Raw genomic sequence first — 57671 nt, 5'->3', positions numbered from 1 at the left:
ATGTTTGCTCGTATTGTACGTGGCTCCACAATGGAAGTTAAAAAATTAGAATATATCGATGCTGTCAAAACACTTGGAGCAAATGATATGACAATTTTAATTAAGCATATTTTCCCAAATATTTTATCTCCCATTATTGTACAAGCATCTATGCGCTTAGCAACTGCTATTCTATCTGCAGCAGGTCTATCATTCTTAGGTTTAGGTGCTCAGCCACCATCGCCTGAATGGGGTGCCATGCTTTCTAATGGACGAGATTTCCTATTTACTGCTCCTTATATGGCGCTATTCCCAGGTATTATGATTTCTATACTTGTATTAGGCTTTAACTTATTTGGCGACGGTTTACGTGATGCACTTGATCCAAGAATGAAAAATTAAAGGAGAGAAGACACATGACATTATTTATCTTAAAACGACTAGCTCAAATTATTCCTGTAACACTTGGTGTAACGCTTGTTGTTTTTCTCATTATGCAGATGATTCCTGGAGACCCAGCGATTATTTTAGCAGGGGAAGGGGCTTCTCAAGAAACAGTTGCAGAATTACGTGAAAATTTAGGGCTCAATAAACCATTAGCAGTTCAATATACAGACTATATTAAAAACCTTCTTCAAGGAGATATGGGTCACTCTTTAAAAAATAATCAACCAGTATTCGAGGAAATTACCTCCCGATTACCAATTACCATCGAGCTAGCCTTTTATAGTATTTTAATCACCATCGTTCTGGGGCTTATTGCGGGTATTATCTCCGCTATCCGTCCTTATTCGTTGATGGATGTAGGATTAATGGTTGTCGCTTTATTAGGGATTTCCCTTCCAAGCTTCTGGTTAGGAATTTTATTAATGTATGTATTCTCTGTACAGTTACACTGGCTTCCTGTAGCAGGCTGGGATAGTGCCAAACATATTATTCTACCAGCTGTCACACTTGGTGCTGGTGGAGCTGCCATCGTCGCTCGTATGACTCGCTCTAGTATGTTAGAGGTTGTAAACCAAGACTATATACGAACAGCGAAAGCAAAAGGCTTAAAGGGATACATCATCATTTTAAAGCACGCATTACGTAATGCCTTGATTCCAGTTATTACAGTAGTAGGCTTACAGTTTGGTAGTTTACTTGGCGGAACAGTTTTAGTTGAATCTGTTTTCGCTGTAAACGGATTAGGACGAATGATTGTAGATGCCATTCGAACACGGGATATACCAGTCGTACAAGGTGGCGTTCTTGTTGCCTCATTAATATTTGTTTTCATAAATCTTTTTGTAGACATAATGTACCGATTCTTTAATAAACGAATGGATTTAAACTAAGGAGGGGAAAAACGGATGAAACAAGAAACCGTGTTGGAAGTCAAAAATTTACAAACCTATTTTTATTCGAGTGAAGGGGTTGCCAAAGCTGTCGATGGGGTATCCTTTACTCTTCAAAAAGGAGAAACACTGGGCATTGTTGGTGAATCTGGTTGTGGGAAATCCATGACTTCCCTGTCATTACTTCGTTTAGTACCATCGCCCCCAGGTAAAATCATCAATGGCGAAATTTTATTAAATAATACAGACATTTTGAAGCTCTCAGATGAAGAGCTACGTAAAATTCGGGGCAATAAAATCTCGATGATTTTCCAAGAGCCTATGACAAGCTTAAATCCTGTATTATCCGTTGGAGAGCAAATTGCTGAATCCATTCGATTGCACCAAGGCTTATCACGTAAAGAAGCATGGCAAAAGGCTGTCGATATGATTCGCCTAGTTGGGATTCCTGCACCCGAAAAAAGAGCGAAGCAGGAACCTTATCAGTTAAGTGGTGGGATGCGACAGCGTATTATGATTGCCATGGCACTAGCGTGTACACCAGATGTGTTAATTGCTGACGAACCAACGACTGCTCTAGATGTAACCATTCAAGCTCAAATTATTGATATTATTCAAAACCTGCAAAAACAGCTAGGCATGAGCATTATCTTCATTACCCATGACCTTGGTGTTGTAGCAGAAATCTGCGATAAAATTGCTGTTATGTATGCGGGGCAGGTTGTAGAAGAAGGCACAACAGAAAGTCTTTTTGAAAACCCGCTACACCCTTATACAAATGGATTAATTCAATCATTACCTAAGCTATACGAAGATCAAGAAGAATTATCTACTATTCATGGAACTGTTCCAAGTCCCTATAATTACCCAATTGGCTGCCGTTATGCAGAACGCTGCCCATTTGCTACAGATTTATGTCGTGAACAACAGCCTGAGCTTTTGACTGTTGAGCAAGGAAAAAAGGTAAGGTGCTGGATGTACAGTAATGAATGGCAAGGAGAAACACTTTTGAAGGAGCTGACAGTATGACAACAGCACAACACACACAACCACTATTACAAGTAAATGATTTAAAGCAGCATTTTTTCTTAAAAAAAGAAAAGCTCTTCGGTCCACAGCAGGTTGTAAAAGCTGTGGATGGGGTGTCTTTCGATATCATGCCTGGTGAGACGCTCAGTATTGTCGGAGAATCTGGCTGTGGAAAATCAACAACTGGTCGTTCTATTTTAAGATTAGATGAGCCTACTGCTGGAGAGGTATTGTTATTCGGTAAAAATTTAGTGAATATGAACAAAAAAGAGCTTCGTGCTGCACGCAAGGACATTCAAATTATTTTCCAAGATCCCTATGCATCCCTTAACCCACGAAGAACGATTCGTAAAATGTTAACAGAGGCCATGTCTATTCAAAAAATTGTACCACCTGAGCAACAAGAAGCACGCATGATTGAATTAATGTCCCTTGTTGGGTTACGTCCTGAATACTTAGAGCGTTATCCACATGAATTTTCTGGTGGTCAGCGTCAACGGATTGGTATTGCCAGAGCCCTTGCTGTTAATCCTAAAATTATTATTTGTGATGAGTCTGTTTCTGCCCTAGACGTTTCCATTCAAGCTCAAATACTAAATTTACTAAAACAACTACAAAGAGATTTAGATTTAACCTTTTTATTTATCTCACACGATTTAAGTGTTGTTCGACATATTTCAGACCGTATTATGGTGATGTATCTTGGAAAGGTCGTAGAAATTGCTGATAAGCATTCCCTTTTTACTCAGCCACATCATCCTTATACAAAAGCACTGTTTTCTTCTATACCTGTCATTGATAAGCAGCATCGGAAGGAGCGTATAATTTTAAAAGGTGACTTACCATCACCTCTTAGTCCCCCTACTGGCTGTAGCTTTCACACACGTTGCCCATTCGCAACAGATAAATGTAAAGCAGAAGTACCAGCACTACGAGCGATCACTGCAACTCATAAGGTAGCTTGCCATTTCGCAGAAAATTTAGTTTAATGTATCTTACACTTATAAAATAAACGGAGAGGTCATTATGTTACAACCAGAAACCTTCAACATATATATTCTCCTATGTGTAATTGCTCCAATTATTGGAGCTTTTCTGCTTACTTTTATATTTATTTTCGAAAAGCAAATCGATAGCCTTGAGGAGGAAAAAAGAAATTTAGAGCTTGAGCAGGATTTACAAAGAGCAAATATTCTCCAGTTGAATCAGCAAATACAGCCACATTTCTTTTTTAATGCATTAAATTCATTATTAAGCCTAGCTCGCATCAATCGGAAGGAAGATTTGGTTGCGGGCATTGAGGCTTTGGCAACATTTTTTAAATTTAAATACAATAATCATGAGGTGTTAATTGCGTTAAAGAACGAGGTACAATTTGTCGATAGTTATTTAAATATTCAACAATTACGATTTGGCCATCGTTTGACTGTAAATAAATATGTTGATGATGAAGCACTATCCGTCCAAATACCACCTTTTATTCTGCAGACCATTATTGAAAATGCCTATAAACATAGCTTTGAAAAGCATATAGGACCTGCAGAGCTATCCATTACAATCAAAAAAATGGCTAATAGCTTATTAATTGAAATTAAAAATACACAGCCTTTAGAAAAAATAGAAATGACTACTGAACAGGTAGTAGACGAACTGCAGCAAGGTTATGGGCTCGAAAATATTAGAAAACGGCTTGAGCTCATTTATGGGCTCGAAAATATTTTATTCTCGATTCAAAACAATGAACAGCATTACACTGTTACCATCCATGTTCCCGCTTAGGCTTTCTATCAACTGGAAGGAGAAAGGAGAAACTCACCATGAATATTTTAATCGCAGATGATGAGCCATTAGAGCTTGAGCAAATGATTTATTTATTAAAGCCACATTTTCCAAATTGGACCTTCCATACTGCCCAAGATGCCTCACAAGCTCTGCAATTAGCTAAGAAGCACCGTATGACTATCGCCTTTTTGGATATTCAAATGCCTGGGAAAGATGGAATCACGTTGAGCAAGGAATTAAAAGCGCTTTATGAGGTAGACATCATCATGGTAACAGCTTATCAAACCTTTGAATATGCCCAACAAGCATTGCGTATCGGGGTAAAGGATTATCTTACAAAACCAGTCATTGCAAGTGAATTAGATGCTATTGTGGAGAAATATAAGGTGTGGAGTTCTAACCATGATGCGATTCAAAGCGCACTTTCCTATATTCATGAAAACTATTATGAAAAACTGAGTCTCAATATTATTGCTGAAAAAATTCATTTAAATCCGAGCTATTTAAGTCGTAAATTTTTGGAGGAGCAGTCTATTGGCATTAATGAATACATTAATAATTATCGCCTAGAAATGGCTGTAAAGAAAATCAATGAAAATCTAGACACAAGTATGTCTGCAATTGCTGAGAGCTGTGGTTTTAATAGTCAGCACTATTTTAGCGTTGCGTTTAAGAAAAAATATAATCAATCACCAAGACAATATAAATCCTCTAAAATGAGTAAAGGTCTTTACTAGTATGCTAAGGAAGTTTTCATTGCTTGTTCCATTTGCAAGTTTAAGCACAGCAGCAGGAGTCATTATTCTTTTAGCGAGATGGATTAATGGTAATTTATTATTATCCTCTCCTTCAGCCCTTATTTCTTTTGGTTTTATGGCGGGCATTTGTTATACATTAGCAACAGCTATTTCATTTATCATACTTGGTTCATTGCTGAAGAAGAGCGATTACACACAAAATCAGCATACACAAAGCTTTTTGCTCTTTACCATACAGCGTAAATTGTCTGGAATGAATTTAAAGGTTATACGTCTATTTTACCTGCTAACAGGTATTGAACTTTGGCTTATTCAATTAATAAGCATTAGTGTATTGTCTGAAATTATGTTAAATATTCCAGTCCCTATTACACTTTTTTTCTTTTTAATCGGCATCTTACTTCTTGACCGCATCATGTCAGTGAAAAGTATACTATGGTTGGAAATTTTATTTATTATTGCTCTTTTTTCATTACTTATTTTTATCCCTATTTATTACTTTGTACTAAATGGGGCAAGCACCGTATATGAGGGTATTCGCTTATATCACCCTTATTTATTTTATTTTAAAAATAGTGAAATTCTGCTGTTCTATGTCATTATTCAACTAGCCGTTTTAGGACAAGTATTTTTTGATAAATCAACATGGTATTTAATTGCCTTTATAAAACCTAAAAAAGTACGTAGCAGTCTGTTTTCCTCAGGTGTAATTTTAGCGTTATTAACGCTATCATTTACGGCAATTTTAATGATTGCCCTATACAGCGGATCATTTGGCCAATTCCAAGTACTGATTTTTACGTTTTTATATGAAGTACAACCAGGCTTTCTGACATTTGCTTTTCTCGTCATTGTCCTATTAGCCATTGTCACAACTTTGCTTGTAGACATGCGGGCAACGAAACGTTTTTTTGTGACGAAAAGACCCTATTATTTCTATTTGATTGGCCTGATGATTATTTTATTCACCTGTTTCTTATCTATCGATTTAACGATTTTAGGTGTTATTTATTCTTTTGCCTTTCTGCACATTACCATGCTACCGTTTTTGTTAATCCTTTTATTTACGAATCGCCATATTCATAAGCATAGCTGGCTTGTCATCCTACTATCCATCATCATTGGAATTGGTGTTGGTTTAAGCTTTAATACGCTTTACGGATTAGCTACCAGCTTTATGATCTCAAGTATTTATCAATTAATGCTTCAGACTGAAACAATTGAAAAAAATACCTGAACTCGATATTATTCGGGTTCAGGTTTATAAGTTATTTAACTGATATAAAATAAGAATAGGATTAGTACTAGCAAGCCAACAATGGCCGAACTAATGGAAACATAATGTCTTTTTTCCTCTCGACCATAGTAATAGTCAATAAAAATAGAGCTGAAAAGGATGACAGCCAAATATCCTCCAATGATAACAGTAAATAAAATCCACCCTTTAATTACGAGCACCATGATCATAATGATATTCAAAATTTTAATAGCCCAAACAGCACGTCTATGATGACTATTGACATACTCCTTTGGTATAGTAAATTTTTTCCTCATTAGTTTATCGACAAGCATTTGGATAGCTATGAGAAAAACTAGCATAACGATTAAACCTGACATTCCAAATTTAGCATCTTCTTTGAGAGCAAGATCTAAATAAGCCTTGGCCAACTCTTTATTATCTACTTTATAAAATGAATTGCTGTCATAATCAACAATTCCGATATCCTCCTCGTTTATGAACATTTTCAGCTTCATAACCTGACCTTTTTCAAACTCTACCCAGACATCACGTTGTAATCTAAAAAAAATACGCTCATTCATTTGTGTCACTGTAGCTTGCTGTAATAGTTGTTGTAATAACTCTTTTTCTGAACTTTGCTCCATTACTCGTTGTCCAATGACCCACCCAGGTCTACCAGCCTTAAAGATCTCCTCATCTGAATTGTAAATCATTGTATATTTTTTTATAGATTGCTGCTGTGCTAATTGAACAATTGAAGCATGCTGCGTTTGCTCTATCTGCCCCAATGGACCGATTTCTATTATCAATAGAAACATGAAAATCGTGCCTATGATGATCAATGGGTAAGACCAGCGTCTTGTTTTTTTTGTTTGCCGCACTTGCCGTAAAATATCCTCCTGTAAGGATTTCGTAAATCGTGGTGCTTCGCCAAGTTCTTGATCCAATTTCTCTTTAAAAGTTGTCATTCATTAACACCTCCCACTTACTATTCGCTAATTTTTCCTGTAACATTTTCCTTGCTCGATGCAATCTGGTTTTAACTGTATTTTCTGCACATGTAAGAATATCTGCAATTTCTCTAATCTTTAATTCCTGATAATAATAAAGGATGACGACTTCTCTATAAGTAATAGGTAATTCAAATAAAGCATTTGTTAATGTTGTCCGTTCATCCTGTGCTAATAGCATCGTTTCAGGTGTTCGTTTACTTGCACCAATATGCAATTTTTCCAACAGTTGATGGCGTTTATTTTTCCAGCTTCGCAAATAATCATGACTTTTATGTACAGTTATTTTAACTAAATAGGTCTTTAGAGATGCTCTTTGTTCGAAGCGATCCTGCTGCCGATAATAAGAAAAAAAGACATCCTGGACTATTTCTTCTGCCATCGCCCAATCCTTTACATAAAGATAAGCCACTCGTAAACAATATTCTCCGTGTTCTTCCATAATGGCCACCAAATGCTCACTCATCTAAACACCTCCTCTAAACATTCACCCTATAGTCGTAATCGGAACTTAGTTGGTTTCAAAAAAATCGAAAAAGTTTCGTTAACATGAAGGTCATAAAAAGAAAAAATCCTCACACAATAAGAGGGTATTTTTATGAATAGTAACTCCTAAAGAAATAGCCTACATTTTTAGAATGAATTTGTTTGTATGCCATGTTGCATACTTTTTTTCTATTATCTATTGAATAACTAGCAAAAAAACTGTTATAGTGAGATTGTTTGTCTGACGTCTGACTAATTAAGATCTTTAGCTGTTCTTCTGAAATTGGAACATCAGGACAAAATATCACAGATACTTATGGAGGAACTTATGAGATACTTAATATCCTTTTGTGGATTGTTACTTGTTTTTGCCTTAGCTTTATTAATGAGTAAAAACAAAAAAGAAATAAAATATAAATATATAGTGATTATGTTGATCATCCAATTTTTATTGGCAGCTTTACTACTTAATACAACGGTCGGCTATGTCCTAATCAAAGGAATCACCAAAGTGTTTGATCACTTATTGTCCTATGCAAATGCAGGTATATCATTTGTTTTTGGTGGCTTAGCAAATGAAGGAGAATCACCCTTCTTTTTAGCCGTTTTATTACCAATCGTCTTTATATCTGTTCTGATTGGGATCTTGCAGCATTTCAAAATTCTTCCTTTTCTAATGAGATGGGTAGGTTTATTTTTAAGTAAAGTAAGTGGTATGGGGAAATTGGAATCCTATAATGCTGTTGCCTCTGCTATGGTAGGCCAATCCGAAGTGTTCATAACTGTTAAAAAGCAATTAGATAAGATTGCACCACAACGTATGTATACATTATGCGCTTCTGCTATGTCGACTGTTTCGATGTCAGTAGTTGGCGCTTATATGACGATGATTGAGCCAAAGTATGTTGTTACGGCCATTGTATTAAACCTGTTTGGTGGATTTATTATTGTTTCCATTATTAATCCATATACTGTAGATGAAAAAGAAGATATCTTAACAATTGAAGATGAACATAAGCAAGCGTTCTTTCAAATGATTGGTGAATATATTATGGATGGCTTTAAAGTAGCCATCATTGTTGGGGCGATGCTTATTGGTTTCGTAGCATTAATGGATTTAATCAATTCATTATTCGATATAATTATCGGCATCTCTTTCCAAGAAATATTAGGCTATATCTTTGCGCCAATCGCTTTCCTAATGGGTATCCCATGGGCAGATGCTGTGGCAGCTGGCGGTATTATGGCAACCAAATTAGTAACAAACGAATTTGTTGCTATGATTAACCTTGGCGATGTTGCTGAGTCCATGAGTGAACGTACATTAGGTATTATTTCTGTATTCCTCGTATCTTTTGCCAACTTTTCATCAATCGGGATTATTTCGGGTGCTGTAAAAGGTTTGAATGAAAGGCAAGGGAATGTCGTTGCTCGATTTGGTTTAAAGTTGTTGTACGGCGCTACGCTCGTAAGTATCCTAACAGCTATTATTGTGGGGTTGATTATTTAAATTGTATCAGGAACTATTTATTGAACTGCACTCAGTTAGATGGGTGCAGTCCTTATTTTATCGCTTAAGATTACTCCAAATTAAAAAATGTACATTACTAAAATTGAATTTAGTAATGTACATTTTTACTTTATATCTCTTTATTTTACGACAATATTGACAAGTTTGCCTGGAATAACGATGATTTTCACTAAGCTCTTTCCTGCCATGTATTCTTGAACCTTTTCATCGGCAAGTGCTACTTTTTCAATATCCTCTTTTGAAGCATCTTTTGCTACGACGATCTTAGCACGTACTTTACCAGCAACTTGTACAGCAATTTCTACTTCATCATCCACAAGCTTTGCTTCATCATATGTTGGCCATTGCTCATATGAAAGAGTGGAATCGTGTCCTAATAGTTGCCATAATTCTTCTGCAATATGCGGAGCGATTGGAGCTAGCATTTTCACAAAGCCTTCAGCATAAGTCGTTGGTATCACATCAGCTTTATAGCAATCATTAATAAAGACCATCATTTGTGAAATAGCTGTGTTAAAGCGGATGCCTTCATAATCCTCTGTCACTTTTTTCACTGTTTGGTGGTATGATTTTTCAAGTGATTGATCGTTAGACACTTGAATTTTTGCTGAAATTGCGCCATCTTCTTCACTGACAAATAGACGCCAGATACGGTCTAAGAAGCGACGTGCTCCATCTAAACCATTTGTAGACCATGCAACAGAAGCCTCTAGTGGGCCCATGAACATTTCATATAAACGTAATGTATCGGCACCATGTGACGTAATGATTTCATCTGGATTGACAACATTGCCCTTAGATTTAGACATTTTTTCATTACCTTCACCTAGAATCATTCCCTGGTTAAATAACTTTTGGAATGGTTCTTTTGTATGGACAACGCCTAAATCATAGAGAACTTTATGCCAGAAGCGAGCGTATAGTAAATGTAATACAGCATGCTCCGCACCACCAATATAAATATCAACAGGTAACCAACGTTTTAGTAACTCTGGGTCTGCAATCGCCTCTGTATTTGTAGGGTCGATATAGCGTAGGAAGTACCAGCTCGAACCTGCCCACTGCGGCATTGTATTTGTTTCACGACGCCCTTTTTTACCTGTTTCTGGATCGACAACATTTACCCATTCTTCAATATTTGCTAATGGTGATTCACCAGTACCTGATGGACGGATATTATCTGTTTTTGGTAGCATTAAAGGTAATTCTGATTCTGGAACTGGCGTAATCGTGCCATCTTCCCAATGAATCATTGGAATTGGTTCACCCCAATAACGCTGGCGGGAGAATAACCAGTCACGTAGACGATAAGAAATTTTCTTCTCCCCTACACCTTTTTCCGCTAACCATTCAATGGCTTTCGCAATGCCATCTGCTTTATTTAAGCCATTCAGGAATTCAGAGTTAATATGTTGACCATCACCTGTAAATGCTTCTTTACTGATGTCTCCACCTTCAAGTACAGGAACGATGTCTAGGCCAAATTCAGTCGCGAATTCATAGTCACGCTCATCATGTGCTGGCACCGCCATAATAGCACCTGTACCATAAGACACTAACACATAGTCAGCAATCCAAATTGGCACTTTTTTACCGTTAATCGGATTCACTGCATAAGCGCCTGTAAATACGCCTGTTTTTTCTTTCGCTAAATCTGTACGCTCTAGGTCAGATTTCATTTTAACTTTCTCTAAATAAGTCTCAACAGCTTGGCGTTGGTCAGCTGTTGTTATTTGTTCCACTAATTTATGCTCTGGCGCAAGCACACAGTATGTAGCACCAAATAATGTATCAGGGCGCGTTGTGAAAACTGTGAAGTTTTGATCTGAACCGTCAATGGCAAATGTCACTTCTGCCCCTTCTGAACGGCCAATCCAATTGCGTTGCATATCTTTAATAGATTCAGGCCAATCAACTTCTTCTAGGTCATCGATTAAACGATCAGCATAGGCTGTAATTTTAAGCATCCATTGCTTCATTGGTCTGCGTTCTACTGGATGACCACCACGCTCTGATTTCCCATCAATTACTTCTTCGTTAGCTAATACCGTGCCAAGTGCTGGACACCAGTTAACAGCTACTTCATCCACATAGGCTAAACCTTTCTTATAAAGCTGGATAAAAATCCATTGTGTCCATTTATAATATTCTGGATCAGTTGTGTTAATTTCGCGATCCCAATCATAGCTGAAGCCTAGCTCTTGAATTTGACGTTTAAATGTTGCAATATTTTTAGCTGTAAATTCAGCTGGATCATTCCCTGTATCAAGTGCATATTGTTCTGCTGGTAAACCAAAAGCATCCCAGCCCATTGGATGAAGTACATTATAGCCTTGCATACGTTTAAAGCGCGATAGAATATCAGTTGCCGTATAACCCTCTGGATGGCCTACATGAAGTCCTGCGCCTGATGGATATGGGAACATATCTAATGCATAAAATTTAGGCTTTGCTGTTTCATTTTCAGTTTTAAATGTTTTGTTATCAGCCCAGTATTGCTGCCACTTTTTTTCAATTTGTTCATGATTAAAACTCATTTTTTTTCCTCCTTCGATTGATCGTGCTGCTCTCCATTATAATTGACAAAATATTTAAAAAATAAAAAAACTCGCCCCTATCTTATAGAAGGGACGAGAGAATTTGTACTCCCGCGGTACCACCCAAATTAGTGATTACACTCGGCTCAAGCTTCCTTAACGCGGAAGAAACGACACACGCTGTTTCACGCGGGCAGACTCAGAAGGCGAGTTCAACTTGCATTCTTACTAGCTTCCACCAACCGCTAGCTCTCTAAAAAGAACCACAAATTTACTATTCCTCATCACAGTCTTTACATGATATTGCATTTATTCTAATGGAAAGTATTGAAAAGCACAAGCCTTTGTTTACAGCTTACCCATTACTGAACAATTAAATCCTTTTCTTCCTTAGACTTTGATAAATCCTTACATTCATGAAAAGCAAAATGCTGACAACCAATGCATTGATTGGCGTTCAAATAATGGAAAGCTTTTGTAATCGCTTCTCCTGTATGCTGAAAAAAATGTTGCGCGCCTATTTTATCGTAAAGACCATTGTGCTGAAGAGCACCCTTTAAATCACCTTGCACACCCGTTACCAAAATAGTACCGCCCTGTGCTTTATAATTTTCTATGATATTACTAAAATATGCTTCTCCAGTAGAATCCATAAAGGGCACTTTCCCCATCCGTAATATCAAAACTCTTGGTTGCTGATGCAGAGTACTTTCAATCGTTTGCTCAAACATTTGTGCAGCACCAAAAAACAACGGCCCTTCAATGGTGTACATACTAATTTGCGGGCAATCATGCTGCTGATGCACTACATGTGGCTGTACCTTTTCACTTTTATTTGAATGATCTGGAAGTACTTTTGTAACAACAAGCTTTTCACTCATGCGTTTCGCAAATAATAGCACAGCCAGCACAAGCCCAACCTCAACTGCTAACGTAAGACTAGTGAATACCGTTAATAAAAAGGTAATCAATAATACCAGTGAGTCGCCTGATTTTAATTTTGCGATATGTGAGAAATGATGTCGTTCACTCATATTCCAAGCTACGACCATCAGTACCGGAGCCATGCTTGCTAACGGAATATGAGATGCATATGGAGCTAATAACAATAATGTGATTAAAACAAACACACCATGAATGATACCCGACATAGGGGATACTGCTCCTGTTTTGATATTGGTCGCTGTGCGTGCAATAGCACCTGTTGCTGGAATACCACCGAATAAAGGCGTCACAATATTAGCAATTCCCTGACCAATTAACTCACGATTACTGTTATGCTTACTATTTGTCATCCCATCCGCCACAACTGCCGATAATAGAGACTCAATACCACCTAGCATTGCAATGACAAACGCTGGACCAATAAGTTGTTGTAATCGTTCGAGCGTGATGTTCGGTAAGGCGAAATGAGGTAATGTATTAGGAATTTGCCCATAGGCCGTTGCAATGGTAGCAACTTGTCCTGAAAAGAAGAAGGTTGCTATAAGTGTAGAGACAACGATACCCGCTAATGCTCCAGGAACCTTTGGAAAAAACTTTGGTGTTATCACGATTGTCACCAAGCATACCGCGGCAGTAAGAATACTATACGTATTTGTCGTATCAAGCTGCTTAATAATTTCCTGTATGTTGGCGATAAAATATTCATGCCTTTTAACATTTGTGAGCCCTAGAAAGTTAGCGATTTGACCTGTAAAAATAATCACTGCTATCCCTGCTGTAAAACCAACTGTTACAGGACGTGGAATAAACTTAATTAAAGTCCCTAACTTAAAAAAGCCCATGACACAAAGCAATACCCCTGCCATTAAACCCGCTAGTAATAAATCTTCATAGCCATAGGTAAGAACAATCCCCAATAGAATTGGCACAAACGCCCCCGTAGGCCCACCTATTTGATATTTGGAACCTCCAAAGAGAGAAATAAGAATACCTGCAATGCAAGCTGTATAAATCCCATATTCAGGTTTCACACCCGATGCTATGGCAAAGGACATGGCAAGTGGAATAGCAACGATTCCCACAATAATCCCTGACAATAAATCCTTCTTTACATGTTGAACTGAATATCCTTCAAAGCGTCCTGTAAACAGTGACTTCATAGATAAATCTTCCCTTCGAAATAATAAGCAAAGCTCAATTTGTCATCATCATTGATTTACTTATTCTCTTCGTCACCTTCATTACTCGTCATTTCCTCTAATCTAGAAATGGTATTAACCAAATGGTTATTAAAAATATCCTTTGCCACCCCAAGTAATGCACCAATCATTGGGTCACTTAAAGAATAGTAAACTTTTTTCCCTTCCTTCACGCCATAAACAATATTTTTAGCACGCAATACACTTAATTGCTGAGAAACAGCAGAACCCTCTTTCTCCAAGCAATCTTGAATCTCATTGACACTTTTCTGTCCATCTACAAGGAGTTCAAGTATTCGGATGCGTAACGGATGTGCTAATGCTTTGAAAAAATCCGCTTTAAACTGTTGTAAGCCCTCTTCCATAAAAAAACCCCTCCATATAACTACATATTCAAATATTTGAATATGTATGATTGTAATCCTGTCACAACATTTTTTCAATATCTGCTATAAAAAAAGAACAAAAACAAGTACTTAATACTCGTTTTTGCTCTTTTCAGTGCGACATTATTAATCTGCTACTATTTTGTTCTTCTTTAAAGGATAATCGTATGTTAAACATGGAATAATCGCCAATAGTACAATAACTACTAATGTTAAAACAAGAGGAATCATGCCAAATTGATCCACCATAATACCGCCAAATAGTGGACCAATCATCCGTCCTCCAGTGGCAGCACTATTGATAATGCCTTGATAGAACCCTTGTCGACCTTTTGGTGCCAGTTGATTAGCAATCGTTGGTAACGCTGGCGTATAAAACATTTCGCCAAATGTTAAGACAAGCATCGCTGCTCCAAACATTTTAAAATCGTTTGCAAAGGCAATAATACCAAAGGAAAGTGCAATCAGCGTTACACCAAATACTAACTGACGTTTTAAATTGTGTTCCCACCGCTTTACGAGCGGTGCAATGAGCGGTTGCCCAATGACAATTAGAAGACCGTTGATTGTCCAAAGTAAGCTATATTGCTTTAATCCCAATCCTAAATCTTGTGTATAAGATGAAATGGTTGCACTCCATTGAGAATATGCTAGCCAGCATAAAACGGAGGATGCACTAATTATTAACAAAGCATAGAAAGGTGCCTTGTTTACGATTCGCTTACTTTCGCTCAAGACATTTTTAGGTGCAATACTGCCCGCCTCCAAACGCTTAAATGTAAATAAGGCAATGAAAAAGAATAAAATATACATACCTAAATTCACTTTAAACACATAGTCAAATTGATAATCTGCCACTATACCGGCAAGGGCAGGACCTACGGCAACACCGACATTTTGTGCTAAATAGATAGTATTAAAAGCCTTACGTCCACCTTCTGGCCAGGCAGCCCCAGCTAAGGCAAACATACCTGGGAAAACAATACCCCCACTAAAGCCTAGTATCGTTAAAAACCACACATAATGTGGCCAACCGTGCCAAATTGTTAAGCCAATTAATGAAGCAATCGTTAACAGGATACCAAGCATAATAGCTTTATAGCCACCAATTCTATCAAATAAGTAACCACCTAATAGATTACCTAATACTCCAGCAGCAGAATTCAGCATTAAGACAAAACCAGCCATAGCTAAAGATTTGCCTAAATAATCATGCATATAAATGGCATTCAAAGGCCATAAAAAAGAGTTGCCTGTTGTGTTCACAAGCATTCCGATAATTAAAAACCAAACACGTTTTGGCATAGGATGACCTCCATTATTTCGCTTCTCTAAATAGTTAGTGTATGCTGAAATACTTAAAAGTACAAGGAAAATAATTTTACCTTTTTTACAAGACTTCTATCCTATTTTCAATCGTATTTAGTTTTGTTCCTTTCCATTTTTCTTTATCCAAATCATGATATTACCCTTACCCCATGACGGAACGAAATGCACATGATAGAATAGAGCGTTAGAGGAGTGAAATAAATGACAGAGACGAATTTTCCTTTTCCTTCAGAGGGGAAAAGATACTATACATGGAATCGCTATTTACGTGACCAATTTGGTCATAAAGTTTTTAAAGTGGCATTAGATGCAGGATTTGATTGCCCTAACCGCGACGGCACAGTTGCTTTCGGTGGCTGTACATTTTGCAGTGCTGCAGGTTCTGGTGATTTTGCTGGTAATAAGGTAGATCCAATTGATGTTCAATTTGCTGAAATCCGAGACAAAATGCACCAGAAATGGAAGGATGGCAAATACATGGCCTATTTCCAAGCCTACACAAATACACATGCCCCTTTGCCAGTTTTAAAAGAAAAATTTGAAGCAGCTTTAGCGCAAGAAGGTGTAGTAGGTCTTTCTATTGCTACTCGTCCTGACTGTTTACCTGATGATGTTGTCGAATATTTAGCAGAGCTAAATGAGCGGACGTATTTATGGATTGAGCTCGGTCTACAAACGGTGCATGAGAAAACGGCTAATCTTATTAATCGTGCCCATGATTATGCAACATATGTGGAAGGCGTTGAAAAATTGCGTAAGCATGGCATTCGTGTTTGCTCACATATCATTAACGGATTGCCTCTCGAAGACTATGACATGATGATGGAAACGGCACGAGCAGTTGCACAATTAGATGTCCAAGGCATTAAAATCCACTTACTTCATCTATTAAAAGGAACGCCTATGGTGAAGCAATATGAAAAAGGTATGTTAGAATTTTTAGATCAAGATGTGTATACAAAACTAGTAGCAGACCAATTAGAAATTTTACCACCAGAGATGGTCATTCATCGTATTACAGGTGATGGACCGATTGATTTAATGATTGGACCCATGTGGAGTGTTAATAAATGGGAAGTACTGAATGGCATTGATGCTGAGCTTGAACGTCGTGGTAGTTGGCAAGGGAAGTTGTATAAGGCAGAGGTTATGAAATGATACTACAACGCGTTTTACAATATGCCCAGCAGTTATTAAAAGATAATATAAAAGAGGGAGATACAGTTGTGGATGCAACTGCTGGAAACGGCCATGACACATTGTTTCTGGCACAGCTTGTTGGGGATGAAGGGCAAGTTTATGCCTTTGATGTCCAAAAAGAGGCGGTTGACGCGACACTCCTCCGACTTTTAGATCATGGTTTAGAACACCGAGCACTCGTTTTAAATAAAGGGCATGAAGAAGTTACACAGTTTGTTCACAAGCCAGTAACTGCGGCAATCTTCAATCTCGGCTATTTACCTGGTAGCAACCATGATATTATTACAAGACCTAATACAACAATCCAAGCCATTGAGAATATATTAAAGCTCTTAAAAGTGGGCGGTTTGATTGTTCTTGTTATTTATCATGGTCATCCAGGTGGAAAAGAAGAGCGTGATAAGGTCATTGATTATGTAAGCCAACTGCCACAAAAATATGTTCATGTCTTAAAATATGCATTTCTGAATCAACAAAATGATCCACCCTTCGTCATTGCATTAGAGAAAATGAAAGAATATCCTATTCAATAATGACATGCTAAAAGGCGATCAGCTAGTTTCTATCAAACTAGCTGATCGCCTTGCTCTTTATCTACTTGTTATTGCGTTTTTCATTATAGTCAACCCAGAAATCTGCACCTTTAATTCCTAGTTTACGAGGATCAAAGACTGGGTCTTTTCCTTCTTTTTTCTGTTTCTCGTAATCTTTTAATGCGATAATAGCTGGTTTCATGATAATTAAAATAGCTATAACGTTAATCCAAACCATCAAACCAAGACCTACATCTCCCATTGCCCATGCTAGACCAGACGTACGGATTGTACCATAAAAGGCTGCAACTAAAATGGCAATTTTCGCAATCCAAATGAATATCTTTTCTGTGCTACCTCTAAATAAATAAGCGACATTTGTCTCTGCAATATAGTAGTAAGCCATGATTGTTGTAAAGGCAAAGAAGAATAACGCAATGGCTACAAATGGAGCACCAAAGCCAGGTAATGATGAGTCAACTGCATATTGTGTATAGGCTGCACCTGCTTCAATACTTTTCGCAAAAGTCATTTGCTCATCACCAGCTAATCCACCACTATTGAATTCTCCAACATGAATAAATGGATCTGCTCCCTCAGCTGCCTTTTCATCTTGTACATTGTACATCCCCGTAAATAAAATCATAAATGCGGTAGCAGAACAAATTAATAATGTATCAATATACACAGATGCTGCTTGAACAATTCCTTGCTTAGCAGGATGTGATACTTCCGCAGCTGCCGCAGGGTGGGCCCCAGTTCCTTGACCAGCTTCATTGGAGTAAATTCCACGTTTAACACCCCAAGCAATCGCTGAACCAATAACCCCGCCAAAAATTTCTTGAGCACCAAATGCACTAGAAAAAATTAATCCGATAACCGTTGGTACTTGTGAAATATTCATAAAAATAATGATAATGGCCATAATGATATAGGCTAATGCCATAAACGGTACAATAATCTGGGCAGCGTTTGCAATTGATTTAATACCACCAATGATAATAGCACCTAGTAACACAACAATTATAAGTCCTGTGATCCATGTATCCAAACCGAAAGCGTTTTCAACAGCACCTGCGATGGCATTCGACTGCACACCAGGCATCAAAATTAACATTGCTATTAAAGCCGCCACAGCAAAAATAACTGCAAACCATTTTTGGCCCATTCCTTTTTCTATGTAAAAGGCCGGTCCACCACGATATTCTGTATCTTTCTCTTCTTTATAGATTTGAGCTAATGTTGACTCTACATACGCGGTAGCCGCACCTATGAAAGCGATTGCCCACATCCAAAAGACAGCACCAGGTCCTCCCATTCCAATCGCTGTCGCAGTACCAGCAATATTACCTGTACCTACACGTCCTGATAATGCGATAGACATTGCTTGGAATGAAGATATTCCCTTTTCTGACTTCTCCCCTTTAAACATTAAAACAAACATATCTTTAATGTGCCTTACTTGTAGGAACCTTGTAATAATTGAGAAAAATAACCCAATTAATAAGATGCCATAAATAAACCATGGTCCCCATAAAATACCATTCAACTTCTCTACAATTACATCCATTTTACCCCTCCAATTTGAATTACCTTACTTTAAGTCATTATAGTATTACACTTTTCTGAAAATTACAATATTATTTTTAAGTAACAATATTTAAGTAAGTAACCTAGTAAATGGAAGGGTATAAACCTATTTAATTATATAACCAATTCTTCGAAGAGCATTATTAATAAAATCTCGTATATACATAAAAATCTCTTCGCGCTCTCCCTCATGAAATAAATTATGATAACAATTTGCCCATTCTTTAAACTGAAATTCCGTGAATTCCTGTTGATGAAGCCAATTTCGAGTTTGGCGAGTGTCCGTAATTTTATCCTTCTCAGCTGTCATAATTAGCATTGGCATATTAGGCATTTCACCTTTAGGCAGCATCACTAAATTTTTCATCATCTGCTGAAGTTCTCGATACCATTTCACAGAAACAACAGACATGAGCGGTACATCATCTTTCATTTCTTCTCTGCCTTCAACACTACGCGTTAATTTCGCTAATGTAATATCATGTGTCAATTTAACATTGGCCGTTAACGCACTTAGACTTGTTAAAGCATTTGTTAATTTACCTGGTAATAGCTTTAGTTGCAACCAAGGTGATGTTAAAATAATGCCTGCACATTCATATTGTCTCTTTTGCAGTGTATGGAGGATTAATGTTGCACCTAGTCCATGCCCTATTACAAAGGTTGGTAAATTATATGAAAAAGCATTTTCAATCAGGTTTCTTGTATACTTATTGTACAATTTGAAGTCTTCATCATGGACTCGAGCAAACCTTGCATTACCCCCATGATTCGGTAAATCTCCCATGACTATGTGGAAGCCTTCTAATCTTAATTTCTCTATCAGCCATGCATACCAACGGTGATTTTCATAAGCACCATGAAGAATAGCAATCACAGCTTTTGCTTGTCCATCAGCTTCCCATTTCCACATTACATAGTCCTCCTAAAAAATAATTACACTTTGATTATATCGAAATAAATAGCACATTTTAATTTTATATTTCCATAAAGTTGCGTATTTGATACGATAATACTACATTATAGAAAGAAAAGAGGCGATTTTCATGATTTATCCATTTAAAGATAAAACGCCAAAGATCGATCCGTCTGTTTTCATTGCTGATTACGCAACTGTTACGGGCGACGTAACAATTGGCGCCGAAACAACTATTTGGTTTAATACGGTTATTCGTGGTGATGTTTCCCCAACGATTATTGGTAAACGTGTCAGTATCCAGGATCTTTGCTGTTTACACCAAAGCCCAAAATATCCGCTCATTATTGAAGATGAGGTAACAGTTGGACACCAAGTCACTTTACATAGTTGTACAATTCGCAAAAATGCCTTAATTGGTATGGGATCCATTATTTTAGACGGAGCTGAGATTGGAGAAGGTGCATTTATTGGAGCTGGAAGCCTAGTACCTCCTGGTAAAGTCATTCCTCCAAATAGTTTAGCATTAGGTCGTCCAGCAAAAGTTGTCCGAGAATTAAATGCTGAAGATAAAGAGGATATGGAACGTATCGTACGAGAATACGCAGAAAAAGGTCAATATTATAAATCACTTCAGAAATAAATAACCTACACAAAAAATCAATACTAACGAAAAAATCCCTCGCGTTTTCGTGTACCGAATATGTTCACGAATCCTAGCGAGGTATTTTTGTAAAAAAAACAAAAGGAGCAATGTTGCCCCTTTGCTTATTAATACATCAGAATAATTTTCTAATGACTTCATTACTTTAGTTCAATAGTTTATAAACGTGCTTTTTCTCGTAGCGCGTCTGCTTTATCAATTTGCTCCCATGGTACATTTAAATCTGTACGACCAAAATGTCCATACGCAGCAGTTTGTTTATAAATTGGACGACGAAGATCAAGCATTTTAATGATACCTGCTGGGCGTAGATCGAATAGCTCGCGTACCCATTCAACGATTTCGCTTTCTTTCACTCTACCTGTGCCAAATGTATCGACAGCAATGGAAACAGGCTGAGCAACGCCAATCGCATAGGCAAGTTGCACTTCAGCACGCTCTGCTAAGCCAGCTGCTACGATGTTTTTCGCTACATAACGTGCTGCATATGCCGCCGAACGGTCTACCTTGGTTGCATCCTTACCTGAGAAGGCACCACCACCGTGACGTGCATAACCACCGTATGTATCAACAATGATTTTACGCCCTGTTAATCCAGCATCACCTTTTGGCCCACCAATTACAAAACGGCCAGTTGGATTGATGAAGTATTTCGTATTAGCATCTAATAATTCACTCGGTACAACTGGTGCAATAACAAATTCTTTTAAATCTGCTTGAATTTGTTCAAGTGTTGCTTCTTCATCATGCTGTGTTGAAATAACAATTGTATCCACGCGAACCGGTACATTATTGTCATCATATTCAATCGTTACTTGCGTTTTACCATCAGGACGCAAATAGGCAAGTTCCCCTGATTTACGTACTTCTGTTAAACGGCGTGCTAATTTGTGTGCCAAGCTAATTGGTAATGGCATTAGCTCTGGTGTTTCATTACATGCATAGCCAAACATTAAGCCTTGGTCACCAGCACCAATTGCTTCTATGTCAGCATCTGTCATAGAGCCTTCACGTGCCTCTAATGCCTGATCAACACCTTGGGCAATATCAGGTGATTGTTCGCCAATTGCCACAAGCACCGCTAAGTTCTCTGCATCAAAGCCATATTTACCTCGTGTATAGCCAATTTCAGCTACAGTGTCACGAACAATACCTTTAATATCCACATAAGTAGAAGTAGTAATTTCTCCTGCTACTAATACTAATCCTGTTGTTACAGTTGTTTCACACGCTACACGTGCATTTGGATCTTCTGCTAAAATAGCATCTAAAATGGCATCCGAGATTTGGTCACAAATCTTATCTGGATGTCCTTCTGTTACACTCTCTGATGTAAACAGTCGACGGTTTGTCATTTGGTTTTCCTCCTAAATACTCTTACAATAAGTAGTTGTGTATGAATACGGTACTCATTACCCATGTCAAGTCCGCTCCTAAGGATTGAACTCTCAAGCCGTTACTGCTGCTTTTAACACGAGGATTTCGAAAGATTCGTCATTATAATAAGGAAAGAACTACATATACTTACCTTTACATTGATTTTTAACAATAAAAAAATCCTTTTCTCACGTTACTTTACATGAGGAAAGGAATAATGACTGCGTAACCTTTCACTCTTATCGTTCAAGGGATGTTCCCTTGCATCAGGTTGGCACCAACGCATGTCGTGAAATAGTTCATGCAGGTTGCCGGGTTTCACAGGGCCTGACCCTCCACCAGCTCGGGATAAGAGTATCCGTTCAATCTCATGTTACTGAAAAGGTCGAACGTTGTCAAATATTTTCTTATGTATTACTGTATAGAAAGGAAAGAACTTATTACACAAAAACTTTTCATACTTGGATGATGATGTAAATAGAAGCAAATTAATCCCTACAACATACCTAGCTACTTGTGGTAACATATGTGTGGCTCAATTTTCGTGCCTAATTACAGTAGGATTGATGGTATTCTACTCGAAAAACATTATTTTTTGTCAGTTTATTGAAAAGTGGTAAAAACTCTAAAATAATTTCTTAATTAGTATAGATTATTTAAGCAATTGTGTTATACTATTTTTGAAATTAAGAAAAAATCCCTCTAAATCAAGGGAATACTATAAAAAAGGATGGTATTTAATCGATGAATTCAGTAGAAATTGCAAACGAACTGAAGGAATTATTAAACGGCGGTAACATTAATGTTCAACTTTCAGTACCACAATTAGCAGAAAAAGCTACATCTCGTGGTGAAGCAATGTTAACAGTAGATGGCGCAGTTCGTGCAGAAACTGGCAAATACACTGGTCGTTCACCTAAAGATAAATATACGGTAGAAGAAGAAAGCACAAAAGATCAAATTGACTGGGGTAAAGTCAACCAACCGATTTCTTCTGAAGTGTTCGATAACCTATATGTAAAAGTAATAAAATATTTAAAAGAACGTGACGAGTTATTCGTATTCAAAGGCTTTGCAGGTGCTGACAAAGATTCACAATTAAGCATTCAAGTTATTAATGAATACGCATGGCACAATCTTTTTGCTCATCAATTATTTATCCGTCCAACAGCAGATGAATTAGCTTCTCATGTTGCTGACTTCACTGTCATCTCAGCTCCTAACTTTAAAGCAGATCCTGCGGTTGATGGTACTGCTTCTGAAACATTCATCATCGTATCACTTGAAAAGAAAATTATTTTAATTGGTGGTACAGAATATGCTGGTGAAATGAAAAAATCTATCTTTGGTATCATGAACTACTTATTACCACAACAAGGTATTCTTTCAATGCACTGCTCAGCAAACGTTGGTGAAGCTGGCGATGTAGCGTTATTCTTCGGTCTATCTGGTACTGGTAAAACGACGTTATCAGCTGATCCTGATCGTAAGCTAATCGGTGACGATGAACACGGTTGGTCTGATAATGGTGTATTCAATATTGAGGGTGGCTGCTATGCAAAAACAATCAACCTTTCTGCTGAAAAAGAACCAGAAATCTACAATGCGATTCGCTTCGGCTCTGTATTAGAAAACGTAGCTGTTGATCCAGAAACGCGTATTTGTGACTATGATGACGGATCACTAACAGAAAATACTCGTGTAGCTTATCCAATCCAATACATCGAAAATATCGTTGATCCTTCTGTTGCAGGTCATCCAAAAACAATCATCTTCCTAACAGCTGATGCATTTGGTGTATTACCTCCAATCAGTAAATTAACTAAAGAACAAGCAATGTATCACTTCCTAAGCGGGTTCACTTCTAAACTTGCTGGAACTGAACGTGGTGTGACTGAGCCAGAACCAGTATTCTCTACTTGCTTCGGGTCTCCATTCCTTCCACTTCCTGCAACAGTATACGCAGAAATGTTAGGACAAAAAATTGACGAGCATGGGGCACAGGTATACTTAGTAAACACTGGTTGGACTGGTGGCGAATATGGCACAGGTAGCCGTATGAAACTTTCTTATACACGTACAATGGTCCGTGCAGCAATCGATGGTAAATTAGCAGATGTTGAAACAACACAAGATGCTGTGTTTGGTTTACACATTCCAACAGCAGTTGAAGGCGTACCTTCAGAAGTGTTAAATCCTCGTGAAGCTTGGGCAGATAAAGCTGCATACGATGCAAAAGCTGCTGAGCTTGCAGGCTTATTCAACGAAAACTTCAAGAAATTCTCAAACGTTTCTGAAGCCATCACTACACTTGGTGGTCCATTAAAATAACATCTATTTAAAAGACAAAGGGAACAATTAATTCGTTCCCTTTGTCTTTTTGTTTTCTCTATGCTTTATTGCTGTTTCATCCACTTGCAAAGAGCACGAACAGTTTCACGATTTTTTGCTGGTGGATATTGATGTGCATAGGTAAGATCATACCAAGTTTCGAATGATTTATTTGCTTCCTCTAAAAAAAATGCCAATTGTCTGGCATGTTCAATATCCACATTTTCATCACGATAGCCATGAATGATAAGAACGGGAGCTGTTATACGCTCTATCTCAAAAAGAGGTGTCCTTGCATCATACGCTTCTGGTACACGATTAGGTGTTCCTCCGATAACGCGCTTCATCATCCTGCGCATATCTGTACGTTCCCAATAAGTGGCTGTTGCATCAGAAACACCTGCCCATGTTACAACAGAAGTAATATCCCTCCTTAAAATAGCTGTCCACAGAGCCATAATACCACCTCGTGAAAAACCAAAAACATGAATATTGTCATTGCAGAATTGTTTGAGTACATCTACGGCATAGACCGCATCGTAACGGTCTGCCCCTGCAAACTCGTCACGACCCTCTCCCCCACGATTCCCACGATAATATGGGGCAAATACGATAAAGCCCTGCGCCGCAAATTGTGCAATACGAGAGGGTCTTACCATCCCAATGCTTTGCATGCCGCCCCTTAAATATAAAAAGCCATCATATGTACCTTCTGTCTTTGGCTCTGCTAATAGTCCTTTTATACGTAAGCCCATTGAAAGATAGGTTATTTCCGTTAAACGTATAGCTGGATTTGGTGAAGGATAGGGGCGTTTTTCGATAATATCACCATTGTGTGTCACGATGTTTCAGCTCCTCCAGCATTTTCTTCATCCCCTCATCCTTCATGTGAAAACTCAAGTTAGGATGCTGAGCAAATTCTTCATCGGTTAACCAAAGCATGCCTGACGTTTCTAAATCAAATTCTATATCCTCTTGCGCTAAAAATTGTGCAGTGAAAACGGATTTACAAAAAACGATTTCATCATACACTGCATACTCTGCAAACCATTGAAGGTTCTTCACATGAACACCCGTCTCTTCAAAAACTTCTCGAATCGCCGCCTCCTCTAAGGTTTCGCCTTCTTCTAATTTCCCTCCTGGCACTTCTACACCACGTCGTTTATGGACAGTACATAACCATTTATTTTCATGCTTTAATAGGACGAGGACGTGTTTAGGTTCTACTTTAAATTCGCCTCTTGTAAAACTCAAATCTACTTGTAGGCCATGTAAATCTGTAAATGTTAACATCTCTTCAACCTCACGTTCTTTCTTGTTGCAAAACAAAAGTTACTTGCTTCATCATACTTCTATTTTATGGACAGAATTTAAACATCATTCCTATTCATCTATATTAACTATATTGTAAACCTACAATGACAAGCAACCCTAAGCTACAGTCTTGTAAAGCATGAAAAAAGCGTGCTTCATAGGAAGACACGCTTTTCTTTAGATTACTTGCTGACCATCAAAATAGACGATAGGACTTTTCACAACACAATCAATATGAACATCTGATGCATTGGCTCCACCGAATGGCGCATTACTGCCAAATGCGATATGGATGGTCCCATACACCTTCTCATCCTCTAATACATTGCCGCATAGGATGGCACTTTTATTGGCTCCGATGCCAAACTCTGCAATGACTCTACCATTGCCTTCACCAAGTAATGCCAGTAGTCGTGGACCATCAGGACCGACTGCTTCTTCTAAGCGACCATTCTTTATTTTTAATAATAATGGCTCCTTTAAAACACCAATATTAGCAATAGAGCCATCTACTAAAATCTCTCCATTCGCAGATGTTTCTATTGGTGCAATATATGATTCTCCTGAAGGAATATTTCCATACTCACCAGGTTGACGAATAACCCCTGTGGAACGTATTCCGAAACGGCCTTCTACACTAAACATCAGCTCATGGCCATCCTTGACAATACGAATATCTTTAGCCGTATCAAGTAAAAGGGCATATTTTTCTACCGTAGCTTCGATCTCCTGTGCATCTGCATGAAGGGCACCTTGCTCCAGCATCTCCAATGTTACCCCTGGCATTGTTGCTACACGTCCACCCTTTTCACAGGCATGTTTACGAGCCAGTGTATGTGTTAGGGAGTGGGAGGTAATACACAGTGCAACATCGGCATTAGCCATAAGCTCAGAAACTGCATGGATTGGCTCCTGCCCGGATTTCTCTAACAGGGGCATCACCATGAACATTGTATTTGCAGTAATTGACAGTCCAGCTTCATAAAAAATTTTCGCGATGTCTTGTTTGTGGCTATCCGTCAAAATTAATAGTGACTCTGAAGAATGAACATTTAGATTGCCTTTTAAAACATTTAGTGCAATATCATGTAAATGATGCATAATAGGACTCCTTAATTAAAATTCAAATGATATCTACGAATAATTCCTTCTATTTCATTTCTAGCTTCTGTTAAAGGTCCCAAAAACTCCGGAACACGTTGCTCTGTAAAACGATAAATTGGTCCAGAAACGGTAATAGACGCTACGACCTGCTCCTCACTATTAAATATAGGCATAGCTAGCGCCAATACATCGACCGAATACTCACTATTACTAAGTGCATAGCCACATGTTCTAATTTTTTCTAGCTCTGCCCTTATTTCTGTGGCATCTGTCATCGTATTATTTGTATAAGCTGTTAATGGTTCATCTATGACCTTTGCAACTTGCTCTTCATTTAAAAAAGCAAGCATCGAACGATAAGATGCTCCTACATACAGTGGGGATCTACTTCCTCTTGAAACTGTAAATTTTACCTTATTTACAGGTTCTGCTTTTAGTAATGTTAACGCTTCCAGTCCATTCAGTACGGTAAAAATGGCTGTTTCTCCAGTGACATCCTTTAATTTATCAAGAACTGGCATACATAGCTGATCTATGTTTAATGAATCATACATATTCATACCTATTTCCCATAATGCAATACCAAGAGAATATTTTTTTGTTATAGGATCTTTTGTTATAAACCCATTATTTTCGAAGGTTTCAAGAATGCGATATAAATTTGTATGATTCATGTTCATCGCCAGTGCTAACTCTCGACCACCCCATGTGGGCTTTTCCTTTGTAAACATTTTTAAAACCGCAATTGATAAATTTAATGTCTTTAGCATATCTCTCATCCTTCTGAACTATTTATCTGTACAAACGGCTGCAAATCTCTCTCTTAAGGGGGAAATAATCGACAGATTTAGCAGCCGTCAGCACCTGATATCACTTTATCAAAAGTAAGAGAGTAGCTAATCTCTTACTTTTGATATAGGAAATCAACAGCAGCAGTTATATAAACTTTTGCACAGCGTACGATATCCTCAACACGTACTTTTTCATTATAACCATGAATACTTGGTAAATAAGCTGGGCCGTATTGCAATACAGGAATATCATATTGTCTGAAATGACGAGCGTCACTGCTTGCCCATTGCATGACACCATATGCCTCTTGCCCTGTAACATACGATATATTTTCCACTATCGATTGGCAAACAGGATTTTCAGCAGGCGTATAATTGGCTACGCTTTTGAAGCCAAAACGTTGGATTGAATAATCGATAGCCAAGCCATCTAGTTTAGTTGTCAAGATTTCTGTTACTTCTTCTTGTGTAATACCAAATGGTAAACGACAATCGACCTGGACCTTACAGTAATCCGGGATTACGTTTGACTTCGTACCTCCCTCAATTGTACCAATATTTACAGTAATTTTCTCTAAAACTTCTTGATATTTCAAGCGATCTTTCTCCACTTCACGCATGTATTTTTTTGATACCTCGATAAGTGGCTGTACCTCTTCAGGTATTGTGATTTCTACATCCCATAGTGTACGAATCTCTTGTATAGCTCGAATTGCATCGACAATGGCATTTCGTCCAGCCAATGGTGACAGGCTTCCATGACCAGGTTCCCCACGCACCTCTAATTCAAACCAGTAAGAGCCCTTTTGTCCAATAGTTGGGTTTAAAGGTGAAGAGGGCTCAGCGATTAAACAACCATCTCCCTGCACATAGCCTCGCTCTAACAGCCATGGAACACCAAATTCACCGCCAGTTTCTTCATCTGGTACGATCGCCAAAGTTAATTTCCCTGGTAGTTCAATGTTCAGTTTCTTTAATAGCTTTGTTGCAAAAATAACACCTGCTAAACCAGCTTTCATATCACTCGCCCCACGGCCAAGCATCCAGCCATCCTTCACTTCTCCTGAAAACGGATCAAAATCCCATTTTGATAGATCACCGACAGGAACAACATCGGTATGGCCACAATAAACGAGTTCTTTTCCTTCCCCATTTCCAATAGAAGCTACTAAATTAAACATTTTATCTGCAGCTTCATATTTTTGATAAGTAATGCCTACATCATTTAAATAGTTTTCGATAAAAGCTGTTATTTCAGTCGTATCCCCCGGAGGATTGACACTTGGAATTTGAATGAGCTTTGAACAAAACGCTATCAATTCATCTTGATGATTTTCAACTGCATCTACTAATTGAGCTTTAAGTGCTTGTAAATCATTCATGTGTGTGTACCTCGTTTCCTTTCGTTTGTAAATGACGCATGCTACCATATAAGCCTTTCATATGTGTAAATTGTGTTTCATCAAAGAAAGAGCATTTATTAGCACCATAAGTTTTTGCTACCTCCAACACAAATCGCACAACATTCTCTACATCTGTAACATGGGTTGCACCTGTTGCGCAGCCTGCCACAACAGATTCGGTTGTAATCGCTACACCTACAACAGGGCTAGATGTTGCAACTGCTGGTTGTAAAATACTATTGATATGGAATAAACCATTCCCATAGGGTGTAATGTCTTGCATCGTAATCGGCAGCACAATTGGAGAAATGCCAGCAGATTGTGTATATACGTGCAATAAATCATCACTTATTTTTAATATGTAACCTTCTTTGACAGTTGGCGTTATCGCAAATCCTTTATGGTTACATACTTGATTGCCTTTTGTTGTATCAATTGATAGAATAGCATCCATTGTGTCTTCTACTTCATTTTCGTTCATGACACTAATATCCACTGGCGAGTTCATAAATGGCACTGGCTCATGTGGTAAGGTTGGAGCTGTTGGACAAATATGTGTGGAGAATATAACGTCACCCTCTAATTGATCACCCTTTAAGGCCATATCAATAGCTTTTGCTGCTCCTGCCAGACATGCCAGTGCGCCGTCTCCATCTGATACAAAGCCTGTCATTTCAGGGCGTGCTCCGATACCACCTAATCGTCCAATAATTCCTAATGTAGGTGCATTTCCGCCAGAGGATTTGCCATTCTTTCCTTTCACGAGGACGCGAACAAAATCTGTTGAGCCGCTTTCGCCTTGAATAGTTTTTACCTTGACATCTGCTGTGGAATCAATATTGTGTAAATACTTCTTAATCGTGTCTCCGTTTACATAAATACTATCCATTACCTCGTATAATTCAATAACATGCTTCAATGACATAATCAGTCCGCTCCTTTTTCTGCTTCAATAAATTTTATCTTTCGTTAATTGATGATACTTCTTGCTGTATCGACTTATATAAATGACACGATACTTGATGTGTAGCTGATACTGTATCAAGTGTCGGTTGGACCTCTGCACATTTTTCTGTAGCAAAACGACAACGCTTATGGAATGCACAGCCACTCGGGGGATTAACCGGGCTTGGAACATCGCCAGATAAAATAATACGGTCCTTTTTATCAAAAGGATTTTCCTTAGGTATGGCCGATAACAAGGCTTGTGTGTAAGGATGCTGAGGGTTCTTATAAATTTCCTTGTATGTGCCAATTTCTACTATTTTCCCTAAATACATGACAGCAATACGATCACACATGTAGTTCACCACATTCAAATCATGTGAAATAAAAATATAGGTTAAACCGAATTCTTTCTGTAAATCTTTTAATAGATTGATAACCTGAGCCTGTACAGAGACATCTAATGCTGAAACAGGTTCATCACACACCACAATATCTGGATTCAGTGCAAGAGCCCGAGCAATATTTATACGTTGTCTTTGTCCACCAGAAAATTCATGTGGATGGCGTTTTGCATGGTATGCACTTAATCCGACTGTTTCAAGTAATTCAACCACTCGCTTTTTACGGGATGCCTCATCACCAATCCCATGGATCACTAATGGCTCAGCAATAAGATATTCAATCGTTTTACGAGGATCGAGTGATGCATAAGGATTTTGGAAAACCATTTGGATGGATTTTCGAGCAGAGCGGATATCTTTTGAATTTAAGCTTGCTAAATCCGTTCCCTTAAATTCAACTACTCCCTCTGTTGGTGAAATTAGCTGGTTGATTAAACGGGCAACCGTTGATTTACCACACCCCGACTCTCCCACAATCCCCAGTGTCTCACCTTTATATAACTCAAAACTTACACCATCTACCGCCTTCACAAATTGTGTTGGTTTTTTAAAAGGAATTGAACTTTTAATGGGAAAATGCTTTTTTAAATTACTTACCTTTAAGACAAGTTCATTGTACTGTTGCATTAAAAATTCCCTCCTTCCTAGGGACAATTTGATCTTTTGCTTGTAAATGGCAGGCTACAAAATGGTTATCCTGTACTTCCACTAAATCAGGCACAGTACTACGACAAATATCTGTCGCTAAAGGACATCGTGCTGAGAAGTGACAGCCACTATGTGGCATTGTTAAATCTGGTGGACTACCAGGAATAGCCGGCAGCCTTTGTTGCTCTTGAGTCCCCATTGTAATTTGAGACTCTAATAATCCCCACGTATAGGGATGTAAAGATTTTTCATAGAGCTGTCTTGTTGTAGTAGACTCTACTGTACGACCTGCATACATAACATTTACTTTGTCACATAGCTCCCAAACTACACCTAAATCGTGCGTAATCATAATGATGGCTGTATCATGTTCTTGTTGTAATTTTTTCATTAAATCAAGAATTTGAGCTTGTACAGTTACATCTAGTGCAGTTGTTGGCTCATCAGCAATGAGTAGTTTCGGGTTACAAGCTAGGGCAATAGCAATCATGACACGCTGACGCATTCCACCTGAAAATTCGTGAGGATACATTTTTAATCGTTTCTCTGGCTCAGGAATCCCAACCATTTTTAACATATCGACTGCTTTGATAGCGGCATCTTTCTTCGATATTGTTTCATGTGCTTGGATGACTTCAATAATTTGATTGCCCACTGTTAAGACAGGATTCAAACTTGTAATTGGATCTTGGAAAATCATTGAGATGTCATTGCCTCGCACATTGCGCATTTCTTTTTCAGAAATTTCGATTAAATCGCGGCCATTAAATAGAATTTTTCCATTCGTTATTTTTCCTGGCGGAGATGGAATTAAACGCATGAGAGCAGTGGCTGTAACACTTTTTCCTGATCCTGACTCTCCCACAATACCTAGTGTTTCCTTCTTATTTAATTGTAAATTTACTCCATTAACAGCTTTCATTGTAGAGCCGCCACTTTTAAATTCTACTGTTAAGTTTTCTACATCTAGTAAACGTTCAGTCATGACTCCACCCCCTTCCATTAAACTTTCATTTTCGGATCTAATGCATCGCGTAATCCATCCCCTAATAGGTTAATTCCAAGAACTGTTAATAAAATACAAATGCCTGAAAATGTCGCCATTTGGGGATTTAATACTAAAAAGTCTTTGCCATCTTTTAAAATACTGCCCCATGAAGCTGTTGGTGGTTGAACGCCTAATCCTAAAAAGCTAAGGGCAGCTTCTGAAATAATAGCGCCAGCTGTACTCATCGTTCCATAGACAATTAAAGGGGCTAAACAGTTCGGTAATATATGGCTAAAAATGATCCTCGTATGTGTAGCACCTAAAGAATGCGTTACTTCAACGAATTCCTCCTCTTTTACACTTAACACCTGTCCTCGAACAAGTCGTGCGAAACCTGGAATATTAGCAATACCAATCGCAACAATGACATTGACAAGTCCTTGCCCTAATACCGTCATTAATGTAATAGCTAGTAATATAAATGGGAATGCGAAAAGACCATCCATTGTGCGCATAATAATGGAATCAATGCGTCCACCAAAATACCCTGCCACTAAGCCTAGCAGTGTGCCAAACACAGCACCAAATAGCACCGCCGCAATCCCAACAATCATTGAGATTCGTGTACCGTAAACTAAGCGACTAAACAGATCACGGCCATAGTTATCTGTTCCTAATAAATGTCCTTCTGTATTCATCGGTAAAAACGATTTACCGACAATCATTTCATTCGGTGGATGGGTAGCAATCAATGGGGCAAAAATAGCAACAATACCCATTAAAGTGACAATGATTAACCCAATTGTCGCTAATTTATTTTTTAGCAACTTGCGCAATAACGTATTTCTTTTTTTCGTTTCTTGGACGATTGCTTGAGTCATTGTTATTTTTTCCCCCCATCCGATTCTAAATTGACCTTAGGATTGACCACTTTATAAAGTACATCGACTACTAAGTTAACAAGCACAAAGATAAACGCAATGAAAATAACAGTACCTTGGACGACTACAAAGTCACGTTTATCAATGGCATCTACAATTAATCGACCCATCCCAGGCCAACTAAAAATTGTTTCTGTTAAAACCGCTCCGCCCAGTAAATTAGAAATTTGCATTCCTAACACGGTTAAAATCGGTGTTAGCGCATTCTTAAATGCATGTTTACCAATTACTAAATATTCTTTAATACCTTTAGAACGAGCTGTTTTAATATAATCTTGCGAAATAACCTCTAACATACTTGAACGGGTAATCCGTGCAAATGTCGCCATTGGAATCGTTGCTAAAGCAAATGCTGGCAAAATTAAATGTTTCAAATAGGTCCATAGGCCATCACTGATATTCCCCATCCCAGTCGCTGGGAACCAACCAAGGTTAACACTAAAGAATAAGACAAGCATGATGCCCAACCAGAAAATTGGCATAGATACACCAACTAATGACACAAGCATTACAACATAATCAATGATGGTATTTTGCTTTCTCGCTGCAAATATTCCTGCTGGGATGCCAATCACGACGGCTATTAACAGCGCTGCCAATGCCAATATCACTGTATTAGGGAACCTTTCGAGAATAAGTCCGATGACAGACTCACTATAAGAATAGGAATATCCTAAATTTAACTGTGCTAGATCTCCTACATATGAAATAAATTGCGAAGGCATGGATTTATTTAATCCTAGCTCTTCTCTTAAATTCTCTACATCTTCTACACTTGCTTGTGGTCCAAGCATGACTGAAGCCGGGTCACCAGGAATCATTCGCGTAATAATAAAGACGATAATTCCTACTACTAGCAGTGTCGGGATGAGGTTAACTAATCTTTTTAAAATAAATGAGCCCATCTTAGCAAGACCTCCTTTTCATTATTAGAATCAGTGGTTCATATTGTGAATAACCACATAGTACACCACTCAATAATTGTTTGTAAATATATTTTTTTCTGAATCTTTGTAATTTTATATTTACTTTCTATTTACAAGTGTGCTAATTTTAATCTCGAACCTACCATTTTTGAATCAACGGTTCATATTGTGAAACAAAAACTAAGGAGGCTAGTGCATATGAAGAAATTAAACGTAAGAAAGTCTTTACTACTACTCTTTTTAACTTTACTAATTGGTGTTTTAGCTGCTTGTGGTGGAAACAATGAGAAAAGTACTTCAACGGATAAAAAAGAGGGAGAAGCTACTTCTGGAGGCACATTAAATATTGGTCTGTCAGCCAATGCAAAAACATTTGATCCGATCAAATATACTGGGGTTTATGAATCACAGGTGATGCGCCAAATGGCTGATACGTTAGTTGTTTATAACAAAGATCTATCTGATATCATCCCTTCGTTAGCAACTGAATGGAATGTATCAGAGGATATGTTAGTCTACACATTCAAATTACGCGAAGGTGTTAAATTCCAAAAAGGTCAGTATCAGGATGGCCGTGAAATGACAGCTGAAGATGTCAAATACTCTTTAGAACGATCTGCTAAAGAATCTGCTATGAATCGTTTAAGTGGTGTGACAGAAGTGAAAGTGTTATCGGATTATGAAGTAGAGATTCACTTAGCTACACCAAATGCTGCCCTACTTGCTATGCTAACGGATGCAGGGAATATTATTATTCCAAAAGAAGAAGTTGAAGGATGGGGCGATAATTTTTCTGAACACTTTGTTGGTACAGGTCCATTCCAACTAACAGAATGGAAAAAAGACCAAGAAGTAAAATTAGTTCGTCACGATAATTATTGGGGCGATAAGCCAAATGTCGATAACTTAACAATGAAGTTTATCTCCGATCAAAATATGATGACCAACGCATTACGTTCTGGTGATATTGATATTGCCATGGACGTTAAAGGTCAAAACCGAGAAATCATCAACCAAGATAGTAACCTTGAGCTTTTAACAAATCCAGGTCTATCCATTGTTTATCTTGATCTTAATAACAAAGTAGGTCCTACTGCTGACAAACGCGTTCGTGAAGCGATTTATATGGCAACAAATGTAGAGGAAATTATTTCTGGCGTTAACCAATGGGGTGGCGGCGATGTTTCTTATTTACCATTACCACCTGGTTCATGGGGATATGATCAATCGTTAGTTGATATGGTACCAAAATATAATCCAGAAGAAGCAAAAAAATTACTAGCAGAGGCTGGTTATGCTGATGGCTTCAAGACAGAGATTTTCGTATCAGAAGCACGTGTTCCTTACGCAACGATTTTCCAAAGTCAGTTAAAGAAGAACTTAAATATCGATGTGGAAATAAAAGTGCTTGAATGGGGTACTTACAGTGATACTGTGGCAAAGGGTAATGCGCCAATGAATATTGGTGGCTGGACTTGGTATCCAGATCCTTATTTCTTCCTTTATCAATTATTCCACACAAATCAAATTGGTGCGTTAGGAAATGGTAAAGGCTACAGCAATCCAGAAGTGGATAAATTATTAGAACGTGCCGTATCAGAAACAGTGGTGCAAGAAGAACGTGCAAAATTATACCAAGAAGCATTAAAGCTAATTTTAGCGGATGTTCCACGTATTGAATTAGAGGCAACACAAACAGTTGCAGGTGTAAACAAAAAAGTACAGGGCTTTGAGGTTTCTGCTGATAACTCCGTACAAATTGTGCATCCAAATGGCACAAACGTTTCCATTACTAAATAATTAAACTTGAAAAGTGGAGATACTAGTCTCCGCTTTTCTCTTCATAAGGAGAGATTAGATCCGATGACTCGCTATATAAATGGACTTGTTTTTAATTCTGAGACACGTAGCTTTCATAAGCAATCTTTTCAAGTGCAAGGGCAATACTTTGAGCCCGCTACTCATTCACCTGAAACAGAGTTGGATTTAGATGGCTACTATATTACACCAGGTTTTATCGATAGCTGCTCACAAATCGGTCTAGCTGAAATAGGGATTCGTTGGGAAGGTGATGATAGCTATGAATTTGACTCCCATCTGCAATATTCTGTCGTTGATGGCATATACCCATTTGATACTGCTTTTCAAAAAGCTGTTTCTCATGGGGTGACCGCATCTCACATTGTTCCCTCTCCTAAAAGCTTGATTGGTGCAAAAACGGCTATTATTCACCATACACATACAACGGTTGATGAAATGGTTATTTCTAAAGATGTGGCTTATTCCTTCTCTATTGGACATCAGGCAAAAAGTACATTTTTCGCTGAAAAGAAAAAACCACTCACTCGTATGGGCATCGCCAAAATTTTAAGAGAAACATTACAACAAATTCAGCAACAGGAGCCGTCCATTACGAAAATCGTTATTCGAGCGCACAAAGCCGTTGATCTTGAATTCATTAGCCGCCTTCAACAAGAATTTGGGTCAATTTTTGATTTTCATATTATCCATGGCACTGAAATTACATTCCTTCATGAAACATCCTTTAATACGGTTATAGCTGGTCCTACATTTCGATATATTGAGCACAATGAGATGATGGCACTATCACCCAAACTGTATCATCAACTGTATAAGCACAGTATTCCATTCGTTTTTTGTACGGATCATCCTGTTAGTAGCACCTCGCATCTAACATTAGAAGGATGCTTAGCTGTAAGAGAAGGTATGGCACGCCAGGACGTACTATATGCTCTGACAACCGGGGCTGCAAATTTTCTAGGGATTGCCCATCTAACAGGTGCTATTCGTGATGGTCTTCTTGCTGATTTTGTTATTTGGGATAAGCATCCATTAAATTTAGATGCCCAGGTTGTCGCAACCTATATTAAAGGAACAAAAGTTTATGCACGGGAAGAAGGGTTTACACAATGATTATTTATCATCATGCAAAGTTTCATACAGTCAATGAGCAGAACGATACTTGTGAACAGTTATGGATCGAAAATGGGCGTATTGTCTATATTGGACCAGCCAAAGAATTCCCCCCACAAGCAGAGCTAGTTGATCTACAGGGAGCTTATGTTACACCAGGATTAATTGATATTCATGCACATGTCGGAACATGGGCTGAAGTCACTGAAGACATTAATGATGCCAATGAATATAGCGAACCCTTTACACCTCTTATGCACGCTTTAGACAGTGTAGATATCCGACACTTTTCCTTTCAACATGCGTTAGAAGGGGGCGTAACCACTGTGCAAACTGGGCCAGGTAGTGCCAATGTCATTGGTGGTATTTGGAGCATTCTTAAAACAGCAGGACCTACCCTTTCCTCTCGTGTTTTAGTAGAGCGGAGCGGTTTAAAGGGGGCCCTAGGGGAAAATCCGAAAAACGTCTTTGGCAATCAGTATAAGCGCAAGCCGATGACTCGTATGGCCATTGCACAGCTTTTACGAGATGGTTTCCAACGTGCAAGTCAACTCAATGAACAACAACAAACTGAGCAAATTAAAGAAAATGCTGAGTTACGCCCGTTTATTGAGGTACTTCGAGGCGACATGCCACTTCGCCTTCACTGCCATAGAGCAGATGACATTATGACAGCAATTAGAATTGCCAAAGAATTTAATGTGAAGCTTCATTTAGAGCACTGCACAGAAGGCTATCTCATTGTGGATGCCGTTAAAGAAAGTGGATTCCATGCAACGCTTGGGCCCTATATGTTAACGCCATCTAAATACGAAACGCGTCATTCTACACCCGCAATTGCTGCCGTTTTTAAAGAACATAATATTCCATTTGCTATCATGACAGATCATCCATTTGTACCAATTCAATACTTAAAGTATTGTGCCACAGAAGCGATTCGTTATGGTTTAGATGAAGTCACAGCCCTCAAAAGTATTACGATCAATGCAGCTAAGCTTGTACAGCTTGATCACCGCATTGGCAGCCTTGAGGAAGGCAAAGATGCTGATTTTGTGGTTTGGTCGCACCCTATTTTTGAAACAGAAGCAAAGGTTTTACAAACTTATGTAAATGGACAAAAATATTACGAAGCGGAGTGAACGCAATGCAACATTCGAAAATTGCCGTTGTAACAATTGGTCAGGCACCTCGTAAAGATATGGCAGAGGATATACAGCAATTAAGAGAAGCAGGTTTACATGTTCATGAATTCGGTGTACTGGATTCACTATCCTCAGAGGAAATTGCTACACTTTCGCCTTCTCTTGAGGACCCAGATGTTTTAGTGACACTTCTTACCAATGGTCGACAAGTAAAGCTCAGTAAACAAAAGCTCATGCCTTATATTCAAAGCTGCATTGATGATCTACATGAATTCACTTGGATACTACTTATGTGTACAGGAGATTTTACGAATAAATTATCCTATAAAAATCTTTTACTACCTGATCGTATGATGACTAATTTAGTGAAGGGCTTACATACAGAATTAGCCATTGGTTTGATAGGCCCCGAACCCGAACAACATCGAACGGTTGCAGAGAAATGGCAAAAAGCACAGTTCGATGTAACTTTTTCAGCAAGCTCCCCATACCACTTTGATAACCAACATTTATTGTCAAAAGCACAACAATTAGAAGAGCAAGGAGCCGATTTGCTTATACTTGATTGTATGGGCTATTCCACAACGATGAAAAACATGATTAAAGATCAACTCACTATCCCCATCATTGTCCCTCGAGAAGCGGTTTTTACAATTTTAAAAGCCATTTGCTAATAGAAGAAAAGGTCACTTCTGATTCAGTGACCTTTTCCCCTATTCGCTAGACACGTTTGTTGAAATAAGGAAGCTGCTCAACGAATGCCTTCGTATCATCATCTCCATATTCATGAACAAGTGCATAGATTTTCATTAATCTTTTATCTATTTCATCATTTTCTCTATCTTGGTGATACTGTATATACGGTAACTGTGCACGCCATGCATTCGAAATTTCTAACAGTTGCATTTGCTGAAAGATTCTCTCAAATACATCTAATGCCTGTCGATCTACATTGAGTTCGAAATTCCATGGTCCTGCATATGGGTTGGTATAATACGTTCTATTGGCAAGTGAAAAATATACGCGCTGACGATCCATCTTTACGATTCACTCCTTTTTCCATAGTATGGAGTGATAGGTGTTGTTTTATTCGCATTTATGTCAAACTTCCTTCACAATTAATAGGACCAGATAATTTATAATAGGTATGATGAATAAAGAACGGAGTGAATACTATGAGTTTAACTACGCTCTTAATAGTCGCAGTTATCATCGTTATTTTAATCACCATTGCGACAATTATCAGTGTCAACCGTGCCTATGCCTTTAAACATACTGTTGATGAAAAACCGAAACAAAACTATCATCAAGAGGAAAATTAAATACCATTACTGAATTTGGAGTGAAATAAATGGGCGTACCTTTACCAATTATCATTATGATTGCGATGATGATGCTAATGTTTGGTGTTTCTGTCATTATCATTATGAAGAAGAAAAATAATATTTTTACACAAACAATTGATCCAAAGCCTGAACAACTTACGTCTCAGCAAAAGGAAGAGCAACGATGAAATACCCCTTTATTTGGCTCATCCAGTTTTATAGAAAGTTTATTTCACCTATGACGCCACCTACTTGTCGTTTTCATCCTACCTGTTCTTCTTATGGGCTCGAAGCTTTTCAAAAGCACGGTGCATTCAAAGGCTTTCTCTTAACTATTACACGTATATCCAAATGTCATCCATTTCATCCTGGTGGCTTTGATCCTGTGCCTGAAAAATGGCCTTCGAAAAAGAATTAATTTCGGAGGGCATTTTTTTCTTGTACTTTTTTAAGTTGTGCGTTATCATAATAACTGTTCTAAAAAACAAATCGTAATGATTACTATTTAAGAGAGGTATCTTACTTATATGAAAAAACTATCTGTATTATTGTTAGTCGCAGTTCTTGCTTTATTTACTGCCGCTTGTGGAGACAAATCGTCCACATCCCAAAAGACTGAGGAAAAAAATAAATTAAGTGTTTATACAACGGTTTATCCGTTAAGCTATTTTGCGCAGCGCATTGGTGGCGATTATGTTGAAGTAGCTTCTATTTACCCAGCTGGTGCGAATGAACATACCTTCGAGCCAACTCAAAAAGATATGATGAAATTAGCAGATGCTGATATCTTTTTCTATATTGGCTTAGGACTTGAAGGCTTTGTAGAAAACGCTAAAAAAACTTTAGCAAACGAAGATGTCACAATGGTGGCAACTGCTGATGACGTTTCAGATGAAAAATTAGCTGTAAGCACAGGACATGTTCATGCAGAAGATGAAAAACATGAAGCAGACGCACATGATGAGCATGAGCACGGTACAACCGAGGAAGAGCATGAACATGAAGCTGAAGAACATGGACATGATGAGCATGAACATGGCGATATCGATCCGCATGTTTGGTTATCTCCTACAATTAGTCAAGACTTAGCACTGGCTATCAAAAACACACTAGTTGAAAAAATGCCAGCTCAGGAGGCAACTTTTAACACAAATTATGATGCATTAGTAAAAGAATTACAGGATTTAGATCAAGATTTCAAAGCAATGACTGACAAAGCACAAAATAAAACATTCTTTGTATCCCATGCTGCATTTGGCTATATTGCTGGTCAATACGGCTTAACTCAAGTGCCGATTGCTGGCTTGAATTCACAAAATGAGCCATCTCAAAAGGAATTAACAAAGATTGTAGACAAAGCAAATGAATTGCACATTCACTATATTTTATTTGAACAAAATGTCTCTTCCAAATTAGCAGAGATTATTCAAAAAGAAGTTGGTGCAGAATCTCTTGTCTTGCATAATTTAAGCGTATTAACAGCTGATGATGAAAAAAATAAGGAAACCTATTTCACATTGATGCAAAAAAATATTCAAACATTAGAAAAAGCTTTAAGCGTTCAATAATATGAGTAAGGAGGTGCCCCTCTATTGGGACACCTCCTTTATTATGACGTATTTTTCTTGTGGCATCCGTTTTTCCGTTCGATAAAAAGACCCTAGCCACTTCATTGTTTTTTGCTTAGTCACATGCTTAGCTTTTGGCTGAAGGACAACAAAAGCCATTATACTACTTTCTACTAGCATCGGTGGCCACTCAGTAAAGTTAAACTGAACTAAATGGTCTTGTTTATTTGTTTTTTGAGTAACAAGCTTCATCGGCTGTTCCACTAATTGTTGTACGGCTAACCGATTTTCTCCGATGATTGATAACCCCATAATTTGATTCAATTGATGTTGTATAGGTGTTGCTAAACTTTGTCTTTTTGTTTCTTCCTGTAAATCTATATATTTTTCGCTTGTTGCAGCGGGGAAACTTGCATAATCCCATGTATGATCTTGTGCTAATTGGCGATCCGACACTAAAAAATATTGATAGCGAACTTCTCCTTTACGATCAGGCAAAGGGTCATCCCATGTCACATCAATATGATACCAAGCATGATCAAGTTTCACTAATACCCAGGCATGTAGCTGTTCTCCTACTTTTCCTGGTACATATTGTACCTCAAAACCCAGCATTTCTAACATTCGATATAGCACTAAAGCATATGCCTGACAGACGCCCTTATTCTCCGTTAATAATGTATATGGAGAATATTGACTTCCTTCTGTTTCCTTAGAGTATTCCGCGGACAATACAATAAAATCATGTGCAGCCTGTAGTTTTTCTATGTCACTTAATCCATGCATAGGTGCAATAATATTTTCCAAAGTTTGCTCGACAAATAACGCCTCTGTTTGTGATAGATGGTACGTAAATGCAAAGGCAATGACAATATTATTGCTATAACCCTCGTACTTCCATTGGAAACTTGAAATATTAGTATAAATATAAGAGTTTTCAATTGCATTTTTAGTAATTTCTGTTAGTTCATCTTTTATCTCGGCTAAGTCACCAGTATAACGAATCGAGAATTCGGATGATAGATGCATAACTTCTTTATTAATGAGAGATTGTAGTGTTTCAATTGAATGAGCTGTTGCTACATCTTCTTTTTCATAGTTTGCAAATACTTGCACATGACTCATTTGTAGAACAAATAATATAATGACAACATTATATATATATTTCCTCATATGAGTCATTCTCCTTTACTAAATAGTTTATGCCTCTCTTTTTTTATTATGTTAATAAATGATTAATTTCATGCTAAAAGTTCAAATAAAAAAGAAGCCTTCCTTTTAAGAAGACTTCTTTCACAAAGTTTTTATTGTAATAATTTCCGTCTCAACAATTTGTCCGCACCATTGCGCGGAAGACTGTCTGTAATAATCATTTCTTTAGGCACTTTATATTTAGCAAGTTTCTGTAAACAAAAGACTTTTAGTTGCTCAACAGATACCTGCTCATTTAATACGATAAATGCAATAGGTACCTGCCCCCATTGTTCATCAGGTATACCACATACACCCGCCTCTTTGACAGCTGGGTGTGTGAGTAGTACGTTTTCTATTTCTGCAGGATAAATATTTTCTCCTCCTGAAATAATTAAATCTGCCCTTCGATCAATGACGAATAAATACCCCTCTTCATCCACATAACCAATATCACCTGTATGAAGCCAGCCAGCCTTTGTTGCATTTTTTTGTGCAAAACGTCCAATATAGCCTGGTGTGACATGAGGACCTCGAATGCAAATTTCCCCTTCACCTTTAGCATTTGGCTCAGCAATCATTATTTGATTAAAAAATAAAGGCTTTCCTGCAGAACCAATTTTCCGCATAGCATCTTCACTTGCCAATGTGGCTGTTTGTGAGGAGGTTTCTGTCATCCCATACGTTTGTGCGACAGCTAAATTTAACGCATGTGCTCTCGCTAAATAATCAACGGGAACAGGTCCACCTCCAGCTAACATTAACTTAAAATAAGATGACGCTTTCACATTGCGTTGCTCTAGCGTATGTAGAATTCGTTCCAAGGTCACCGCTACAACAGACATATGGGTGACATCCCCATCCATAATATTTTGTGCGATAGCTTCCACATCAAATTGCTCATATAAAAAGATTTGATTTCCATATAGCAGTGAACGCACTAAAATGGAGAACCCACTAATATGGAATAAAGGGACCGCGCATAGCCAAACGTCCTGAGCCTGTAGCCCAATATTTAAAACGGAGGCAGTGGCACTAGCCTGATGATTGCCAACTGTTTGGCGAACCCCTTTTGGGAAGCCGGTTGTACCAGACGTATACATAATAGTTGTTGTTTGATGAAGAGGCCATTCCTTGACAATATCTACTGCACCCTCTGCACTCTTTTCAATTGCTGAAAATAAATGATAGGTTGTTTCAGATGGTAGCTTTTCTACATCCTCATCGGCAACTAATACCGCTACAGCCTCTGAATCCTCTAGCTGATAAGCCAGCTCATCCTGTGATAGTCTACGATTAAGCATCACCATTTCACATTGCAGATGCATGCAGGCATACATCATGATTACAAGTTCAGGCTTACTTGGCCCCATAATAGCAATTCGATCACCCTGTTGAATACCAAGTGTTACTAATTGTCGAGCACGTTTTATCGATTCATCATTCAATTCTTGAAAAGTCCAGCTTTGCTTTTTAAAGGTAAGTGCCTTGCGCAATGGTGTTAAATAAGCTCTTTGTAAAATCCAGTTAGGATACATCTTTGTCACTCCAATCACCCTACATCTTAACGCTTTCCCATCTAGTTTGTCTATTATCCATGTAGTATCTAGCTTTTTAGTGAATATCTCTAGCCTTCACCTCTTGAGTTCTATCCGCTACTTTGAGAGTTTTATCCACCGCTTAGCCGCTTCTATCCCCTATTTTTATCTTCAATCTTGTTCAAGACATATAAAAAGCTCGTATCTCCAAAAGATACGAGCTTTAAACCCTATACTAATCAAGGGAATCTTGGGAATTGACCGAAATCTGGTTGACGTTTTTCTTTGAATGCATCGCGGCCTTCTTTTGCTTCATCAGTTGTGTAGTAAAGAAGTGTAGCGTCTCCTGCCATTTGTTGAAGACCTGCTAAACCATCTGTATCTGCATTCATCGCTGCTTTTAAGAAGCGTAGTGCAGTTGGTGACATTTGAAGCATTTCTTCACACCATTGAACTGTCTCATCTTCCAATTGCGCATAAGGCACAACTGTATTGACTAAGCCCATATCAAGTGCTTGTTGTGCATCGTATTGACGGCATAGGTACCAAATTTCACGTGCCTTTTTATGACCAATAATACGAGCAAGATAGCCTGAGCCATAACCAGCATCGAATGAACCCACTTTTGGTCCAGTTTGTCCAAAGCGAGCATTGTCAGCTGCAATTGTTAAGTCACAGACAACATGTAAAACGTGACCTCCACCAATTGCGTAGCCAGCTACCATTGCTACTACAGGTTTTGGAATTACACGGATTAAACGTTGTAAATCAAGAACGTTTAGACGTGGAATTTCATCTTCTCCTACGTAGCCACCGTGACCGCGAACTTTTTGGTCTCCGCCTGAGCAGAAAGCATGTTCACCTTCACCAGTTAGAATAATAACACCGATATTTTTATCATCGCGTGCACGTGAGAATGCGTCAATCATTTCCATTACCGTTTTTGGGCGGAATGCATTACGCACTTCTGGACGGTTAATCGTAATTTTTGCGATACCGTTATAGAACTCATACTTAATGTCTTCATAAGTATGTAATGTTGTCCATTGACGTGTCATTGAATTGCCTCCTATATCATTAAATTCGTCTCGTTTCTAGCGAGGCGCTAACGTAATCGTTTATTACGTTAAATACTCCTCTACTATTGTAGCAAACTCAGCGGGATTTTCCACATGAATTGCATGTCCAGCGTCATTTACTGTTAAATGCTTAACAGTATTTAATAGCGCTTTCATTTCTAGTGCAATTTTACAAAATTTCTCATCCAATGAACCTGTAATTAACAGGACAGGTATTTCTAGTTGCGACAATCTATCCCAATTTGAAGGTTGAACGCCTGTCCCGATACCTCTCAAGCTACCAGCAAGTCCCTCTTCTTTCTGTGATAGTCGCTCTTCTCGAATAGTTTCTCTTACAGTTTTAGGTAGACGTTGCTGTGAAGCAAAAAGCGGTATACTTTCCCAAGCATTGACAAAGGACAGTACACCATTCGTCATTATTTTTTGCGCTAGTGCTTCATCTCGCTTACAACGTTCATTTTGCTCTTCCATTGTTCGCAAGCCAGGAGATGCACTTTCTAAAATGAGCTGATGGATACGAGTTGGATACGAAATGGCATAGGATAAAGCGATTCTTCCACCCATTGAATAGCCCAACAGCGTAAATTTCTCTAAATGAAGCTGACAAAATAGTTCTTCTAAATCCTGTAATTGCTCCTCCATAGAAAAACGCTGTACGTGCTGTGGAATAGCTGTTTGACCATGTCCGATTAAATCAACGGCAATAACACGCACATGAGGTAGAGCTTGTGCTAGATTATGCCATGTTGCTGAGCTACCAGTAAATCCATGTAAGGCAACGACTGTATATTCACCGTTTTCATTCCATATATCGACATGGGTTTCAAGACCACGAATCATCCACTTTGTCATGCTTTTAACTCCGCATTAATTCGATTCCATAGACCTCGATGTGCATTTACATTCTCGGTTCTATCTGTAAATATTTCAACTAATCGTAAAGAATGGTTTTTACATGTTGAAAATTTCTCAGAAAGCTCAGAAATTGTTTCCACACGTACATAGTCCATATCATACATATGTGCAATGTCACGGAATTCAAGAGCTGTTGGTGTGCCAAATAAATCCTCATAGTGATCTTCAACAGTTGACTGTGGTAAATAAGAAAAAATACCACCACCATCATTATTCATCACAATAATCGTTAAGTTACATTCCTGATATCTGGAAGCAATGAGTCCATTCACATCATGTAAAAAGGCTAAATCACCAATCAGTAAATAACTTTCTCGATTATTTCCCTGACTGAAACCGATTGCTGTTGATACGACACCATCAATCCCGTTTGTTCCTCGATTGGCAAAAACACGTAAATCTTTCGGTGTAGCCAATAAAAATGTATCAATATCTCGCACTGGCATACTACTGCTAACGAAAATATCACTACCGTCAGGAATCATTTTGAGTAAACGACTGACTATAGCCCCTTCATCTTTTTCTACCTCTGCGTATTGTTCAATAAACATAGAAGCAAGCTGATTTGCTTTTTGCCATTCGGCTAAGTAGGTTTCCTCGATAGCCGTTTCAGTGATAGCCAATTCTGTTAGCCATTGATCGACATTCGCATGAATAAAATGCGTAGAAACGCCTGTAGCATCTCTAAACATAGGGTCTTCATCGATAATCACATACGCATTTGGACGTGACTTTGTAATAAATTGCATCATAAACTTCGAAACTGGTTGTGCCCCTATTCGGATTACTGTATCTGGTTGCACCAGTGCTTTGAAGTCATCACTCTTCATAATGGCATCATAGGTTGACACGATATATGGTAAACAATCCTCTGGTACGGATGTACGCATATTCGATAAACTTTCAACAATGACAGGCCACTTCAGCTGACGTACAAATTCCCAAACAATGGATAATTCTGTACCAAGAGCTAACTCACCAATGATCATAAAGCCTCTTTTAGTTGATTGTATAATAGAGGTTAGTTCCTGTTGATCCACGCGTGTTGGGGTTAATTGTCCCATACTGCTGTGCTTAAATGTCACTGCTGGTAGCTCCTGCTGTAAATCAATTAATAGTGGTTCACGGAAAGGTACATTAATATGGACTGGTCCAAAAGGTGCGCTCGTGGCAATGGCTACCGCACGAGCAAGATGACGCTCAATAAAGGGCAATGTTGGTTCAGCACCATCTGCTAACGGAAAATCAACACTCCACTTCACATGTGAACCATATAAATTGGGTTGGTTGATAGCCTGTGGAGCGCCTACCTCACGCAATTCATGTGGGCGATCAGCTGTTATAATGATTAATGGTACACGTGCATAGCTTGCCTCCACAATCGCAGGAAAATAGTTAGCTGCTGCTGTACCAGATGTACATAAAAGAACCACAGGCTTAGTAGTTGCCTTAGCAAGCCCTAGCGCAAAGAATGCTGCTGAGCGCTCGTCTACCTGCCGATACATTTTTACTTGTTTAGTAGAAGCAACCGCATAAGCAAGCGGTGTTGAACGTGAGCCTGGACTAACGACAACATTCTCTACACCAGCTTGCACTAGCGATGCGACCATTTTATAAACATAATCTGTTAGTATTTTTCGTTCACTCATGTAATTGTCCCCCTAGCGCACGAAGCATTGGACGGAATTTTACTAATGTTTCTTCATATTCAGATTGCGGTTCTGAATCTGCGACGATTCCACCGCCTGCATATAAATAAGCTTTATCATTTAGTAAGGCTGCTGAACGTATGGCAACTGCAAATTCACCGTTACCCTCTGCATCTAACCAGCCTATTGGCGCTGCATACAGTCCCCGATTCATCGGCTCATATTTACGGATGGCTGCCAATGCTTCTTTGCGTGGTACACCACCTAAAGCGGGTGTTGGATGTAATGATTTAGTCAATTGTAAGATTGTTGCATCCTGATTTAACTGACCTTCAACAGGCGTATACAGATGTTGAATATCTCGTATTTTTAACAAGCGTGGTCTATCTGGCACCGTCATGTCCACACAATTTTTACGGAATGTTTCCGCAATCATATCCACAACATACTGATGTTCTCCGCCATTTTTAGGGTCATTTAATAAACTTTGTCCAAAAGCCTCATCTTCCTCTGCAGTCTTACCTCGTTTAATTGAGCCAGCAACACAAGAAGAAAAGGCTCGACCATCTTCTACCTTCACAAGTCGTTCAGGTGATGCTCCGAAAAATAATAAATGTCTATGCTCTAAACCAAATAAATAGCTTTCTGGTTGTTCATGAATAATTTGAGAAAGTACTTGTGGTGCGGATACATACTCTTTAAATTGCAAAGCAAGTGATCGTGCAATGACCACTTTATCTGCCTTTTTCTGTTTAATTAATGCTGTCACTTGATCGATTGAGGCTAAATAAGGCTCTTTATATGGTTCAAAATAACTTGTGATTTCAGGTTTTGTATACGTTTTCACTTCTTTAACCTGAGCTGCATGGATTAAATGATCGCGCTCTTTTCTTAGCGCTTCGAACTGATCCTCAGCCTGTTGGTCTTGTGTCAAAAGGTGAATACTTACGTATGCTTTATCATCGCGTATCACCAGTTGAAACGTTGCTAATGCAAAATAAGCCTCTGGGAAATCCGTCCATTCCCCATCTACATTATTTTGAGGATCAAATGTAAAACCGCCAAACAAAATTGGTTGTAACGCTTGTTGACCTTTTGGACAGTTTTTCGTTATGTTTTTCCATTCCGCTTCAACTGCATCAAAGCGGTTTTCTTTAGCGTTGTTTTGAATAGTATGAGCATGTCCTAGCCCAACTAATGTCATTGTTTTTTCTCTATTTCGCCAATAAAATCGTTCACCTTTATAACATTCCTCGCCAGCTGCATAGAACGCCAGTGCAGATAGGCGACTTACTTCAATTGTTTCCATATAAAAATGAAGGCTTTGGCCCAAAGAGTCCACTTCTACTTCTGTGGCTTGGTACCACTTCTGTTGCATGAAAATTACCTCCGTTGTTGCAATGTACATAATGAATGATGGTTAAATAACACATCATATTTTAGTTGGCAACACGTTATTCGTACTGTTGCTAATTGTTCTTTTTTATTTTCAGTTCATAAATGCATGTTCTATTGTATCACTTTTTTTCATTAAACAGTATGTAATAAGCTGTGAACCTACCCATTTTCTCAATCTTCGTTTAAAATAAGAAGAGTCGACAACATTTGAAGGAGAGAAAGACCTTATGACCAAAGTCATTGAAGCTGATAGGGGTTTTAAAGTGTGGTGGCATTTAACACGTCCACATACTTTAACCGCTTCATTTGTTCCTGTATTCCTAGGAACAGCAATTGCCTTAGCAATTGAAAAAGAAACAATTGATTTTGGACTATTTTTTGCTATGCTCATTGCAAGTATGCTTATACAAGCAGCAACGAATATGTTCAATGAATATTATGATTACAAATTAGGATTAGATAACGAGCATTCCGTCGGGATTGGCGGAACGATTGTCCGTCATGGTGTACAGCCAAAAACAATTATGATGATTGCATTAAGCTTTTATGCTATTGCCATGCTTCTTGGCATTTACATATGTGCCTCAACATCTTGGTGGTTAGCTGTTGTCGGACTTGTTTGTATGCTTATTGGCTTTTTATATACAGGTGGACCATACCCAATCGCCTATTCGCCATTTGGTGAAATTGTTTCTGGCGCAGTAATGGGGATGGGCATTGTATTAATTGCCTTCTATATTCAAGCGCTTACAGTAACATTAGATGCTGTCTTGCTCTCTGTACCAAGCATGATTTTAGTCGGTGCCATTATGCTATCGAACAATATACGTGATATTGTTGGTGATACAGAGGGCGGACGAAAAACCTTAGCTATTTTGGTAGGACGTGATAATGCCATTTCCGTGTTATCAGGCTTTTTTATCGTCTCTTATTTATGGGTGATTGCTCTTGTAGCAGTTGATGGTATTACGTTTTGGGCATTAATCATCTTCCTAAGTATTCCAAAACCATTACGTGCCATTCAAATTTTCCGAGACAAAAAAGAAGCCAAAGAGGTAATGCCTGCGATGAAATATACAGCGCAAACAAATACATTCTTCGGCTTCCTATTAGGAATCGGTTTATTAATTCATTATTTCTTTTATTAAGATGCGGCAGCCTTAACGGGTTGCTTCTTTTTTTACATAGCATCGGAAATTTTGGCTTGCAATACCATACACTTCTTCATCTGAAAAGCGTGTACGTAATGCCTCTAGTAAATTTTGCGCCTCTCCTGCATGGGCTAAGCCACTGACAGTCCTATCAATCCCATCAAAATCAGAGCCTAATCCAATATGCTCCACACCTACCAGTTTTGCTAAATGCTCCACATGCCCCACTAAATGGTCTAGTGTTGCACCCTCGCCAATAAAGAGTGGGAAATAAACTACATGGATATGTCCTCCCACCTCAACAAGTGCCTTTGCCTGGGCATCAGTTAAATTACGCGGGTGATCACATAGTGCACGTGCATTACTATGGCTTGCAATAATATGCTTTGCAAGCGGCAAGACATCCCAAAAGCTTTGCTCATTTAGATGGGACACATCAATAATAATATCGCGTTCATTTAATAATTGTATAACTTCTTTACCAAATGGCTTTAAACCAAGAGTTGCATCCTGTTCAGCACCATGGGCCACAGCATTTTCTTCATTCCACGTTAAACCTACTAATTTCACCCCTGCATCCAGGACAGCTGTTAGTTTTGTTAAATCTTCGCCAATGGCACTACAGCCCTCTAAGCTTAAAATGGCTCCTATTTCGTGGGGAGCTAATTGATCTAACTGTGCCCAATCTGTAATATGCACCATGCCCTCTGTTTGTAATACGTGAGTATGGAATGCTTCGATTTGGCGCATGACCTCAAGAAATTGTAGACTTTGTGGGATTGTTGGGTCAATAAAGATAGCGAACACTTGCGCCTCTACTTGCCCTAATTGCAATCTTTTTTGATTAGCATGTATTCGTACATCCTCAGCAAAATTAGCCGTTTCAAGAGTAGTTAATTTTAAAAGCGCATCACAATGTAAATCAATAATCTTCATATCCTCACCTCTACAGTTATTATACTGCTTCTGCGAGGAAAAACTTACTAAATTTTATCCTGTGGTGTATCAGAAGAGCCGAATTCCTCCAGCTCAATAAAATCATCTGATTTTGGTGTCGAAGAAAGAACATCTTCTTCCACTGGTCGTAAATTGTCTTCTTTCTTTTCTGCATGTTCCACACATGTCAGAGCTTGCGGCATTGCCTCTAAGCGACCAATTGGAATTTCTTTACCACAGACGGTACAATTGCCATATGTACCGTCTGCCATTGCTTGAAGAGCTTCTTTTATTTCTTCAGCATTATCACCACGATGCTCATCAATAGCCATTTCTGTAAGCTGATCCGTTAAATCACTTGCATTATCAGCTGGATGATTATCATAATTCGATAATTCTGTCGCTTGAGGTCGCTCTGATTCTTCTATTCGTTGTTCTATTTCTTGTAATTCTTGCTCTAGTTGTCTTTTTAATTGTTGCATTACTTGTTGATCCACAATAATCTCCTCCTCATGCTTTCATTTTTTCCTATTTTACGATTTCTAAAACATGTCAGCATAAGGAAGACCTATTTACTTACTTGTATAAGCTATAATGGCGTCATGCAAAAATTTTGCTGCTCCTGTTTCACCACGTTCATCATAATAAGCTGTAAAGCGTTCATCAGCAATATACATTTGTGCCAGCCCTGCATGTGCCTCTTTGGAATACTCTTTCCACGTAAAGTTGAGCCAGCGTTTATGCAACTCTGCCACTTCCATCGCAATGTCACTTGTAGTATCTCCAAGTTTCATTGCCTCTGCTAAACGTTCAAACATTTGCTGTTCTAGCTGTTGCATCGCTTGATATTGTTGCTCCGTCATGTTCATAAGCTTAGCATTGGATGCATCTACTGTTTCATTCCCATATTTCTCACGGATTTCTTTGCCGTACTGCTTTTCGTTATTCTCAATTAACTTTTCTTTAAAGCCTTTAAATTTTTCTTCATTTGACATTGGTTGTTCCTCCTCAATGGATTGTATTGTTTTTTCTACTGTCTGTAAGATCGTTTCCAGCTGCTCTTTGCGTTGAAGCAAAGCAGCTCTATGTGTTTTGAGCGCCTCAGCATGCTGAAAATTTGGTGCTTGAATAATAGCCTGAATTGTCGCTAATTTCATATCTAATGCACGGTAAAATAAAATCTGCTGCAACATATCGACCTCCCATTGGCCATAAAATCGATAACCTGCCTCATTGGTCCTTGCTGGTTTCAGCAATCCAATTTCATCATAATAACGCAATGTTCTTGTACTAACACCCGATAGTTGAGCAAGCTCCTGAATGGTATATTCCATCTCATCACCTCCACTAATGCTACTGTAAGCTTTGACGCAACGTTAAGGTCAAGAGTTAAAGTAAAAAAATTTAATTAAACTTAATTATACTTTCAAATCCTTTTACAAAAGTAAAAATAGCAAACTAGTAAATCACTAGTTTGCTATTGATTCGCATATTTCCCATGCCATACTATTTCTCGATAACTCTCTTTATCTGTATCACCCTCTGTATTAATAAACAGCACCTTCGCCTGTTCATTTAGGTGCAAGGCATGTTTTAATTCCTTATATTGTTCATTCGTCATTATTTCATAAAAGCAACCAAATGGCGCCGCTCCTGATTCACCAGCTATAATGCGAGTGTCTGTAGCTAAAGGATTTCCTAGAACGCGCATACCTGTTGCTGCTATTTCTTCCTCACACGAGATACTTATTTTTATGAAGGCTTTTAAGATTTGCCAAGCCTGTGGATTCGGTTCACCACAAGCAAGACCTGCCATTATAGTTTGCATCTCCCCACCAACAGTGACAAATTGATCTGTATTTTTCTTAAAGCTTTCATAATAGCAATTAGCGACATGTGGCTCAACCAAGACAAATGTAATATCCTGCTCATAGTATTGCTGTAAAAATGCTACTACTGCTCCGGCAAAGGACCCCACACCAGCTTGCAAAAATACATGTGTTGGGGGGCTTGCTGAATCTGTTCATCAATCTCCTGTACAAGGGTTGTATACCCCTGCATAATCCATAATGGAATTTCTTCATAGCCTTCCCACATCGTATCCTGAATCAAGACCCAGCCATTTTCTTGTGCAAGCTGTGAGGTATAACGAACAGTATCGTCATAATTCATTGTCGTAATTTCAGCAAAAGCCCCTTCACTTTTAATATGCAGTAACCGCTCAGCGGCGCTACCAGCTGGCATATATATTCTTGCTTGAAAACCCAGTTCTCTTGCAGCCCATGCCACACCACGACCATGATTTCCATCTGTCGTTGAAATAAATGTTAGATTGCCTACTTGCGCTCTTACTTCTGGAGTTTTTAACTGTTCAAACGATAGCTCCTCTATATTCCTTCCAAGCTTATTGGCAACATATTGCGCAATTGCATAAATACCGCCTAAAACTTTAAAGGCATTTAAACCAAATCGATAAGATTCATCTTTAATCATAATTTTTTCTACATCTATATATGAAGATAGTGCCTCAAGATGATGGAGTGGTGTCTTCTCAAATTGCTTATATGTACGCTGAAATTGACCAACCTTCCTCACTTGATCTAGTGAAAAATATGGAAGTATTGCTGTTGCTTGTTTTATATGATCTTGCTCTAAATAATGCTGATTATAAACCCACCTTAATTTTTCCTTCATCGCCATCCCCCTCAATTTATGATCACTCTCTACATCATAGTCTATCTAACTTTAAAGTACCAGGAGAGTATATATTAGGAAATAAAAAAACTATACATGTATCGAACATCGATACATGTATAGTTTATAAGAAAATTATTTAACAAAGATTTCTTGCACTTGATCTAGCATAATATTCGCAGCTAAAATGCCTCCAGCCGTATTCCAAATGACATCATCCACCTTATGTGCTTTGCCTTTTTGGACTGCTGTTAAGTTTTTCCAAAGCGGGTCTTGTGTCCATTCTTGTTCAGTTGCTAGTGCTGAATCATCGCCTGTTGGCATGTACGTGAAGTAGAAAATAACATCCCCATCCATTTGAGGGATCGCTTCTTTCCCTACTTCAATCGCTAAGTTTCCTAGTTTAGCATTATCTTTAAATAAATCTGCTTGCGCTGCAACACGTTTAAATCCTAAAGCATCAAAAATCACACCTGAGAATGAATCTGTGTAATAGATACGAGATTTATCGGCCATAAAGCGTACAAATGAAACTTCTTGGTTGGTTTGTTCTCCAAGTTCTTCTTTCAGAGCTTGTAACTTATCTTCGTAAGCTTTTAGAACTTCTTCACCTTTTGTTTCTTGATTTACTGCTTTAGCGTATAATTTAAAATTCTCTTTCCAGTCACCACGTAATGTATCAGAAAACACAGTTGGAGCAATTTTGCTAAGTTTAGCATAATCTTTTTCTTGTCGTAATTTATTGCCAATGATTAAATCTGGCTTTAAAGAAGCAATTTTTTCGATATTTATTTCATGTTCAATACCGACAACCTCTACACCTTCCATTTGATCCTTGATGTGATCATACCATGGATCGCCTGTCCAAGATTGAACAGCACCTACTGGTTTAATACCTAGAGCTAATAATGCTTCTGTTCCTTCATTAGTTAAAACAACGATACGTTTTGGTGTGTCTTTTACTTCAGTTGTCCCCATTGCATGGTCAACACTGTAAGCATTGCTTTCTTTTGTACTTTCTTCTTTGGCATTATCTTTAGAAGTACCGCATGCTGCCAGAACAAAAATAGCAACCACAGCTAGTAAAACTAATAGTTTTGGAAAAGCTTTTTGCACCTTTTCTTCCTCCAATGTATATGATAAAATGTTTAAGCATATTTGACGAGAATGAAAATCACTTTCATCTGTCTAAGAACGATATTAATCGTATTGTATGTAACTATCAATGTCAATAACTAATTTATTAATTTTCCAAGAAAAGAGTACACGTTAAATATGATATTAAAAAATAATTATTCTAAAATGATTGCTTTACTAGTAGGAGTCATACTATTACTTCTTTCTATGGGGATCAGTATTGTGTATGGTTATGCAAATACTTCTATTCAAACTACGTATGAATCTTTTAGACAATTTAACCATTCAAATGAGCATCTTATTATTCAAAATGTTCGAATTCCAAGAGCTCTTATAGCCAGTTGCGTTGGTGCTTCATTAGCTATTACAGGCGTGCTTATGCAGACCTTAACGAAAAATCCATTAGCCTCTCCTGGAATTTTGGGCATTAATGCAGGAGCAGGCTTTGCTGTTGTCTTTGCCATGATTTTTTTCCACATTTCAAGCTTGCAATCTTTTGCGTGGATTGCATTTCTTGGTGCAGCAATCGCTGCTTTATCCGTTTATGGGATTAGTTTCTCAGGTAGAGATGCTGTTACTCCAGTGAAAATAACTTTAGCTGGTGCTGCCATCAGTGCCCTATTTGCATCATTTACGCAAGGTTTACTCGCTACAAATGAAGCAGAGCTTGATCAAGTTTTGTTTTGGTTAGCAGGTTCTGTACAAGGTAGAAAACTTGAAATTCTACTATCTGTTCTACCATATCTAGTAATTGGGTGGATTGCTGCCCTCATCATTTCCCCCAAAATGAATATTCTCGCTCTTGGCGATGATGTAGCAAGAGGTCTTGGTTTACGTTTAGGACTTATGAAGATATTGGTCGGTCTTATTGTTATTTTTTTAGCAGGGGGAGCAGTTGCAATTGCTGGCCCCATTGGTTTTATAGGGATTGTCGTTCCCCATTTTGCGCGCAAGTTTGTCGGCACTGATCATCGATGGCTTATTCCTATGGCTGCTTTACTTGGGGGGATACTTTTATTGCTGGCTGATGTTGCGGCTCGTTATATTATCATGCCACAAGAAGTTCCAGTAGGCGTCATGACTGCTATGATTGGCACACCATTCTTTATTTACCTTGCGCGAAAAGGTGGAAAAAAATAATGAAACATGTAAAAACAATTCGTTTACTTCAACAAAAAATTTCATTTTTAATAGATGTACAAGCTATAAAAAAATTAACAGTGATTTGCATACTAACTCTTGCCGTGTTCTTTCTTAGTGCATCATTTGGTGATTCATTCATCAATCCATTTAAAGTTTTACAAGCTTTTTTTGGTTACGGCTCAGATTTTGATCAACTGATTATTATTGATTTTCGAATGCCTCGAATTTTCATGGCCTTGTTTGCTGGAATGGCGTTAGCCGTCGCAGGTGCAGTTTTACAAGGAATCATTAAAAATCCACTTGCCTCACCTGATATAATCGGCATATCTGCTGGTGGTGGGGCAGCGGTTGTTGGTTTCTTAGCCATTTTCAGTGATTCTAATCACTCTTTAACAGTTAGTATAGAGTGGTTGCCATTAGCAGGATTCATAGGTGCTACTATCGTCGGATGTATAGTCTACCTATTTGCTTGGAAAGATGGTGTCACACCAAATCGTCTTGTCTTAATCGGTATTAGCGTGTCGGCATTCATGCAAGCAATTACTACAATGTTAATGATTATCGGCCCAATTTATCAAGCAAGTGAAGCGAATAAATGGATTACGGGTAGTGTCAAAAGTTCGGATTGGGATCAAGTACAAATCGTTGTTCCATTGATTATTGTACTTCTACTTATAACCTTTTTTATTACTCGGCAGTTAAATGTTCAAGAATTAGGTGATGATACAGCATCAAGCCTAGGGCAGCCTGTTCAAAAAACACGCCTTTACTTAATTCTATTATGTTCCAGTTTAGTAGCGAGTGCCATAGCATTTGCTGGTGCTATTGGGTTTGTAGGATTAATGGCTCCTCATATTGCACGACGCATTGTTGGTTCATCGTTCGGTGTACTTATTCCAGCATCCGCTGCAATTGGTGCATTGCTTGTAATGGTTGCAGATATTATAGGTCGTACAGCATTTAGCCCATTAGAAGTACCCGCAGGCGTCTTTACTGCTGCTATCGGTGCTCCTTACTTTATCTATTTATTATTTAGAAACCCTAAAAAATAAAGGAGTCTATACTACATGACTGAATCTTTATTAACCAAATCCCTAACATTAAGTTATGGTGATTTTAATATTATCGAAGATCTCAATTTATCTATTCCTTTGAATGAAATTACTGTATTAATCGGAGCGAATGGCTGTGGAAAATCCACACTCTTACGCTCCATTGCTCGATTATTAAAACCTAAAAAAGGCTCCGTTTTATTAGACGGTGAGGATATTTTTAAATTATCAACAAAACAAGTGGCTAAAAACCTCTCTATTCTTCCTCAATCTCCTGTTGCACCAGAAGGGTTAACTGTCCTACAACTTGTGAAACAAGGTCGCTATCCTTACCAGAGTTGGCGACAACAGTGGACTGAAAAGGATGAAGAAATCGTTTTAAACGCTTTAAAAGCTACAGGCACTGAGCATTTACAAGATAGACCAGTAGATGAGCTATCAGGAGGACAACGTCAACGTGCTTGGATAGCTATGACGCTTGCTCAAGATACAGATATCATTCTTTTAGACGAGCCTACGACATACTTAGATTTAACTCATCAAATAGACGTTTTAGATTTACTATACGAATTGAACCAACAGCAAAAGCGAACTATTATTATGGTCCTACATGATATTAATCTTGCTTGTCGCTATGCCGATCATATTATTACAGTGCGTGACCGTGGTGTCTATCGTCAAGGGAAACCAGAAGAAATTATGACCACTGATTTAGTTAATCATGTGTTTGACCTTGATTGCCAAATGACGACAGATCCAATCTTTGGTACACCTCTTTGCATCCCATATGGAAAAGGACGAAAAATTTAATCACTATTTTAAAAAAAAACAAGCCTACACAGTTTAATCATTCTGTGTAGGCTTTCATTTATTATAGCTAAGTTATAAATCTAAATATCAAGTAAATTAAAAAGTGCAGTAGATGTAAATTCATCTACTGCACTTAGTATGACCCGTACGGGATTCGAACCCGTGTTACCGCCGTGAAAGGGCGGTGTCTTAACCACTTGACCAACGGGCCCATGGCGGAGAAGGAGGGATTTGAACCCTCGCGCCGGTTACCCGACCTACACCCTTAGCAGGGGCGCCTCTTCAGCCTCTTGAGTACTTCCCCAAAATAAAAAATGGCTCCGAAGGCAGGACTCGAACCTGCGACAACCTGATTAACAGTCAGGTGCTACTACCAACTGAGCTAC

56 protein-coding genes, 2 tRNA genes, 1 riboswitch and 1 other annotated feature (1 of these 60 running past the window's edge) are annotated in these 57671 nt (G+C 38.3%); of the genes, 24 read left to right on the top strand and 34 right to left on the bottom strand.

Annotated elements, in window-relative coordinates; translation table 11 throughout:
• The 7 genes in view from EW028_RS13750 to EW028_RS13720 are tightly spaced (at most 38 nt apart) and all read left to right on the top strand, a layout consistent with a single transcriptional unit that may run on beyond the window.
• Positions 1-381, top strand: the final stretch of a protein-coding gene (locus tag EW028_RS13750) for an ABC transporter permease (RefSeq protein WP_131521283.1). The gene continues 522 nt to the left of window position 1, outside the view; 381 of the gene's 903 nt are visible here — the last part of the coding sequence; its start codon lies off the left edge, out of view; it ends in the stop codon at positions 379-381.
• A 14-nt stretch (positions 382-395) separates the two neighbouring features.
• On the top strand, positions 396-1316 hold the full coding sequence (gene nikB, locus EW028_RS13745; protein WP_131521282.1) for a nickel ABC transporter permease: 921 nt from the start codon (positions 396-398) through the stop codon (positions 1314-1316).
• A 15-nt stretch (positions 1317-1331) separates the two neighbouring features.
• Entirely contained in the window at positions 1332-2345 is a 1014-nt protein-coding gene (locus EW028_RS13740) for an ABC transporter ATP-binding protein (RefSeq protein WP_131521281.1), read from the top strand.
• The gene (locus EW028_RS13735) at positions 2342-3334 is read left to right on the top strand and encodes an ABC transporter ATP-binding protein (RefSeq protein ID WP_131521280.1); all 993 of its coding nucleotides are present in this window, start codon (positions 2342-2344) and stop codon (positions 3332-3334) included. Before EW028_RS13740 ends, EW028_RS13735 begins: the two co-directional genes overlap by 4 nt.
• A 37-nt stretch (positions 3335-3371) precedes the next feature.
• On the top strand, positions 3372-4124 hold the full coding sequence (locus tag EW028_RS13730) for a sensor histidine kinase (protein ID WP_131521279.1): 753 nt from the start codon (positions 3372-3374) through the stop codon (positions 4122-4124).
• Between the two features lie 38 nt (positions 4125-4162).
• Positions 4163-4864 (top strand): response regulator transcription factor, encoded by a 702-nt coding sequence (locus EW028_RS13725; RefSeq protein ID WP_131521278.1) that lies wholly within the window; start codon positions 4163-4165, stop codon positions 4862-4864.
• A gap of 19 nt (positions 4865-4883) precedes the next feature.
• Positions 4884-6122 carry a permease gene (locus EW028_RS13720; protein ID WP_227744951.1) on the top strand — a complete coding sequence of 413 codons (1239 nt, stop codon included), beginning with the start codon at positions 4884-4886 and terminating at the stop codon, positions 6120-6122.
• A gap of 35 nt (positions 6123-6157) precedes the next feature.
• On the opposite strand, the gene EW028_RS13715 is transcribed toward EW028_RS13720, so the two are convergent.
• Entirely contained in the window at positions 6158-7093 is a 936-nt protein-coding gene (locus EW028_RS13715; protein ID WP_131521276.1) for a DUF4181 domain-containing protein, read from the bottom strand.
• Positions 7080-7601 carry a sigma-70 family RNA polymerase sigma factor gene (locus tag EW028_RS13710; protein ID WP_131521275.1) on the bottom strand — a complete coding sequence of 174 codons (522 nt, stop codon included), beginning with the start codon at positions 7599-7601 and terminating at the stop codon, positions 7080-7082. The genes EW028_RS13715 and EW028_RS13710 overlap by 14 nt, the downstream gene beginning before the upstream one ends.
• A gap of 348 nt (positions 7602-7949) precedes the next feature.
• Here EW028_RS13710 and EW028_RS13705 point away from each other — a divergent pair, with 348 nt between their 5' ends.
• Positions 7950-9131, top strand: coding sequence for a NupC/NupG family nucleoside CNT transporter (locus EW028_RS13705; RefSeq protein ID WP_131521274.1), 1182 nt, complete (start codon positions 7950-7952; stop codon positions 9129-9131).
• Positions 9132-9271: 140 nt separating this feature from the next.
• Here the strand turns inward: EW028_RS13705 and leuS are convergent, their stop codons facing one another.
• The 4 genes from leuS to EW028_RS13685 all read right to left on the bottom strand — a co-directional run bounded on the left by leuS (position 9272) and on the right by EW028_RS13685 (position 15524).
• Positions 9272-11689: a leucine--tRNA ligase gene (leuS, locus tag EW028_RS13700; protein ID WP_131521273.1), complete on the bottom strand. Its 2418-nt coding sequence runs from the start codon at positions 11687-11689 to the stop codon at positions 9272-9274.
• A gap of 86 nt (positions 11690-11775) precedes the next feature.
• Positions 11776-11986, bottom strand: a binding site (T-box leader).
• Between the two features lie 65 nt (positions 11987-12051).
• Positions 12052-13794 carry a SulP family inorganic anion transporter gene (locus tag EW028_RS13695; protein WP_131521272.1) on the bottom strand — a complete coding sequence of 581 codons (1743 nt, stop codon included), beginning with the start codon at positions 13792-13794 and terminating at the stop codon, positions 12052-12054.
• 56 nt (positions 13795-13850) lie between these two features.
• Complete coding sequence (locus tag EW028_RS13690) at positions 13851-14198, bottom strand: ArsR/SmtB family transcription factor (protein ID WP_131521271.1); 348 nt, start codon at positions 14196-14198, stop codon at positions 13851-13853.
• Positions 14199-14345: 147 nt separating this feature from the next.
• Complete coding sequence (locus EW028_RS13685; RefSeq protein ID WP_048391096.1) at positions 14346-15524, bottom strand: MDR family MFS transporter; 1179 nt, start codon at positions 15522-15524, stop codon at positions 14346-14348.
• Between the two features lie 225 nt (positions 15525-15749).
• Between EW028_RS13685 and mnmL the strand changes: the two genes are divergently transcribed.
• Complete coding sequence (mnmL, locus tag EW028_RS13680; RefSeq protein WP_048391094.1) at positions 15750-16706, top strand: tRNA modification radical SAM protein MnmL/YtqA; 957 nt, start codon at positions 15750-15752, stop codon at positions 16704-16706.
• The gene (mnmM, locus tag EW028_RS13675) at positions 16703-17281 is read left to right on the top strand and encodes a tRNA 5-(aminomethyl)-2-thiouridylate-methyltransferase MnmM (protein WP_131521270.1); all 579 of its coding nucleotides are present in this window, start codon (positions 16703-16705) and stop codon (positions 17279-17281) included. The genes mnmL and mnmM overlap by 4 nt, the downstream gene beginning before the upstream one ends.
• A gap of 61 nt (positions 17282-17342) precedes the next feature.
• Here the strand turns inward: mnmM and EW028_RS13670 are convergent, their stop codons facing one another.
• Both EW028_RS13670 and EW028_RS13665 read right to left on the bottom strand, forming a co-directional pair.
• On the bottom strand, positions 17343-18851 hold the full coding sequence (locus tag EW028_RS13670) for an alanine/glycine:cation symporter family protein (protein ID WP_131521269.1): 1509 nt from the start codon (positions 18849-18851) through the stop codon (positions 17343-17345).
• A gap of 126 nt (positions 18852-18977) precedes the next feature.
• Positions 18978-19784, bottom strand: a complete 807-nt coding sequence (locus EW028_RS13665; protein WP_131521268.1) for an alpha/beta hydrolase — start codon at positions 19782-19784, stop codon at positions 18978-18980.
• A 133-nt stretch (positions 19785-19917) separates the two neighbouring features.
• Between EW028_RS13665 and EW028_RS13660 the strand changes: the two genes are divergently transcribed.
• Entirely contained in the window at positions 19918-20430 is a 513-nt protein-coding gene (locus tag EW028_RS13660; RefSeq protein ID WP_016994472.1) for a gamma carbonic anhydrase, read from the top strand.
• 179 nt (positions 20431-20609) lie between these two features.
• On the opposite strand, the gene metK is transcribed toward EW028_RS13660, so the two are convergent.
• Positions 20610-21806: a methionine adenosyltransferase gene (gene metK / locus EW028_RS13655; protein ID WP_004225981.1), complete on the bottom strand. Its 1197-nt coding sequence runs from the start codon at positions 21804-21806 to the stop codon at positions 20610-20612.
• A 258-nt stretch (positions 21807-22064) separates the two neighbouring features.
• Positions 22065-22183: riboswitch (SAM riboswitch) on the bottom strand.
• A gap of 389 nt (positions 22184-22572) precedes the next feature.
• Here metK and pckA point away from each other — a divergent pair.
• A complete protein-coding gene (gene pckA / locus EW028_RS13650) occupies positions 22573-24159 on the top strand; it encodes a phosphoenolpyruvate carboxykinase (ATP) (protein WP_066038097.1) in 1587 nt (528 codons plus the stop codon).
• A 65-nt stretch (positions 24160-24224) separates the two neighbouring features.
• Here the strand turns inward: pckA and EW028_RS13645 are convergent, their stop codons facing one another.
• The 10 genes from EW028_RS13645 to EW028_RS13600 all read right to left on the bottom strand — a co-directional run bounded on the left by EW028_RS13645 (position 24225) and on the right by EW028_RS13600 (position 33602).
• Complete coding sequence (locus EW028_RS13645) at positions 24225-25001, bottom strand: alpha/beta hydrolase family protein (protein WP_131521267.1); 777 nt, start codon at positions 24999-25001, stop codon at positions 24225-24227.
• Positions 24985-25452: an NUDIX domain-containing protein gene (locus EW028_RS13640; protein WP_054549912.1), complete on the bottom strand. Its 468-nt coding sequence runs from the start codon at positions 25450-25452 to the stop codon at positions 24985-24987. The genes EW028_RS13645 and EW028_RS13640 overlap by 17 nt, the downstream gene beginning before the upstream one ends.
• A 198-nt stretch (positions 25453-25650) precedes the next feature.
• Entirely contained in the window at positions 25651-26574 is a 924-nt protein-coding gene (locus EW028_RS13635) for an aminopeptidase (protein ID WP_131521266.1), read from the bottom strand.
• An 11-nt stretch (positions 26575-26585) separates the two neighbouring features.
• Positions 26586-27347, bottom strand: coding sequence for an IclR family transcriptional regulator (locus EW028_RS13630; protein ID WP_131521265.1), 762 nt, complete (start codon positions 27345-27347; stop codon positions 26586-26588).
• Between the two features lie 134 nt (positions 27348-27481).
• Positions 27482-28750 carry a M20 family metallopeptidase gene (locus EW028_RS13625; protein WP_131521264.1) on the bottom strand — a complete coding sequence of 423 codons (1269 nt, stop codon included), beginning with the start codon at positions 28748-28750 and terminating at the stop codon, positions 27482-27484.
• On the bottom strand, positions 28743-29696 hold the full coding sequence (locus tag EW028_RS13620) for a DUF1177 domain-containing protein (protein ID WP_131521263.1): 954 nt from the start codon (positions 29694-29696) through the stop codon (positions 28743-28745). Before EW028_RS13620 ends, EW028_RS13625 begins: the two co-directional genes overlap by 8 nt.
• Before the next feature lie 34 nt (positions 29697-29730).
• Entirely contained in the window at positions 29731-30747 is a 1017-nt protein-coding gene (locus tag EW028_RS13615; RefSeq protein ID WP_131521262.1) for an ABC transporter ATP-binding protein, read from the bottom strand.
• Positions 30731-31753, bottom strand: a complete 1023-nt coding sequence (locus EW028_RS13610; RefSeq protein WP_131521261.1) for an ABC transporter ATP-binding protein — start codon at positions 31751-31753, stop codon at positions 30731-30733. The genes EW028_RS13615 and EW028_RS13610 overlap by 17 nt, the downstream gene beginning before the upstream one ends.
• 17 nt (positions 31754-31770) lie before the next feature.
• Positions 31771-32637: an ABC transporter permease gene (locus EW028_RS13605; RefSeq protein ID WP_004225950.1), complete on the bottom strand. Its 867-nt coding sequence runs from the start codon at positions 32635-32637 to the stop codon at positions 31771-31773.
• 2 nt (positions 32638-32639) lie between these two features.
• Entirely contained in the window at positions 32640-33602 is a 963-nt protein-coding gene (locus EW028_RS13600) for an ABC transporter permease (protein WP_004225947.1), read from the bottom strand.
• Between the two features lie 219 nt (positions 33603-33821).
• Between EW028_RS13600 and EW028_RS13595 the strand changes: the two genes are divergently transcribed.
• From EW028_RS13595 to EW028_RS13580, 4 genes are all read left to right on the top strand, one after another.
• Positions 33822-35423, top strand: a complete 1602-nt coding sequence (locus tag EW028_RS13595) for an ABC transporter substrate-binding protein (RefSeq protein WP_131521260.1) — start codon at positions 33822-33824, stop codon at positions 35421-35423.
• Positions 35424-35486: 63 nt separating this feature from the next.
• Positions 35487-36557: an amidohydrolase family protein gene (locus EW028_RS13590; RefSeq protein ID WP_131521259.1), complete on the top strand. Its 1071-nt coding sequence runs from the start codon at positions 35487-35489 to the stop codon at positions 36555-36557.
• Complete coding sequence (locus EW028_RS13585; protein ID WP_131521258.1) at positions 36554-37696, top strand: amidohydrolase; 1143 nt, start codon at positions 36554-36556, stop codon at positions 37694-37696. The genes EW028_RS13590 and EW028_RS13585 overlap by 4 nt, the downstream gene beginning before the upstream one ends.
• 5 nt (positions 37697-37701) lie before the next feature.
• Positions 37702-38373, top strand: coding sequence for an AroM family protein (locus EW028_RS13580; protein ID WP_131521257.1), 672 nt, complete (start codon positions 37702-37704; stop codon positions 38371-38373).
• Positions 38374-38419: 46 nt separating this feature from the next.
• On the opposite strand, the gene EW028_RS13575 is transcribed toward EW028_RS13580, so the two are convergent.
• Positions 38420-38737 (bottom strand): hypothetical protein, encoded by a 318-nt coding sequence (locus EW028_RS13575; protein ID WP_009371464.1) that lies wholly within the window; start codon positions 38735-38737, stop codon positions 38420-38422.
• Between the two features lie 137 nt (positions 38738-38874).
• On the opposite strand from EW028_RS13575, the gene ytzI reads away from it, so the two are divergent.
• The 4 genes from ytzI (at position 38875) to EW028_RS13560 (ending at position 40592) form a co-directional block, all read left to right on the top strand.
• Positions 38875-39021, top strand: a complete 147-nt coding sequence (ytzI, locus tag EW028_RS13570) for a YtzI protein (RefSeq protein ID WP_004225932.1) — start codon at positions 38875-38877, stop codon at positions 39019-39021.
• 29 nt (positions 39022-39050) lie between these two features.
• Complete coding sequence (locus EW028_RS25325) at positions 39051-39212, top strand: hypothetical protein (protein ID WP_016992522.1); 162 nt, start codon at positions 39051-39053, stop codon at positions 39210-39212.
• Positions 39209-39442, top strand: a complete 234-nt coding sequence (yidD, locus tag EW028_RS13565) for a membrane protein insertion efficiency factor YidD (RefSeq protein WP_016992521.1) — start codon at positions 39209-39211, stop codon at positions 39440-39442. The genes EW028_RS25325 and yidD overlap by 4 nt, the downstream gene beginning before the upstream one ends.
• 109 nt (positions 39443-39551) lie before the next feature.
• The gene (locus EW028_RS13560) at positions 39552-40592 is read left to right on the top strand and encodes a metal ABC transporter solute-binding protein, Zn/Mn family (RefSeq protein WP_131521256.1); all 1041 of its coding nucleotides are present in this window, start codon (positions 39552-39554) and stop codon (positions 40590-40592) included.
• Between the two features lie 21 nt (positions 40593-40613).
• Here EW028_RS13560 and EW028_RS13555 read toward each other — a convergent pair whose 3' ends face one another.
• From EW028_RS13555 to EW028_RS13530, 6 genes are all read right to left on the bottom strand, one after another.
• Complete coding sequence (locus EW028_RS13555) at positions 40614-41765, bottom strand: transglutaminase domain-containing protein (protein WP_131521255.1); 1152 nt, start codon at positions 41763-41765, stop codon at positions 40614-40616.
• Positions 41766-41896: 131 nt separating this feature from the next.
• Positions 41897-43321 (bottom strand): o-succinylbenzoate--CoA ligase, encoded by a 1425-nt coding sequence (locus tag EW028_RS13550; protein ID WP_131521421.1) that lies wholly within the window; start codon positions 43319-43321, stop codon positions 41897-41899.
• Between the two features lie 239 nt (positions 43322-43560).
• Positions 43561-44379, bottom strand: coding sequence for a 1,4-dihydroxy-2-naphthoyl-CoA synthase (gene menB / locus EW028_RS13545; protein ID WP_004225917.1), 819 nt, complete (start codon positions 44377-44379; stop codon positions 43561-43563).
• A 63-nt stretch (positions 44380-44442) separates the two neighbouring features.
• The gene (gene menH, locus EW028_RS13540; RefSeq protein WP_131521254.1) at positions 44443-45252 is read right to left on the bottom strand and encodes a 2-succinyl-6-hydroxy-2,4-cyclohexadiene-1-carboxylate synthase; all 810 of its coding nucleotides are present in this window, start codon (positions 45250-45252) and stop codon (positions 44443-44445) included.
• Complete coding sequence (gene menD, locus EW028_RS13535) at positions 45249-46964, bottom strand: 2-succinyl-5-enolpyruvyl-6-hydroxy-3-cyclohexene-1-carboxylic-acid synthase (protein ID WP_131521253.1); 1716 nt, start codon at positions 46962-46964, stop codon at positions 45249-45251. Before menD ends, menH begins: the two co-directional genes overlap by 4 nt.
• Entirely contained in the window at positions 46957-48342 is a 1386-nt protein-coding gene (locus EW028_RS13530; protein WP_131521252.1) for an isochorismate synthase, read from the bottom strand. Before EW028_RS13530 ends, menD begins: the two co-directional genes overlap by 8 nt.
• Before the next feature lie 247 nt (positions 48343-48589).
• Here EW028_RS13530 and EW028_RS13525 point away from each other — a divergent pair, with 247 nt between their 5' ends.
• The gene (locus EW028_RS13525; RefSeq protein WP_016992515.1) at positions 48590-49510 is read left to right on the top strand and encodes a 1,4-dihydroxy-2-naphthoate polyprenyltransferase; all 921 of its coding nucleotides are present in this window, start codon (positions 48590-48592) and stop codon (positions 49508-49510) included.
• A gap of 12 nt (positions 49511-49522) precedes the next feature.
• Here EW028_RS13525 and EW028_RS13520 read toward each other — a convergent pair whose 3' ends face one another.
• From EW028_RS13520 to EW028_RS13500, 6 genes are all read right to left on the bottom strand, one after another.
• Entirely contained in the window at positions 49523-50449 is a 927-nt protein-coding gene (locus EW028_RS13520) for a dipeptidase (protein WP_131521251.1), read from the bottom strand.
• Positions 50450-50496: 47 nt separating this feature from the next.
• Positions 50497-50946 carry a TraR/DksA C4-type zinc finger protein gene (locus EW028_RS13515; protein WP_131521250.1) on the bottom strand — a complete coding sequence of 150 codons (450 nt, stop codon included), beginning with the start codon at positions 50944-50946 and terminating at the stop codon, positions 50497-50499.
• A 75-nt stretch (positions 50947-51021) separates the two neighbouring features.
• Positions 51022-51783 carry a MerR family transcriptional regulator gene (locus EW028_RS13510; RefSeq protein WP_103118696.1) on the bottom strand — a complete coding sequence of 254 codons (762 nt, stop codon included), beginning with the start codon at positions 51781-51783 and terminating at the stop codon, positions 51022-51024.
• 143 nt (positions 51784-51926) lie between these two features.
• Positions 51927-52439, bottom strand: coding sequence for a pyridoxal-phosphate dependent enzyme (locus tag EW028_RS25900; protein WP_255501647.1), 513 nt, complete (start codon positions 52437-52439; stop codon positions 51927-51929).
• Complete coding sequence (locus tag EW028_RS25895) at positions 52403-53143, bottom strand: diaminopropionate ammonia-lyase (RefSeq protein ID WP_250783550.1); 741 nt, start codon at positions 53141-53143, stop codon at positions 52403-52405. The genes EW028_RS25900 and EW028_RS25895 overlap by 37 nt, the downstream gene beginning before the upstream one ends.
• Before the next feature lie 135 nt (positions 53144-53278).
• Positions 53279-54259 carry an ABC transporter substrate-binding protein gene (locus EW028_RS13500; protein WP_131521249.1) on the bottom strand — a complete coding sequence of 327 codons (981 nt, stop codon included), beginning with the start codon at positions 54257-54259 and terminating at the stop codon, positions 53279-53281.
• Positions 54260-54418: 159 nt separating this feature from the next.
• On the opposite strand from EW028_RS13500, the gene EW028_RS13495 reads away from it, so the two are divergent.
• From EW028_RS13495 to EW028_RS13485, 3 genes are read left to right on the top strand one after another with little or no spacing between them, the layout of a single operon-like run.
• Positions 54419-55420, top strand: coding sequence for a FecCD family ABC transporter permease (locus EW028_RS13495; RefSeq protein ID WP_131521248.1), 1002 nt, complete (start codon positions 54419-54421; stop codon positions 55418-55420).
• Positions 55420-56475: a FecCD family ABC transporter permease gene (locus EW028_RS13490; protein ID WP_048391031.1), complete on the top strand. Its 1056-nt coding sequence runs from the start codon at positions 55420-55422 to the stop codon at positions 56473-56475. Before EW028_RS13495 ends, EW028_RS13490 begins: the two co-directional genes overlap by 1 nt.
• 15 nt (positions 56476-56490) lie before the next feature.
• On the top strand, positions 56491-57285 hold the full coding sequence (locus EW028_RS13485; RefSeq protein ID WP_131521247.1) for an ABC transporter ATP-binding protein: 795 nt from the start codon (positions 56491-56493) through the stop codon (positions 57283-57285).
• A gap of 139 nt (positions 57286-57424) precedes the next feature.
• Here EW028_RS13485 and EW028_RS13480 read toward each other — a convergent pair.
• Both EW028_RS13480 and EW028_RS13475 read right to left on the bottom strand, forming a co-directional pair.
• Positions 57425-57496 (bottom strand) — tRNA-Glu (locus tag EW028_RS13480).
• 2 nt (positions 57497-57498) lie between these two features.
• Positions 57499-57589, bottom strand: a tRNA-Ser gene (locus tag EW028_RS13475).
• Positions 57590-57671: the final 82 nt, after the last annotated feature.

Source organism: Lysinibacillus sp. OL1 (genome assembly GCF_004332175.1).
GTDB lineage: Bacteria > Bacillota > Bacilli > Bacillales_A > Planococcaceae > Lysinibacillus > Lysinibacillus capsici.
Note: the sequence above shows the minus strand (reverse complement) of the source record. Positions and strands in the feature narration are given on the sequence as shown.

What these genes read in the sequence shown, in the direction of transcription:
- EW028_RS13510 (WP_103118696.1), bottom strand. Translation starts at nt 51,783, where the DNA reads ATGGAATATACCATTCAGGAGCTTGCTCAACTATCGGGTGTTAGTACA.
- leuS (WP_131521273.1), bottom strand. Translation starts at nt 11,689, where the DNA reads ATGAGTTTTAATCATGAACAAATTGAAAAAAAGTGGCAGCAATACTGG.
- EW028_RS13490 (WP_048391031.1), top strand. Translation starts at nt 55,420, where the DNA reads ATGAAACATGTAAAAACAATTCGTTTACTTCAACAAAAAATTTCATTT.
- EW028_RS13595 (WP_131521260.1), top strand. Translation starts at nt 33,822, where the DNA reads ATGAAGAAATTAAACGTAAGAAAGTCTTTACTACTACTCTTTTTAACT.
- EW028_RS13525 (WP_016992515.1), top strand. Translation starts at nt 48,590, where the DNA reads ATGACCAAAGTCATTGAAGCTGATAGGGGTTTTAAAGTGTGGTGGCAT.
- EW028_RS13730 (WP_131521279.1), top strand. Translation starts at nt 3,372, where the DNA reads ATGTTACAACCAGAAACCTTCAACATATATATTCTCCTATGTGTAATT.
- EW028_RS13555 (WP_131521255.1), bottom strand. Translation starts at nt 41,765, where the DNA reads ATGAGGAAATATATATATAATGTTGTCATTATATTATTTGTTCTACAA.
- ytzI (WP_004225932.1), top strand. Translation starts at nt 38,875, where the DNA reads ATGAGTTTAACTACGCTCTTAATAGTCGCAGTTATCATCGTTATTTTA.
- EW028_RS13580 (WP_131521257.1), top strand. Translation starts at nt 37,702, where the DNA reads ATGCAACATTCGAAAATTGCCGTTGTAACAATTGGTCAGGCACCTCGT.
- menH (WP_131521254.1), bottom strand. Translation starts at nt 45,252, where the DNA reads ATGACAAAGTGGATGATTCGTGGTCTTGAAACCCATGTCGATATATGG.
- EW028_RS13605 (WP_004225950.1), bottom strand. Translation starts at nt 32,637, where the DNA reads ATGACTCAAGCAATCGTCCAAGAAACGAAAAAAAGAAATACGTTATTG.
- menD (WP_131521253.1), bottom strand. Translation starts at nt 46,964, where the DNA reads ATGAGTGAACGAAAAATACTAACAGATTATGTTTATAAAATGGTCGCA.
- EW028_RS13560 (WP_131521256.1), top strand. Translation starts at nt 39,552, where the DNA reads ATGAAAAAACTATCTGTATTATTGTTAGTCGCAGTTCTTGCTTTATTT.
- EW028_RS13520 (WP_131521251.1), bottom strand. Translation starts at nt 50,449, where the DNA reads ATGAAGATTATTGATTTACATTGTGATGCGCTTTTAAAATTAACTACT.
- EW028_RS13665 (WP_131521268.1), bottom strand. Translation starts at nt 19,784, where the DNA reads ATGTGGAAATGGGAAGCTGATGGACAAGCAAAAGCTGTGATTGCTATT.
- EW028_RS13600 (WP_004225947.1), bottom strand. Translation starts at nt 33,602, where the DNA reads ATGGGCTCATTTATTTTAAAAAGATTAGTTAACCTCATCCCGACACTG.
- EW028_RS13740 (WP_131521281.1), top strand. Translation starts at nt 1,332, where the DNA reads ATGAAACAAGAAACCGTGTTGGAAGTCAAAAATTTACAAACCTATTTT.
- EW028_RS13710 (WP_131521275.1), bottom strand. Translation starts at nt 7,601, where the DNA reads ATGAGTGAGCATTTGGTGGCCATTATGGAAGAACACGGAGAATATTGT.
- EW028_RS13485 (WP_131521247.1), top strand. Translation starts at nt 56,491, where the DNA reads ATGACTGAATCTTTATTAACCAAATCCCTAACATTAAGTTATGGTGAT.
- EW028_RS13550 (WP_131521421.1), bottom strand. Translation starts at nt 43,321, where the DNA reads ATGTATCCTAACTGGATTTTACAAAGAGCTTATTTAACACCATTGCGC.
- EW028_RS13715 (WP_131521276.1), bottom strand. Translation starts at nt 7,093, where the DNA reads ATGACAACTTTTAAAGAGAAATTGGATCAAGAACTTGGCGAAGCACCA.
- EW028_RS13530 (WP_131521252.1), bottom strand. Translation starts at nt 48,342, where the DNA reads ATGCAACAGAAGTGGTACCAAGCCACAGAAGTAGAAGTGGACTCTTTG.
- metK (WP_004225981.1), bottom strand. Translation starts at nt 21,806, where the DNA reads ATGACAAACCGTCGACTGTTTACATCAGAGAGTGTAACAGAAGGACAT.
- EW028_RS13685 (WP_048391096.1), bottom strand. Translation starts at nt 15,524, where the DNA reads ATGCCAAAACGTGTTTGGTTTTTAATTATCGGAATGCTTGTGAACACA.
- EW028_RS13635 (WP_131521266.1), bottom strand. Translation starts at nt 26,574, where the DNA reads ATGCATCATTTACATGATATTGCACTAAATGTTTTAAAAGGCAATCTA.
- EW028_RS13640 (WP_054549912.1), bottom strand. Translation starts at nt 25,452, where the DNA reads ATGTTAACATTTACAGATTTACATGGCCTACAAGTAGATTTGAGTTTT.
- EW028_RS13615 (WP_131521262.1), bottom strand. Translation starts at nt 30,747, where the DNA reads ATGCAACAGTACAATGAACTTGTCTTAAAGGTAAGTAATTTAAAAAAG.
- EW028_RS13620 (WP_131521263.1), bottom strand. Translation starts at nt 29,696, where the DNA reads ATGTCATTGAAGCATGTTATTGAATTATACGAGGTAATGGATAGTATT.
- EW028_RS25895 (WP_250783550.1), bottom strand. Translation starts at nt 53,143, where the DNA reads ATGAAGGAAAAATTAAGGTGGGTTTATAATCAGCATTATTTAGAGCAA.
- EW028_RS13705 (WP_131521274.1), top strand. Translation starts at nt 7,950, where the DNA reads ATGAGATACTTAATATCCTTTTGTGGATTGTTACTTGTTTTTGCCTTA.
- EW028_RS13630 (WP_131521265.1), bottom strand. Translation starts at nt 27,347, where the DNA reads ATGCTAAAGACATTAAATTTATCAATTGCGGTTTTAAAAATGTTTACA.
- EW028_RS13690 (WP_131521271.1), bottom strand. Translation starts at nt 14,198, where the DNA reads ATGGAAGAGGGCTTACAACAGTTTAAAGCGGATTTTTTCAAAGCATTA.
- pckA (WP_066038097.1), top strand. Translation starts at nt 22,573, where the DNA reads ATGAATTCAGTAGAAATTGCAAACGAACTGAAGGAATTATTAAACGGC.
- EW028_RS13610 (WP_131521261.1), bottom strand. Translation starts at nt 31,753, where the DNA reads ATGACTGAACGTTTACTAGATGTAGAAAACTTAACAGTAGAATTTAAA.
- EW028_RS13660 (WP_016994472.1), top strand. Translation starts at nt 19,918, where the DNA reads ATGATTTATCCATTTAAAGATAAAACGCCAAAGATCGATCCGTCTGTT.
- EW028_RS13585 (WP_131521258.1), top strand. Translation starts at nt 36,554, where the DNA reads ATGATTATTTATCATCATGCAAAGTTTCATACAGTCAATGAGCAGAAC.
- menB (WP_004225917.1), bottom strand. Translation starts at nt 44,379, where the DNA reads ATGACACGTCAATGGACAACATTACATACTTATGAAGACATTAAGTAT.
- EW028_RS13670 (WP_131521269.1), bottom strand. Translation starts at nt 18,851, where the DNA reads ATGGATGTAATTGTAGAGAAGTTGAATGGTATTTTATGGGGACCATGG.
- EW028_RS13575 (WP_009371464.1), bottom strand. Translation starts at nt 38,737, where the DNA reads ATGGATCGTCAGCGCGTATATTTTTCACTTGCCAATAGAACGTATTAT.
- yidD (WP_016992521.1), top strand. Translation starts at nt 39,209, where the DNA reads ATGAAATACCCCTTTATTTGGCTCATCCAGTTTTATAGAAAGTTTATT.
- EW028_RS13590 (WP_131521259.1), top strand. Translation starts at nt 35,487, where the DNA reads ATGACTCGCTATATAAATGGACTTGTTTTTAATTCTGAGACACGTAGC.
- EW028_RS13725 (WP_131521278.1), top strand. Translation starts at nt 4,163, where the DNA reads ATGAATATTTTAATCGCAGATGATGAGCCATTAGAGCTTGAGCAAATG.
- mnmL (WP_048391094.1), top strand. Translation starts at nt 15,750, where the DNA reads ATGACAGAGACGAATTTTCCTTTTCCTTCAGAGGGGAAAAGATACTAT.
- mnmM (WP_131521270.1), top strand. Translation starts at nt 16,703, where the DNA reads ATGATACTACAACGCGTTTTACAATATGCCCAGCAGTTATTAAAAGAT.
- EW028_RS13735 (WP_131521280.1), top strand. Translation starts at nt 2,342, where the DNA reads ATGACAACAGCACAACACACACAACCACTATTACAAGTAAATGATTTA.
- EW028_RS13625 (WP_131521264.1), bottom strand. Translation starts at nt 28,750, where the DNA reads ATGAATGATTTACAAGCACTTAAAGCTCAATTAGTAGATGCAGTTGAA.
- EW028_RS25325 (WP_016992522.1), top strand. Translation starts at nt 39,051, where the DNA reads ATGGGCGTACCTTTACCAATTATCATTATGATTGCGATGATGATGCTA.
- EW028_RS13695 (WP_131521272.1), bottom strand. Translation starts at nt 13,794, where the DNA reads ATGAAGTCACTGTTTACAGGACGCTTTGAAGGATATTCAGTTCAACAT.
- nikB (WP_131521282.1), top strand. Translation starts at nt 396, where the DNA reads ATGACATTATTTATCTTAAAACGACTAGCTCAAATTATTCCTGTAACA.
- EW028_RS13495 (WP_131521248.1), top strand. Translation starts at nt 54,419, where the DNA reads ATGATATTAAAAAATAATTATTCTAAAATGATTGCTTTACTAGTAGGA.